Origin of the sequence: Dyella mobilis (genome assembly GCF_016904945.1) — a bacterium.
Taxonomy (GTDB): Bacteria; Pseudomonadota; Gammaproteobacteria; order Xanthomonadales; family Rhodanobacteraceae; genus Dyella_B; species Dyella_B mobilis.
Window position 1 is genome coordinate 56,741 of sequence record NZ_JADIKF010000037.1, and the last position, 57,671, is coordinate 114,411.

General features: G+C 63.5%; 48 protein-coding genes (2 of these 48 running past the window's edge). 26 read left to right on the top strand and 22 right to left on the bottom strand.

Annotated elements, in window-relative coordinates; translation table 11 throughout:
- The 5 genes from ISS99_RS23770 to ISS99_RS06230 all read right to left on the bottom strand — a co-directional run.
- Positions 1–937, bottom strand: partial view of a sulfate/molybdate ABC transporter ATP-binding protein gene (locus ISS99_RS23770; protein WP_204630740.1) — the 5' portion only. Its footprint begins 203 nt before the window's first position; the window shows 937 of its 1,140 coding nt (coding positions 1–937); the start codon lies at positions 935–937; the stop codon falls past the left edge of the window.
- Between the two features lie 8 nt (positions 938–945).
- Positions 946–1,806, bottom strand: a complete 861-nt coding sequence (gene cysW, locus ISS99_RS06215) for a sulfate ABC transporter permease subunit CysW (protein ID WP_204630741.1) — start codon at positions 1,804–1,806, stop codon at positions 946–948.
- The gene (gene cysT, locus ISS99_RS06220; protein ID WP_204630742.1) at positions 1,806–2,675 is read right to left on the bottom strand and encodes a sulfate ABC transporter permease subunit CysT; all 870 of its coding nucleotides are present in this window, start codon (positions 2,673–2,675) and stop codon (positions 1,806–1,808) included. The genes cysW and cysT overlap by 1 nt, the downstream gene beginning before the upstream one ends.
- Positions 2,635–3,636, bottom strand: coding sequence for a sulfate ABC transporter substrate-binding protein (locus tag ISS99_RS06225; protein ID WP_204630743.1), 1,002 nt, complete (start codon positions 3,634–3,636; stop codon positions 2,635–2,637). The genes cysT and ISS99_RS06225 overlap by 41 nt, the downstream gene beginning before the upstream one ends.
- Positions 3,637–3,755: 119 nt before the next feature.
- Positions 3,756–4,952 (bottom strand): OprO/OprP family phosphate-selective porin, encoded by a 1,197-nt coding sequence (locus ISS99_RS06230; protein WP_239537748.1) that lies wholly within the window; start codon positions 4,950–4,952, stop codon positions 3,756–3,758.
- A gap of 225 nt (positions 4,953–5,177) precedes the next feature.
- Here ISS99_RS06230 and ISS99_RS06235 point away from each other — a divergent pair, with 225 nt between their 5' ends.
- From ISS99_RS06235 to ISS99_RS06250, 4 genes are all read left to right on the top strand, one after another.
- The gene (locus ISS99_RS06235; protein ID WP_204630744.1) at positions 5,178–6,977 is read left to right on the top strand and encodes an assimilatory sulfite reductase (NADPH) flavoprotein subunit; all 1,800 of its coding nucleotides are present in this window, start codon (positions 5,178–5,180) and stop codon (positions 6,975–6,977) included.
- Between the two features lie 8 nt (positions 6,978–6,985).
- Positions 6,986–8,683, top strand: a complete 1,698-nt coding sequence (cysI, locus tag ISS99_RS06240) for an assimilatory sulfite reductase (NADPH) hemoprotein subunit (RefSeq protein WP_204630745.1) — start codon at positions 6,986–6,988, stop codon at positions 8,681–8,683.
- Entirely contained in the window at positions 8,680–9,402 is a 723-nt protein-coding gene (locus ISS99_RS06245; RefSeq protein WP_204630746.1) for a phosphoadenylyl-sulfate reductase, read from the top strand. Before cysI ends, ISS99_RS06245 begins: the two co-directional genes overlap by 4 nt.
- Before the next feature lie 64 nt (positions 9,403–9,466).
- Complete coding sequence (locus tag ISS99_RS06250) at positions 9,467–11,212, top strand: bifunctional sulfate adenylyltransferase/adenylylsulfate kinase (RefSeq protein ID WP_204630747.1); 1,746 nt, start codon at positions 9,467–9,469, stop codon at positions 11,210–11,212.
- Positions 11,213–11,260: 48 nt separating this feature from the next.
- On the opposite strand, the gene ISS99_RS06255 is transcribed toward ISS99_RS06250, so the two are convergent.
- Together ISS99_RS06255 and ISS99_RS06260 are read right to left on the bottom strand one after the other, a co-directional pair.
- Positions 11,261–11,776: a DUF4019 domain-containing protein gene (locus ISS99_RS06255; protein ID WP_204630748.1), complete on the bottom strand. Its 516-nt coding sequence runs from the start codon at positions 11,774–11,776 to the stop codon at positions 11,261–11,263.
- A gap of 178 nt (positions 11,777–11,954) precedes the next feature.
- The gene (locus tag ISS99_RS06260; protein ID WP_204630749.1) at positions 11,955–12,959 is read right to left on the bottom strand and encodes a LysR substrate-binding domain-containing protein; all 1,005 of its coding nucleotides are present in this window, start codon (positions 12,957–12,959) and stop codon (positions 11,955–11,957) included.
- A 285-nt stretch (positions 12,960–13,244) separates the two neighbouring features.
- Between ISS99_RS06260 and cysG the strand changes: the two genes are divergently transcribed.
- Entirely contained in the window at positions 13,245–14,684 is a 1,440-nt protein-coding gene (gene cysG / locus ISS99_RS06265; RefSeq protein WP_284343782.1) for a siroheme synthase CysG, read from the top strand.
- Between the two features lie 197 nt (positions 14,685–14,881).
- Positions 14,882–16,789 (top strand): LTA synthase family protein, encoded by a 1,908-nt coding sequence (locus tag ISS99_RS06270; protein WP_204630751.1) that lies wholly within the window; start codon positions 14,882–14,884, stop codon positions 16,787–16,789.
- A 72-nt stretch (positions 16,790–16,861) separates the two neighbouring features.
- Here ISS99_RS06270 and ISS99_RS06275 read toward each other — a convergent pair whose 3' ends face one another.
- The 4 genes from ISS99_RS06275 to groES form a co-directional block, all read right to left on the bottom strand.
- A complete protein-coding gene (locus ISS99_RS06275; RefSeq protein WP_204630752.1) occupies positions 16,862–17,905 on the bottom strand; it encodes a M48 family metallopeptidase in 1,044 nt (347 codons plus the stop codon).
- A 2-nt stretch (positions 17,906–17,907) separates the two neighbouring features.
- On the bottom strand, positions 17,908–19,104 hold the full coding sequence (locus tag ISS99_RS06280; protein ID WP_204630753.1) for a YjgN family protein: 1,197 nt from the start codon (positions 19,102–19,104) through the stop codon (positions 17,908–17,910).
- Between the two features lie 140 nt (positions 19,105–19,244).
- On the bottom strand, positions 19,245–20,888 hold the full coding sequence (gene groL / locus ISS99_RS06285) for a chaperonin GroEL (protein ID WP_204630754.1): 1,644 nt from the start codon (positions 20,886–20,888) through the stop codon (positions 19,245–19,247).
- Positions 20,889–20,943: 55 nt separating this feature from the next.
- Complete coding sequence (gene groES / locus ISS99_RS06290) at positions 20,944–21,237, bottom strand: co-chaperone GroES (protein ID WP_204630755.1); 294 nt, start codon at positions 21,235–21,237, stop codon at positions 20,944–20,946.
- 280 nt (positions 21,238–21,517) lie between these two features.
- Here groES and ISS99_RS06295 point away from each other — a divergent pair, with 280 nt between their 5' ends.
- Together ISS99_RS06295 and cutA are read left to right on the top strand one after the other, a co-directional pair.
- Positions 21,518–22,189 (top strand): class II aldolase/adducin family protein, encoded by a 672-nt coding sequence (locus ISS99_RS06295; protein ID WP_204630756.1) that lies wholly within the window; start codon positions 21,518–21,520, stop codon positions 22,187–22,189.
- Positions 22,190–22,198: 9 nt separating this feature from the next.
- The gene (gene cutA, locus ISS99_RS06300) at positions 22,199–22,528 is read left to right on the top strand and encodes a divalent-cation tolerance protein CutA (protein WP_204630757.1); all 330 of its coding nucleotides are present in this window, start codon (positions 22,199–22,201) and stop codon (positions 22,526–22,528) included.
- On the opposite strand, the gene ISS99_RS06305 is transcribed toward cutA, so the two are convergent.
- The 3 genes from ISS99_RS06305 to pdxR all read right to left on the bottom strand — a co-directional run bounded on the left by ISS99_RS06305 (position 22,492) and on the right by pdxR (position 25,513).
- Positions 22,492–22,917 carry a cupin domain-containing protein gene (locus tag ISS99_RS06305; protein WP_204630758.1) on the bottom strand — a complete coding sequence of 142 codons (426 nt, stop codon included), beginning with the start codon at positions 22,915–22,917 and terminating at the stop codon, positions 22,492–22,494. The two genes, cutA and ISS99_RS06305, sit on opposite strands and share 37 nt — an antisense overlap.
- A 30-nt stretch (positions 22,918–22,947) precedes the next feature.
- Positions 22,948–23,967: a TlpA family protein disulfide reductase gene (locus tag ISS99_RS06310; RefSeq protein ID WP_284343777.1), complete on the bottom strand. Its 1,020-nt coding sequence runs from the start codon at positions 23,965–23,967 to the stop codon at positions 22,948–22,950.
- A gap of 94 nt (positions 23,968–24,061) precedes the next feature.
- The gene (gene pdxR / locus ISS99_RS06315; RefSeq protein WP_204630760.1) at positions 24,062–25,513 is read right to left on the bottom strand and encodes a MocR-like pyridoxine biosynthesis transcription factor PdxR; all 1,452 of its coding nucleotides are present in this window, start codon (positions 25,511–25,513) and stop codon (positions 24,062–24,064) included.
- Between the two features lie 112 nt (positions 25,514–25,625).
- Here pdxR and ISS99_RS06320 point away from each other — a divergent pair, with 112 nt between their 5' ends.
- The 11 genes from ISS99_RS06320 (at position 25,626) to purH (ending at position 36,872) form a co-directional block, all read left to right on the top strand.
- Positions 25,626–26,318: a glutathione binding-like protein gene (locus tag ISS99_RS06320; RefSeq protein WP_204630761.1), complete on the top strand. Its 693-nt coding sequence runs from the start codon at positions 25,626–25,628 to the stop codon at positions 26,316–26,318.
- A gap of 73 nt (positions 26,319–26,391) precedes the next feature.
- On the top strand, positions 26,392–27,303 hold the full coding sequence (locus ISS99_RS06325) for a DMT family transporter (RefSeq protein ID WP_204630762.1): 912 nt from the start codon (positions 26,392–26,394) through the stop codon (positions 27,301–27,303).
- Positions 27,304–27,373: 70 nt separating this feature from the next.
- The gene (locus ISS99_RS06330) at positions 27,374–29,539 is read left to right on the top strand and encodes a protein-disulfide reductase DsbD family protein (RefSeq protein WP_204630763.1); all 2,166 of its coding nucleotides are present in this window, start codon (positions 27,374–27,376) and stop codon (positions 29,537–29,539) included.
- A gap of 16 nt (positions 29,540–29,555) precedes the next feature.
- Entirely contained in the window at positions 29,556–30,101 is a 546-nt protein-coding gene (locus ISS99_RS06335; RefSeq protein ID WP_204630764.1) for a TlpA disulfide reductase family protein, read from the top strand.
- Positions 30,102–30,249: 148 nt separating this feature from the next.
- On the top strand, positions 30,250–30,702 hold the full coding sequence (gene aroQ, locus ISS99_RS06340; protein ID WP_204630765.1) for a type II 3-dehydroquinate dehydratase: 453 nt from the start codon (positions 30,250–30,252) through the stop codon (positions 30,700–30,702).
- 70 nt (positions 30,703–30,772) lie between these two features.
- On the top strand, positions 30,773–31,231 hold the full coding sequence (accB, locus tag ISS99_RS06345) for an acetyl-CoA carboxylase biotin carboxyl carrier protein (protein WP_204630766.1): 459 nt from the start codon (positions 30,773–30,775) through the stop codon (positions 31,229–31,231).
- Positions 31,232–31,244: 13 nt separating this feature from the next.
- On the top strand, positions 31,245–32,618 hold the full coding sequence (gene accC / locus ISS99_RS06350) for an acetyl-CoA carboxylase biotin carboxylase subunit (protein WP_204630767.1): 1,374 nt from the start codon (positions 31,245–31,247) through the stop codon (positions 32,616–32,618).
- Between the two features lie 193 nt (positions 32,619–32,811).
- Positions 32,812–33,711 (top strand): 50S ribosomal protein L11 methyltransferase, encoded by a 900-nt coding sequence (gene prmA / locus ISS99_RS06355; RefSeq protein ID WP_204630768.1) that lies wholly within the window; start codon positions 32,812–32,814, stop codon positions 33,709–33,711.
- A gap of 148 nt (positions 33,712–33,859) precedes the next feature.
- The gene (locus ISS99_RS06360) at positions 33,860–34,663 is read left to right on the top strand and encodes a zinc-ribbon and DUF3426 domain-containing protein (protein ID WP_204630769.1); all 804 of its coding nucleotides are present in this window, start codon (positions 33,860–33,862) and stop codon (positions 34,661–34,663) included.
- A gap of 207 nt (positions 34,664–34,870) precedes the next feature.
- Entirely contained in the window at positions 34,871–35,158 is a 288-nt protein-coding gene (locus ISS99_RS06365) for a helix-turn-helix domain-containing protein (RefSeq protein ID WP_239537750.1), read from the top strand.
- A 103-nt stretch (positions 35,159–35,261) separates the two neighbouring features.
- A complete protein-coding gene (purH, locus tag ISS99_RS06370; protein ID WP_204630770.1) occupies positions 35,262–36,872 on the top strand; it encodes a bifunctional phosphoribosylaminoimidazolecarboxamide formyltransferase/IMP cyclohydrolase in 1,611 nt (536 codons plus the stop codon).
- A 122-nt stretch (positions 36,873–36,994) separates the two neighbouring features.
- Here the strand turns inward: purH and ISS99_RS06375 are convergent, their stop codons facing one another.
- Complete coding sequence (locus ISS99_RS06375; protein WP_204630771.1) at positions 36,995–38,011, bottom strand: bile acid:sodium symporter family protein; 1,017 nt, start codon at positions 38,009–38,011, stop codon at positions 36,995–36,997.
- Positions 38,012–38,115: 104 nt separating this feature from the next.
- On the opposite strand from ISS99_RS06375, the gene ISS99_RS06380 reads away from it, so the two are divergent.
- A complete protein-coding gene (locus tag ISS99_RS06380) occupies positions 38,116–39,018 on the top strand; it encodes a LysR family transcriptional regulator (protein ID WP_239537752.1) in 903 nt (300 codons plus the stop codon).
- A 44-nt stretch (positions 39,019–39,062) separates the two neighbouring features.
- Complete coding sequence (locus tag ISS99_RS06385) at positions 39,063–39,773, top strand: glutathione S-transferase (protein WP_204630772.1); 711 nt, start codon at positions 39,063–39,065, stop codon at positions 39,771–39,773.
- 156 nt (positions 39,774–39,929) lie between these two features.
- On the opposite strand, the gene ISS99_RS06390 is transcribed toward ISS99_RS06385, so the two are convergent.
- Entirely contained in the window at positions 39,930–40,361 is a 432-nt protein-coding gene (locus ISS99_RS06390; protein ID WP_204630773.1) for an EamA family transporter, read from the bottom strand.
- Between the two features lie 30 nt (positions 40,362–40,391).
- Positions 40,392–40,931: a DUF2782 domain-containing protein gene (locus ISS99_RS06395; protein WP_239537754.1), complete on the bottom strand. Its 540-nt coding sequence runs from the start codon at positions 40,929–40,931 to the stop codon at positions 40,392–40,394.
- Positions 40,932–41,023: 92 nt separating this feature from the next.
- On the opposite strand from ISS99_RS06395, the gene polA reads away from it, so the two are divergent.
- From polA to ISS99_RS06420, 5 genes are all read left to right on the top strand, one after another.
- A complete protein-coding gene (gene polA, locus ISS99_RS06400; RefSeq protein WP_204630774.1) occupies positions 41,024–43,771 on the top strand; it encodes a DNA polymerase I in 2,748 nt (915 codons plus the stop codon).
- Between the two features lie 438 nt (positions 43,772–44,209).
- Positions 44,210–45,208 (top strand): LacI family DNA-binding transcriptional regulator, encoded by a 999-nt coding sequence (locus ISS99_RS06405; protein ID WP_239537780.1) that lies wholly within the window; start codon positions 44,210–44,212, stop codon positions 45,206–45,208.
- 211 nt (positions 45,209–45,419) lie between these two features.
- Positions 45,420–45,830 (top strand): VOC family protein, encoded by a 411-nt coding sequence (locus ISS99_RS06410; RefSeq protein ID WP_204630776.1) that lies wholly within the window; start codon positions 45,420–45,422, stop codon positions 45,828–45,830.
- Positions 45,831–45,856: 26 nt separating this feature from the next.
- Positions 45,857–46,270, top strand: a complete 414-nt coding sequence (locus ISS99_RS06415) for a YciI family protein (RefSeq protein ID WP_239537756.1) — start codon at positions 45,857–45,859, stop codon at positions 46,268–46,270.
- Positions 46,271–46,322: 52 nt separating this feature from the next.
- Positions 46,323–47,612 carry an RNA polymerase sigma factor gene (locus ISS99_RS06420; protein ID WP_204630777.1) on the top strand — a complete coding sequence of 430 codons (1,290 nt, stop codon included), beginning with the start codon at positions 46,323–46,325 and terminating at the stop codon, positions 47,610–47,612.
- Here ISS99_RS06420 and ISS99_RS06425 read toward each other — a convergent pair.
- From ISS99_RS06425 to ISS99_RS06445, 5 genes are all read right to left on the bottom strand, one after another.
- Entirely contained in the window at positions 47,609–49,081 is a 1,473-nt protein-coding gene (locus tag ISS99_RS06425; protein WP_425490436.1) for an MFS transporter, read from the bottom strand. The genes ISS99_RS06420 and ISS99_RS06425 overlap by 4 nt on opposite strands.
- On the bottom strand, positions 49,078–51,258 hold the full coding sequence (locus ISS99_RS06430; protein ID WP_204630778.1) for an alpha-L-rhamnosidase-related protein: 2,181 nt from the start codon (positions 51,256–51,258) through the stop codon (positions 49,078–49,080). Before ISS99_RS06430 ends, ISS99_RS06425 begins: the two co-directional genes overlap by 4 nt.
- A gap of 193 nt (positions 51,259–51,451) precedes the next feature.
- A complete protein-coding gene (locus tag ISS99_RS06435; protein ID WP_204630779.1) occupies positions 51,452–53,824 on the bottom strand; it encodes a TIM-barrel domain-containing protein in 2,373 nt (790 codons plus the stop codon).
- A 147-nt stretch (positions 53,825–53,971) separates the two neighbouring features.
- The gene (locus tag ISS99_RS06440) at positions 53,972–55,531 is read right to left on the bottom strand and encodes an alpha-amylase family glycosyl hydrolase (RefSeq protein WP_204630780.1); all 1,560 of its coding nucleotides are present in this window, start codon (positions 55,529–55,531) and stop codon (positions 53,972–53,974) included.
- 228 nt (positions 55,532–55,759) lie between these two features.
- On the bottom strand, positions 55,760–57,671 hold the 3' portion of the coding sequence (locus tag ISS99_RS06445) for a TonB-dependent receptor (RefSeq protein WP_204630781.1). It continues 974 nt past the right edge of the window; 1,912 of the gene's 2,886 nt are visible here — the last part of the coding sequence; its start codon lies off the right edge, out of view — the gene reads right to left on this strand; the stop codon is at positions 55,760–55,762.

A 57,671-nucleotide genomic window follows, 5' to 3' on the forward strand; every position in this document is an offset into this window, starting at 1 on the left:
CATCCACCTGCAAGCTGGCCAAGGTGGTGCCGGCGACGTGCCTCACGCCAAGCAGGCGCGCCGGCAGGCCTTCACCTGGGCGTGGCGAAGAAACGATGTGCTCGGGGCGCACGTGCACCTCCACCGCGTGCCACGTTTCGTCCGCAAAGCCTTCCAGCCGCCACGATGCACCCAGCACACGCAGGCTGGAAGCCGTCACTTCGCCCGGCACCGCCTGCCCGCGTGCGATGAATTTCGATACAAAAGGCGTAGCCGGCCGATGGTAGACCTGCTCGGGCGTACCGACCTGCTCAATGCAGCCGCGATTCATCACGATCACGCGATCGGCCATTTCCAATGCTTCGTCCTGGTCGTGCGTCACGAACAACGAAGTGATGCCCAGCGAGCGATGAAATTCGCGCAGCCAACGGCGCAGATTGACACGAACCTGCGCGTCCAGGGCGCCAAACGGTTCGTCCAGCAACAGCAGCCTCGGCTCGATCGCCAAGGCGCGCGCCAATGCCACGCGCTGCCGCTGCCCACCGGAAAGCTGGGCGGGATAGCGCGCGGCAAGTTGATCCAGTTCCACACGCCGTAGCAATTCATCCACGCGCGCCTTGATCACGGCCGCTTTGGGCCGCAAGCGCCACGGACGAACGCGCAGGCCGAAAGCCACGTTCTGCGCCACCGTCAAATGCGGAAAAAGCGCGTAGTGCTGAAACACCAGGCCGACGCCGCGGCGGCGCGCATCCAGTGCCAGCAGATCCTGCCCGTCGCGCTGCACGCTGCCGCTGTCGGGCTGGTCCAACCCTGCAAGAATGCGCAGCAAGCTGGTCTTGCCGGAACCCGAAGGACCGAGCACGGCGACAAATTCGCCGTCGCCGATGCGCAGGCTGATGTCGTCCAGTGCAATGAATGACCCGAACTGGCGTCGCAAGCGTGAAATATCGATACCCATGGCGTTCCCTAATGCCGCCCTTTCAGTTCGCCGCCGTGACGCCACTCGAGCAAACGCTTGATGCCCAGTGTCACCAGCGTAAGCAGCGCGAGCAATGACGCCACGGCAAAGGCGGCGGCGAAATTTTCTTCGTAAAGTTGATCGACTTGCAGCGGCAAGGTGTTGGTGAGGCCGCGCAGGTGGCCGGACACCACGTACACCGCTCCGAACTCGCCCATCGCGCGCGCATTGCAAAGCAATACGCCGTACAACAATGCCCAGCGCACTCGAGGAAGCGTGACGCGGAAGAAAATCTGCCACCCGTTCGCACCCAGGGTAAGCGCGGCCTCTTCCTGCTCGGAACCTTGTGCCTGCATCAGGGGAATGAGTTCGCGCGCCACGAAGGGCAAGGTGACGAATACCGTCGCCAGCACCAGCCCCGGCAAGGCGAAAATGACTTGCACGCCGTGAGCCTCCAGCCACGAACCCAGCCAGCCGTACTTGCCGTAGACGAGTATCAGCATCATGCCCGCCACCACCGGCGAGACCGAGAACGGCAGATCGATCAGGGCGCCCAGCAAGGCCTTGCCGCGAAACTCGAAATGCGTCATCGCCCACGCGGCGGCAAGTCCGAACAGCAGATTCAACGGCACGGCGATGGCGGCCACGGTCAAGGTCAGGCGCACCGCGGCGAGCGTATCGGGCTGGCGAATGGCATCCAGATAGAAGGCGACGCCGGGCCGCAGCGCCTCGGCAAAGATCGCCAGCAGCGGAAGCACGAGCAGCCAGCCAAGTACCAGCAGGGCGCACAGCACCAGCACCGTGCGCGCCAGCGAGATCGGCCAGGTGGGCCGTCCGCCAATGGAAATCGTTGCGGCGACCACCGCCATCAGCGCAGCACCGCCCAGCGGCGAGCCCAGCGTTGCACAGCCGCCATCGCCAGCAACAACAGTAACGATGCCGCCAGCATCACGGCGCCCAGCGCCGCCGCTCCGCGATAGTCGTATTGCGAGTCGATCTTCTGCACGATCAGGTACGGCGCGATTTCGGTTTGGAACAGGCGGTTGCCGGAAATGAAAATCACCGAACCGTATTCGCCGATGGCCCGCGCCAACGCCAGCGCATAGCCGGTCAGCAAGGCGGGCAGCAACAACGGCAGCAGCACGCGCAGGAAGCGCTGGATCGGCGAAGCGCCCAACGTATAGGCAGCTTCCTCCAGGTCGCCGTCGAGGCTTTCCAGCACCGGTTGCAAGGTGCGCACCACAAAGGGCAGGCCGACGAACACCATCGCCAGCAACACGCCCAGGCGGCTGTACGCCACTTCGATGCCCCATGGCACCAGGCGGCTGCCGATCCAGCCGTTCGGTGCATACAGCGCCGTCAGGGCAATGCCGGCCACCGCGGTGGGCAAGGCAAACGGCAGATCGACCAAGGCATCGCACACGCGCCGGAAGGCGAAGCGGTAGCGCACCAGCACCCACGCCACGAGCAGTCCCAGCAGCACATCGATGGTCGCCGCCAGCAAGGCCGCACCGAAGCTCAACCGCAACGATGCCAATACGCGCCGCGTGCCGACCTGCGCCCACCATCCGGCCGGCCCCAGTTCGCACGCCGTCCACAACAGCGCAGCCAGCGGCAACAAGACGCAACTGCCCAACACCGCCAGCGTATAGCCGGTGCTCAAGCGAAATCCTGGCAAGACGCGCCGCGTCACGGAATCAATGCTCCCCTTCCGTGATCTGGTCGAAGACGCCACCATCGGCGAAGTAGGTCGCCTGGGCTTTGCGCCAGTCACCGAACTGCTCGGCCAAGGTAAAGGTTTTTACTGCGGGAAACTGGGCGGCGTAGGCGACCGCCACCGAAGCCAGGCGCGGGCGGAAGAAGTGCCTGGCGGCAATCGCCTGCCCTTCGGGACTGTAGAGATACTGCAGATACGCCTGCGCGATTTTTTGCGTACCGTGCGCGACTGCGACGCTATCGACAACGGCAACGGGCGGCTCGGCCAGGATGGTCGACGAGGGCAGCACGATCTCGTAGTTGTCCTTGCCGAATTCGTGCTGGGCCAGCAGCGCCTCGCTCTCCCAGGCGATCAGCACGTCGCCGATGCCACGCTGGGTAAACGTATTGGTGGCGCCGCGTGCGCCGGCATCCAGTACCGGCACGTGCTGATACAACGCAGTGACATACGCACGCGCCTTGTCGGCATTGCCGCCAGGCTGGCGCACGGCCCAGCCCCACGCCGCGAGGAAATTCCAGCGCGCGCCGCCGGAAGTTTTTGGATTGGGAGTGATGACCTGTACATCCGCGCGGATCAGATCGGGCCAATCGCGGATGTGCTTCGGGTTGCCCTTGCGCACCAGGAAGACAATGGTGGACGTGTAAGGCGAACTGTTGTCCGGCAGGCGCGTCTGCCAGTCCTTTGCCAGCAGGCCTTTATCGGCCAGCACGTCGATGTCGTAGGCCAGGCCCAACGTCACCACGTCCGCCTGCAGGCCATCGAGCACCGCGCGCGCCTGCTTGCCCGAGCCGCCGTTGGAAGTCGTGATGGCGATCGCCTGGCCTGTCTGCTTGGCCCACTGCGCTTTGAAGCTCGCGTCCACGTCCTGGAAGTATTCTCGCGTGGGGTCGTAGGACACGTTCAGCAACCGCGTATCCGCCGCATGCACCCAGGCGGCAGCGAAGCTCAATACGGCGGACAGCAACACAAGACTTCGTTTCATATGCAGCGGAACTCCTCAAGGCGCAGGCGAAGACGCCCATCGTCGACTATAGATTTGGACGGCTGGACGCCTGAAAGCGCGGATCGTCCTATCCATATGGCGGACGCCGGCCGTGGCGATCAGATGAATATTTCGGCACGCAGCTCGACGACGTGCGGGTTGATCACCAACCCGCGCCGGTCGCTGAACGCCCGGATATAGTTGGCCTGCAGGCGCAGATGCGTGCCGACGTACCAGTTCGCGCCGGCCGTCCAGTCGTGCTCCCTGCCCCCGAGCACGCGGCCATCGTTGAGATCCAGCTCGCTGTAGCGCAATGCGAATTCCAGCGCACCCCAGGAATGCTCTGGAATCACGTTGCTGACGTTGCCATCGTGGTATTGCCGCGACTCCCCGGTAAGCACCCAGCTGCCGAACGCGTAGAAGCCATCGATGTCGTAATCGGGCCGGCCGTTCTTGAAGGATGTCTGGGCTTGCAGGTATTCGCTCTGGACCGACCAGGGGCCTTCGATCCAAACCTCTTCGAGACCCAGGCGGTTGATGTGATCCACCCCGGTAAACGTGCCGGAGCTGACCAGTGCGACAGTGGTGAGACCGGCCTCCGGGGGCGTCTTGAAACTGGCCGTGGCGGGCTGCTGCACGCCTAGCGCGTCGACGATCCCATAGGGCCGCTCCTGTGAAGCGGCAACGCCCAGGTGCAGCACCTCGCCGGGCTGGTGCAAGGGCACCCATGCGGCGCGCGCCGCCAAGGTGTGTCCAGGGTTTTTGCCGGCCAGGTTTTCGCCGTAGTAGCCAAGACTGGCCAGCCAGTGCGTGCGCTGGATCGCCCAATCCACGCCGATCCGGCGGTTTTCGTAGATGGCCTGCGACGGCAGGGCCAGTTCGATAAAGGTGGTCTGCGTCGAGGTGGTTACGCCCTCGAAACTCACCGGCGTCTTGCTCTGGCCGAAGCGGAGTGCGCCGAAGTCCTGATCCAGCAAGGCGGCCGACTGCAGCCGAAAGAACACGTCCTGCCACGCCTTCGACTGGAAGTCGTAATACACGGTAGCGTCGTAGACACCCGGCTTCTTTACATAGAAACCCAGGTATTTGCGGCGGTTGGTATGGGCATCGGCGAATTTGCCGTCGCCGTTCGAGAATTCGTTCGCGTCGTACTGATAGCGCAACACCAGCCCCAGATCCGTACCGTCGCCGAACGTCTCGTGGGTGGGCCAGTTGGTGAGCCAGTCGTTGGTATCCGCATTGGCCGGTCCGGCGGCTAGCACGGCAGCCAGGACCCACGGGAATGAGGCAATCGCTGACTTCGGTCTTCGAGGCATGGGTTCCTCCGGCGTCGCCGGTCACGGCGCCTGGTGATGGGGTGGACATTTCCCTGGTGCGCTCCGGGGTTGGAGCGGCACGACCCCATGCTGCCCGGCCGAGGAATGAGGGCGGAAAGGAGTGAATGGCATGCGGATATGCCACCCCATCATTTCTTGGCCAAAAAACGAAGTCCTAACATCCTTTCAGCAAATGGACGTCTATACGTCCATGGAAGAGATACGATGACCGCACTCACATTATCGCCCCTTACCGAGGACAAGCAGGCGCTTGCCGTGCGGCTGATCGATGGCCTGGACACCGCCGCACTGCATTGGCTTTCCGGTTACGTGGCCGGAGTCGCCTCGCAACGCCTCGCTGGCGCAAAGGCCTCCCACGCCGAACACCCGGCCGCCGCCACGGAGGCGCAGGCGCGACTGACCGTGCTTTACGGCAGCCAGACCGGCAATGCCAAGCGGATCGCCGAAGACCTCGGACGGCGCGCCACCTCGGCGGGCCTCGCGGTCCGCGTGGTGCGTGCCGACGCCTACCCCACCCGCGAACTCAAGCAGGAACGCCTGCTGTATCTCGTCGTCAGTACCCAGGGCGATGCCGAGCCGCCGGATGATTCGCGCGCACTGGTGGAATTTCTCAATGGCGCACGCGCACCGAAACTGGAAGGCCTGCGCTACGCGGTGCTGGGTCTGGGCGACTCGAGCTATCCGCAGTTTTGCGCCATCGGCCGCCAGCTCGACGAGCGCCTGGCCACGCTGGGGGCGCAGCGCCTGCTCCCCACCGGCGAGGCGGACGTCGACCTGGAAACCGTCACCCAGCCCTGGCTGGAGCAGGCCCTGCAGCAGGCTCGCGAACAGCTCAAGACGTCCACGCCGCTGGCCAAGGTCACCACGTTGCGCACCGCGCGCAGCACGCCAACCTGGCACCGCGAGCAACCGTTTGCCGCCCCGCTGCTGCTCAACCAGCGCATTACCGGGCGCGACAGCGACCGCGACGTGAGGCACATCGAGCTGTCGCTGGAAGGTTCCGGCCTGCGCTACACGCCGGGCGATGCGCTCGGCGTATGGCCGACCCAGGCGCCCGAACTGGTGGAGGCAGTGCTGGATACGCTGCACCTGGACGGCGCCGCCACGGTGCGCGCCGGCACCGACGAGCTGCCCTTGCGCACCTGGCTGAGCGAACGGCGCGAACTGACCCAGCTGACGCGACCCTTCTTCGCGGCACACGCCGAACGCAGCGGCGACACGCGCTTGCAGGATTTCCTGGCGCCGGCAGCGCGCGACCAACTCGCCGACCTGTTCGCGCGCTGGCAGGTCCTCGATCTGCTGCGCCGCCATCCGGTGGAATGGACGCCCGACGCCCTGGTAGCGGCACTTCGCCCCCTAGCGCCGCGGCTCTACTCGATTGCATCCAGCCAATCGGTGGTCGGCGAAGAAGTGCACCTGACCGTCAGCCACGTCGACTACGCGATCGACGGCGACGCGCGCTGGGGTGCAGCCAGCCGCTATCTGGCCGGACGCGCTGAAGGCGAATCCGTCCCGGTGTTTATCGAAGCCAACGAGCGCTTCCACCTCCCGGCCGATGACCGCGACATCATCATGATCGGTCCTGGCACCGGCGTGGCGCCCTTCCGGGCCTTCGTGCAGGAGCGCGCCGAACACGCTGCCAACGGACGCAATTGGCTGCTGTTCGGCAACCCGCATTTCCAGTCGGACTTTCTCTACCAGGTGGAATGGCAGCAAGCCCTGAAGAACGGGCAACTGCATCGCCTCGACCTGGCGTTCTCGCGCGATCAGGCCGACAAGGTCTACGTGCAGCATCGCCTGCGCGAACAGGGGCGCCGTTTGTACGAATGGCTGGACGGTGGCGCACACCTTTATGTCTGCGGCGATGCCAGCCGCATGGCCAAGGACGTGCACGGCGCGTTGATCGACATCGTCGCCGAGCACGGCCAGCGTACGGCGGAAGACGCCGAGGCCTGGTTGAACCAGTTGATCCAGCAGGGCCGCTACGCCCGCGACGTGTATTGAGAATTGCGATGAGCGACAACGACGTTTCCGAACTCGAGCACATCAAGGCAAACAGCCGCCTGCTGCGCGGCACTTTGGTGGAAGGCCTGGCCAACCCGGTCACCGGCGCCATCAGCGACGACGACAACAAGCTGCTGAAATTCCACGGCAGCTATCAACAGGACGATCGCGACCTGCGCGAGGAACGGCGCAAGCAGAAGCTGGAGCCCGCCTATCAGTTCATGGTGCGTGCGCGCCTTGCCGGCGGCGTGCTGAGCCCCGCGCAATGGCTAGCGTTCGATCACATCGCGCGCACCTGGGCCAATCACACGCTGCGCATCACCACGCGCCAGACATTCCAGTTGCATGGCATCCTCAAGCACGACCTGAAGCGCTCGATCGCGGCGATGAACGACGCGCTGGTCAGCACCATCGCCGCTTGCGGCGACGTCAATCGCAACGTAGTGGCAAGTGCCAACCCGGTCGCGACGCCTGCGCACCGCCTCGCCTATCGCTGGGCGGAACGCCTGTCCGAACACCTCAAGCCGAAGACGCGCGCGTACCACGAAATCTGGCTGGACGAGAAACTCGTGGGCGGCGGCGAAGAAGAAAGCGAACCGCTATACGGCGCCACCTACTTGCCGCGCAAATTCAAGATCGGCGTGGCGGTTCCGCCCACCAACGACATCGACGTTTTTGCGCAGGACCTTGGACTGATCGCGATCATCGAACACGGCGAGTTGCTGGGCTTCAATGTCGCCATCGGCGGCGGCATGGGTGCAACTCACGGCGATGCCAGCACCTACCCTCGCCTTGGCACGGTGATTGGCTTCGTAATACCCGAGCAACTGTTGCGCACTGCCGAAGGCGTTATCGAAGTGCAGCGCGACTACGGCGATCGCAAAGAGCGCAAACATGCCAGGCTGAAGTACACGCTCGATCGCCTGGGCGCGGCTGCGTTCAAGGCGGAGCTCGAGCGGCGCATCGGCTTCGCGCTGCAAGCCTCGCGCCCCTACCGTTTCGATCACAACGGCGACCGCTATGGCTGGACCGAAGGCGACGACGGCCGCTGGCACCTGACTTTACAGATCGAATCGGGCCGTCTTGCCGACCTCCCCGGCCAACCGCATCTCAGCGGCTTGCGCGCCATTGCCCAAGAGCATCAGGGCGATTTCCGCATGACCTGCAATCAAAACCTGGTCATCGCCAACGTCCCAACGGCGCAGCGCGCGCGCATCGACCAACTGGTCGCCGAATACAAGCTGGACGACTACCGCAGGCTCAGCGGCATCCGCCGCCACGTGGTCGCCTGCGTGGCCCTGCCTACCTGCGGACTGGCGATGGCCGAGAGCGAGCGCTACGTGCCGCAATTGCTGCCGAAGCTGGAAGCCCTGCTGGACCGGCACGGCCTGCTGGAAGAACCGATCCTGCTGCGCCTGTCCGGCTGCCCGAATGGCTGCTCGCGCCCGTATCTGGGCGAAATCGCACTGGTCGGCCGCGCGATCGGCCGCTACGACCTGCGGCTTGGCGCCGATTTCGCCGGCCAGCGACTCAACCGCGTGCTGCGCGAAAACATCGACGAAGCGGAAATCCTGCGCGAACTCGACGAGCTCTTCACTCGTTATGCCAAAGAGCGCGACGCGCAGGAACGTTTCGGCGATTTTCTCGTGCGCAGCGGCCTTCTGCCTGCAGCACAGCATGCCATTGAGGTAGAGGTATTCGCATGAGCCTGCCCAGTCCGGAGCTTGCCGCGCGCGATCCGAACACCCTCGCCAAACTCGATGCGTGGCTGTTGGGCCGTACCGCCGAAGAACGGGTGGAGTGGGCGTTGCGCGAGCTTCCCGGCGCGCACGTACTGTCGTCCAGCTTCGGCGCGCAATCGGCGGTGTCATTGCATCTGCTCACGCAGCAGTTGCCTTCCATTCCAGTCATCGTGGTCGATACGGGGTACCTCTTTGCCGAGACCTATCGGTTTATCGATGCCCTGACTGAACGTCTGTCGCTCAATCTGCACGTGGTACGCCCGGCGCTGACGCCCGCGTGGCTGGAAGCACGGCATGGCCAGCTGTGGAACCAGGGACGCGAAGGAATCGACCGCTACAACCGGCTGGCCAAGGTAGAGCCCATGCAGCAGGCATTGGCCACGCTTGAAGCGGGCACCTGGTTTGCCGGCCTGCGTCGTCAACAGTCGCTGAGTCGTGCCGCAACGCCCGTGCTCGACCACCGCCAGGGCCGCTGGAAAATGCACCCCATCATCGATTGGACCGATCGCGACATCGGCCTTTATCTGCGCCGCCACGACCTGCCTTACCACCCGCTGTGGGACAAGGGTTATGTCTCGATCGGAGACACCCACACCACGGCCCGCTGGGAGCCGGGCATGCGCGAAGAGGACACCCGCTTTTTCGGCATCAAGCGCGAATGCGGATTGCACCTGGACGTGTGAACTTCCCGCAACACCCAAACGAGCTTCACAAAAAAGCATCTGATCAGCCCCGACGAGGAAACCTATGAACGCCGTTGCCGCCGAGATCGCCTCGGCCGAACACAATGCACTGGTGGCGCCGCATGGCGGCGTCCTGCGCGAACTCTATCTGCCGCCGGAAGAGGCCGAAGCACTCAAGCGGCGCAGCGCCTCGCTGCCGCAGTGGACGCTCAACCAGCGCCAGCTATGCGACCTCGAACTGCTGCTCAACGGCGGCTTCTCGCCCTTGCAAGGCTTTCTTGGCCGGGCCGACTACGATGGCGTGGTCGCCCACATGCGACTGGCGGATGGCACCTTGTGGCCGATCCCGATCACGCTGGATGTGGATGAAGCCTTCGCGGCAAGTCTTGCCGAAGGCGCCGAGATCAGCCTCAACGATACACAGGGCACGCCGCTGGCTGTGCTGACGGTCGAAGACATCTACTTTCCCGATCACCTCGCCGAAGCGCGGCAAGTGTTCGGCACCACTGATCGCACGCATCCGGGTGTCGCCGAATTGCTGGACCGCACCGGCTCGGTGTACCTGGGTGGCAAACTGAAAGGTATTCAAGCGCCTTCGCACTACGACTTCTCGACGTTGCGCCTGGGGCCGCGCCAGTTGCGCGAGTGGTTTGCAGAACAAGGCTGGCACCGCATCGTGGCGTTCCAGACGCGCAACCCGATGCATCGCGCGCATCGCGAATTGACTTTGCGCGCGGCGGAAAAGGTCGGCGCCAAACTGCTGATCCAGCCTTCCGTCGGGCGCACCAAGCCAGGCGACGTCGATCACTACACGCGCGTGCGCTGCTATCGCGCACTGATCGAGCACTATCCCAAGCAGCACGCCACGCTTTCGCTGCTGCCGCTGGCGATGCGCATGGGCGGTCCGCGCGAAGCGCTGTGGCACGCCATCATCCGCAAGAACCACGGCGCCAGTCACTTCATCGTGGGACGCGACCATGCCGGCCCGGGCAAGGATTCGCAAGGAAAACCGTTCTACGACCCCTACGCCGCACAAGAATTGCTGGCCAGGCATCAGGACGAGCTGGGCATCGGCATAGTGCCCTTCCCCGCCATGGTCTATGCCGCCAATCGCGACACCTACCTGCCGCAGACCGAAGTGGAGCCGCATGACGAAGTACGCGACATTTCCGGCACCGAATTGCGCCGACGCTTGCATCAGGGCGAAGCCATCCCGGAATGGTTCACCTTTCCCGAGGTGGTGAAGATCCTGCGCGAACGTCATCCCGCGCGCGCGCAGCAAGGCTTTGCGCTGTTCTTCACCGGACTGTCCGGGTCGGGCAAATCCACGGTGGCACAGGCCGTTCTGGCCCGATTGCTGGAAACCGGCAGCCGCCCTGTCACCGTGCTGGACGGCGACGAAGTACGTCGGCATCTGTCCAAGGGACTGGGCTTCTCGCGCGAAGACCGCAACGCCAACATCACGCGCATCGGCTACGTAGCCAGCGAAGTCGTCCGCCACGGCGGTATCGCGATCTGCGCACCGATCGCTCCCTATGCCGAAGCGCGTACCGAAGCTCGGCAGCTGGTGCAATCACATGGGCGCTTCGTGGAAATCCACGTTTCCACACCGCTGGAAGTGTGCGAATCGCGCGATCGCAAAGGGCTTTACGCGGCAGCACGAGCGGGCAAGATCAAGGGCTTTACCGGCATCGATGATCCTTACGAAACACCCGCAGCACCGGAATTGCGCCTGGATACGAGCGCAATCAGCGTGGCGGACGCTGCCGAGCACGTCGTGGCGTGGTTGCGCGAACAGGGATTGGTCTGAAGTGGAAGTGCCCTGCACGCCTCAAGCGGCGTGCAGGGCAAGCACGATTTACTTGGCGGCTGCGGGCGCAGACGCCCCCGGCGCACCGCCCTGAGCCTGCGGCGGCTGAGCGGGGCGCACGATGTACCCCACCGGCTGCCAACTGGAACCGTTCTGCGCCATGGAAACCGTTTCCACCGTGGCCGCCTTGGCGAACCGGGTGGAATAGATCACGTTGAGATACTGCCCCGCCGGCATGCCTTGCGGGTTGTCGACCTTGCTTACGCCCACCCAGTTGCGACTCTGCTGCGCACCAGCCTGTTGACGCACGTCGGCGATGTATTTGTTCCAATCGGCCTGGTTCACGTTCTTCTGCATGGTCGGGCTGCTCGCCTTCCACATGGCATCCGCCTGATTGGCGTCAGCCTGGGCGACCCATTTGCCTGCCGCGGCGATGGCTTTTTCCAAACCGGAGGGCGCCTGCTGCGCCATGGCGGCACCCGCGCCGAACAGCGCCGCGGAAACTATGCATCCACGAATCGCGCGCCGGATCGGCGACGAGTGGGAATGGGTGGCGAACATCATGAAGAATCTCCTTGCGAAAGAGCGGTCCATTCACGCCGAATGGCCTGCCATGCTGATGACATCGCGCAGGTTCAATGCGCGAGTCATCGTGTCATGGCGGTGCAAGGTTCGCCTTCAGGGTAGGCCTAAAAGATTGTCCGCTTGCGACTTCAGATAAGGTCGCTGCCGGCTGGCACTTTCAGGCGGCGCGCGAGGTTCGGCGAACTCCGCGTTGCTGCGACTCGCTCCAGAGCGGCGGCGTGGGCCAATTGGCCTCCGCATGGCCAGCCACCACCCGGCGCAGTTCGGCTTCGTCGATCTGCGGCGCGACCAGTCGTGCCAGTTGCGCCACGTAGCTGCGCAACACGTGATCGCGGCGCAGTACCAGCCAGCTGGTGCATACCGGCAGCAGGCCGTCGATATCGAGCGTCACCAGTTCGCGCGCATCCGCCGCACCGATGGCCATCTCAGCCAGCACCCCCACGCCCAGGCCGGCCAGCACGTAGGTCTTGATCAAGTCCGCATCGGCCGACGTGCAGGCAACGCGCGGCGTGAGGTTCGCTGCGGCAAAGGCGCGGCGCAACGACGATTCCGGCTGCAGCGACGATTCGTAGCTGACCAGCGGGTATTCGGCCAGATCCTGGATGCGCAGCGGCCGCCCCAGTTTCGCCAGCGGGTGCCCCTGAGGGACCACGGCGCGGCGATACCAGCGGAACAGCGGCACGGCTATGCCGCCCTCGGGCGGCGTGCCGCTGGTGCTGACGATCACCAGGTCGACCTCCCCGCTCTCGAACAGACCGATGATGCGGCCTTCGCCCTGCGGACGGATGTGCACGCCCAGGTCCGGATATTGCTGCTTCAGGCGGGCAATCGCCTCGGGCAGAACGAATCGCGCCTGGGTATGCGTGGTGGCCAGCGAGAGTTCGCCATGGGCCTCTTCGCGCAGGTTGGCGGCCAGCGCCCGGATGTTGCGCGCCTCGTGCAAGATGCTGCGCGCCCGTTCCAGCACCTGGCTGCCCGCCGGAGTGATGGCGTCGAGACTCTTGCCGCGACGGGTAAACACCTGGAAACCCAGCTCGCCTTCCAGTTGCTTGAGTTGCTTGCTGATGCCCGATTGGGTGGCGTGGACGTTGTCGGCGGCCAAGGTGATGTTCAGGCCGGCGTCGGCGATGGCGACGATGTAGCGAAGTTGCGTAAGGGTCATGAGGTCGGCTCCAGGGTGGGTTGCGTGCAGGTCTGTGCGTTGCGCATCGCGCCGCACATACAGCTCGCACACCACCGTGGATGACGTTTCATTGCGATCTCCGGACCATTCCCAACTCGCGTGTCGATCGACCTTAACACAGCGTTATTTGGACGTCTATACACCTATAAGTCTTTTAGTTGGATCTCTTTCGCTATGTCCTGCAAGCCATATCTACGGTCTTTGCGGCCATTTCCGCTTCCCGGATCGCCGCATTAGCTTGACTGACACTCCTTTCGATGCCGGATCCGATCCATGCAGCTGTATCCCTTGTTTGCCGACCTGAGCGGCCGCCCGGTGCTGGTGGTGGGCGGCGGCGACGTGGCGGCCAGAAAGGCCTCCATGCTGCTGCGCGCCGGGGCCACGGTAACGGTCGGCGCCCCCGTACTGGGGCCCGAACTGCGCGAGTTGGTGCAACAGGGGCGCGTGGCGTACCGGGACGGCGCCTATCAGCCGGGCTGGCAGGACGGCACCTGGCTGGTGGTCGCGGCCACCCGCTCGCGCCCGCTGAACAGCCGCATCGCCGCTGATGGGCATGCCCGGCAGCGCCTGGTGAACGTGGTGGACGATCCGGCGCTTTCGAGTTTCCAGGTGCCGGCCGTCATCGATCGTTCGCCGCTGCTGGTGGCGATATCGAGCAGCGGCGTCGCACCGGTATTGGCACGCCGGCTGCGCGAGCGCATTGAGAGCCTGATCGATCCGGCACTGGGCTCGCTGCTGCAACTGGCGCAGCGTTATCGTGCGCGCATCCGCGCCCGCTACGCCGATCTCGGCACGCGCCGCCGCTTCTACGACTGGCTGCACGACGGCCCGGTAAATGCCTCGCTGCGCGCCTCCCAACCCTTGCACGCCGAGCAGCAACTGGTGGCCGCGCTGGCCCGGCACGACGAAAGCAAGCCGCAGGGATCGGTCGCCCTGGTTGGCGCCGGCCCCGGCGATCCGGGCCTGCTGACGCTGCACGCGCTGCGCGCGCTCAACGAGGCGGACGTGATCCTGCACGACGAGCTGATCAGCCCGCAGGTACTGGACCTGGCGCGCCGCGATGCCGTGCAGATTGCCGTCGGCAAGCGCGGCGGCGGCACGCATACGCCGCAGGAAACCATTCACGCGCTGCTGCTGGAACATGCTCAGGCGGGACGCCGCGTGGTGCGCCTCAAGGGCGGCGATCCGTTCGTGTTCGGCCGCGGCGGCGAAGAGCTGGCGTTCCTGCGCGAGCATGGCATCGCCTGCGAAGTGGTGCCGGGTATCACGGCGGCGCTGGCCTGCGCTGCATACAGCGGAGTGCCGCTGACGCATCGCGATCACGCACAATCCGTGCGGCTGGTTACCGCCCACTGCCAGCAATCGCTGGACACGCTCGATTGGGCCGATCTTGCGCGCGAGCGACAAACTTTGGCCGTCTATATGGGCGTCGCCAAACTGGAAGAAATCACGCGCCAGCTGGTGGCGCACGGACGCAGTGCCAGCACCCCGTTCGCCCTGGTCGAGAATGGCTCGCTACCCACCCAGCGCACGCTGGTGGGAACACTCGGCGAACTGCCCGCCCTGGCGACGAGGCACGCGGTTCGCGCGCCGGCCCTGCTCATTCTGGGTGAGGTAGCCGCGCAAGCCGAATCCTCGCATTGGTATGGGGAATTGCTGGGTGCAGTCGCCGCCAAGGCACCCGCCCTGGCCAACGCAGCCTGACGGTGCCGACCCATTCACCCAGGATTTCAAGGCGCGGCGAGACGGAACGCTCGCCGCAGCTTTTTTTTGCGAAATTTCCGTTAGTTAGCAACGAAAAGGGCTGAACCCGTCCCAACCCCGAAGCACTCGCTCGACAACCGATTCGTGTCAGTCACGTTACAGTTCACATTCCCTGACATGACAGGCCGTCGGACTGCATGACGCCCGCCCCCGCCAACACAAGTTCAAAACGTCGCATCGCCATCCAGGCCGCCCTGGTCGTGGCGATGGTCGCGGCGTTCGTCCTGCTCACCGGCCTGCTGGACGGCAACCAGGGCGTGTCGACTTCGCAACTGCTGTCGCAACCGAAGTTTCCGCTGGCCAACGCCGTGCCCGGCGTATTGCTGGCACTGCTGCTGCTGGTGCTGACCCGGCGCATTCTGTTCTCGTTCGGGCTGGCGTATTTGCTGCAGGCGGTGGTGTATGGCGTGAATGCGCTCAAGGTGGAAAACCTCGGCACACCGCTGCTCCCATCGGATTTCCGCATGGTCGGCCAGCTGAGCAAGGGCGGCCTGCACATCTTGGGAAGCTATCTGCCGCACAGCGCCTGGCCATACCTGGCCATCATTGCCGGCGCTGCCCTGATCGTGACGGCCTGGCGCCTGGAGCCGCCGCTGTTTGCGCGCCGCACCGGCGGCAAGCGCCTCCTTGCCGGCGGCCTGGCGGGCGCGACCCTGGCAACGTTGCTGCTCGGCGTACCGGGCTGGGGCAATCTGTACAACGGCCGCAAGCTTTGGCTGGAACCGTGGTCGGCCGCGGCCACCACCAGCCATTCCGGCCTGATGAGTTCGCTGGTGATGTTTCATCTGCAAGACCGGCGCGTGAAACAGAAGGCCGATCCCCGGGCCGTGGACAGCCTGCTCGCCTCCACCGGCGATGCGGTGCGCGCGCGCATGCAAAAGCCGGCGGCCGACGGCACAGCCCTGCCTGACATCGTGGTGATTCAAAGCGAATCGTTCTTCGATCCCGGCGCCATGCACGGCTATGAGAACGCCCATCTCACGCCCAACCTGACCCGCCTCGAAGCGGAAGGCATGAGCGGCCCGCTGCACGTACCCACCTATGGCGGCGGCACCATCCGCACCGAGTTCGAGGTACTCACCGGCCTGTCGCTGCGCTACTTCGGCAACATGCAGTTTCCGTATCTGCAGTTGAACAACAAAGTCGTTCCCAGCATGGTGCGCGCCTTGCGTTCGCACGGCTACGAAACGGTCGCCATCCACGGCAACGATCCCACGTTCTGGAACCGCAACACCGCGTTCAAGGCGCTTGGCTTCGACCGTTTCGTGTCGCAGTCCAGCTTCCCTGCCAACGCAGCGATGGACGGCAAGTACATGGCCGACAGCGCGATGACCGACGAGATCATGGCGCAACTGAAAGACTCCGGCCCGCCGCAATTCCTGTTTGCGATCAGCCTGGAGGCGCATGGCCCGTACGACGTGACGCCGAAAGATCCGGCCGCGCGCGACGCCATTCCGGTCCCGGCAACGGTAGCTGCCAAGGATAAAGTCGAAGTACAAAACTACATCTATCACATCCAGCACGCCGACCAGGAACTGGGGCGACTGGCCGCCATGCTTGCCAAGCGCAACCGCCCGACCTTGCTGCTGTTCTATGGCGATCACCTTCCGGGCCTGACCGACGCCTTCCGGGCAACCGGCTTCGTCGACGGCCAGGAGATGCTCAGCCAGCCCGGTACGTGGCTGCTGGTCGACCCGCGCAATCCGGGCAATGCGCAACGCGTGGACATGGCGTCGTGGATGTTGCCGGGACTGCTGCTGGAACGCGCCGGCGTTCACGACGAAGCCTATTACGCGCTGACCCAGGTGCTTGCGCCATCACTGGCCAAGCTGACCCGGGCACCGGGTGCGCCGCCGGCTGCCGAGGACGCGCAGCAAAAGCAATTCGACAGCGAGATGGCCAGCGTTGCGGTGCTGCGCATGAAGGGCAAGCTGGATAAGCATTTGCTGGCAAGCATGCTGCCCGCCAATACGGCCGTAGCGCAGCAGGATGACGACGAAAACCAGAGCATGCCGGTCTCTGCCGCCATGGGCATCCATCGCTGAGGCAAAGCCACTGACGGCTACGCGAAAAACTGCGCCTTCGACGGCGCAGTTTTCATTGGCGCGACCCGCCGCTCACGGCGGGTGTCGTGCGAGCCGGAACTGGCGCGATGCCGCCTGCGCCCGCGCGATGCGGTCTTCATCCAGGGGATGATTGGACAGGTAGCGAACCTCGCGTTCGTCAGCCGACTCAGGATGCGCACGTTCCAGCGCATGCATCGCGTCGGCGAAGGCAATCGGATCAATGCCCTGCTGCGCCAGTGCCTTGAACGCGAATTCGTCGGCATCCGCTTCGAAAGCACGCGAGTAATGGTTATTCAATAAAAAGACCGGAATTGCAGCGGTGATCCCGCTCAAGCTGGTCACGTCGCCGAACGCCATGCTGGCCATCACTGCCACGCCGGCACTGCGCATCACTTCGCGCAGTACGTGATGGTTCGCCTGGTGGCCGAGTTCGTGCGCCGACACCGCCAGGAACGCCGGGTCGTCCGGCAGCGCGTTCACCATGGCATCGGTAAACACCACCGTGCCGTCGGGCAGTGCGAAGGCATTGGCGCCGATGGACGGCGCGTCGTAAATGGCAAGACGAACCGGCGGCAAACCGGCGAGGTTGTGCGAAAACCGATCGAACAACGCCTGCAAATGCGCTTGCCGGTCCGGCGCCACGTGGCTCGGCAGCAACACGCGGCCGCGCAGCAGCGACAGCGATTGCTGCCCCATCGCCACTTCCACGCTCTGCGGCACGTGGGCGGCCACCCGATCGGCCAGCCAGGGCATGCCGTATTCGAACCAGCCGAACGCGGCCAACGCCATGATCGCGACACTGGCCAGCGCCACCCAGCTCCGGCGCTCCAGCCAATCGACCAGTGTTTCGATGCGATGCCGTCCCGCGAACCAGTCCGCGGGCATGTCGTCGTGCTCAATGTGCAACTGCGCGCCGTTGGGCAAACGCAGCGTAAAAGGCACACCGACCATGCGCGCACTGGCGTTCACGCGGGCTAGCGGCGCACTGCCGCTCACACCTTCGCCTTGCCAGCTGAGCCGATCCTCTTCGCGCACGACGTGCACCCGCCACACGCGGGTGCTGCGCCCGTCGTGATACTCCGCCGGCACCATCATCGCTACAGGCTGATATCGAAGCCGAACAGGCTGTCGATCTCGGCGCCCACGGCACTCACGCGGGTACGGCGCGTGCGCGCAGAGGACTGCACGAATTCATCCAGATTGCCGGTGCCTTCGAGCCGCAGATTCTCCGCGCGATACTGCACCACCCGGATACGCGCCCACGGCACGGCCAGGCCGAGCGTGCAGATGATCGCCACCGCATTGACGAAGTACATGCGCAGCATGTCCCAATAGCTGAGCGAGGATTCGAGCTGATATGGCCCGATGGCGGTGTGGTTGTACAGCGCATTGGTCATGCGCACTTGAATGTACGTCCACGTCGCCAGATACAGCGGCCCGGCGTAGAGGTAGCCCAACAAGCTGCTGGCCCAGGGATGCTGATGCAACTCCGACGGCGTCCAACCCAAGGTCCTCACCACCTCGAACACGATGATGGCCGCAGGAATGGCACTGAGCACATAGATCGCCGTCACTCGGCGATAGACGCTGCGATACACCTTGGCATCGAAGGTAAAGCGAAAAGCCTTGCCGCCGAAATGGTGGTGCTTGGCCATCCATTCCTGCTGCTTGCCCTTCACCCACGGATAGATGGTGAACTGGAATGTCAAAACGCCGATCGCGATCAGCAACACGGCAAGGATCTGATGTCCGCCCACGATCAGGAATTTCAGCGCCACCAGCGCCAGCACCGCCATCACCGCATAAACCACCAGATACCATTGATAGGCGCCGACGTAGTCGTCGTCGAAATGGAAATGCACACCGCGCCACGCCGAATAGCGGGCGCGGAACATCATGCCTTTCACGATCAGCCAGGGCATCAACAGCCCCATCACGCCGATGCAGCCCAATTGCAATGGCTTGGACACGTGCGAAGTCAGCGCAAAGATCGCCAAGATCGCAGCCGCCAGCAACCTGCCGCGCAGTATCGGCATGGGCTCGGCCAGGTACTCGAAACGAGAACCGCCCAGCGAGGTGTTGGCGTACATGTAGCGCTTCGTGCGCACCGTTGCCCAGGCCGAATAAATGCCCAGGGTAACGATGCTCAGCGCGGCGTTGACGATCCAGATGCGGAAATAATCTCGCGCGTTGCCGTGAAACTCGAAAACGAGCCGATCGTGCTTGCCGGAAAAGACGGTATCGTCGATTTCAGGCAAAAAAATGTGCGCAGCACCGCCTGTTTGGTTTTGCATGTCCCTTTCCCCCTAGTCCTGTTGCCGCTCCCGACGGCAAGGGGAGTGTAGCCACAGGATGGGTGCCGCGCCACGCCGCCAAAAGAAAACCCCGCTTGCGCGGGGTTCTCTCGTAACAGCTTGCGTTTGGAACGCAGGACTTAGAAGTCCATACCGCCCATGCCGCCCATGCCGCCGCCCGGGGCGCCATGGTTGTGCTCTTCCTTCTTCGGCAGCTCGGCCACCATCGCTTCGGTGGTGATCAAGAGGCCGGCCACGGAGGAGGCGTACTGCAGGGCCGAACGGGTGACCTTGGTCGGGTCCAGGATACCGAACTCGATCATGTCGCCGAACTCGCCGGTGGCGGCGTTGTAGCCGTAGTTGCCCTTGCCTTCCTTGACCTGGTTGACGATCACGGACGGCTCGTCGCCGGAGTTGAAGACGATCTCGCGCAGCGGAGCTTCCAACGCACGACGGGTGATGGCGATGCCGTGGTTCTGGTCTTCGTTGTCGCCCTTCAGGCCTTCGATGGCCTTCAGGGTGCGGATCAGCGCAACACCGCCGCCGGGCACCACGCCTTCTTCAACGGCTGCGCGCGTGGCGTGCAGGGCGTCTTCGACGCGGGCCTTCTTTTCCTTCATTTCGACTTCGGTGGCAGCGCCAACCTTGATCACGGCCACGCCGCCGGCCAGCTTGGCCACGCGTTCCTGCAACTTCTCGCGGTCGTAGTCCGAAGAGGTCTCTTCGATCTGCGCCTTGATCTGGCCGATGCGCGACTGGATCTTCGCGGCTTCGCCGGCACCGTCGATGATGGTGGTGTTTTCCTTGGTCACCACGACCTTCTTGGCGCGGCCCAGATCCTGGATGGTGGCCTTCTCGAGCTGCAGGCCGACTTCTTCGGAGATGACCTGGCCGTTGGTGAGGATGGCCATGTCTTCCAGCATCGCCTTGCGGCGGTCGCCGAAGCCCGGCGCCTTCACGGCGGCAACCTTGACGATGCCGCGGATGGTGTTGACCACCAGGGTGGCCAGCGCTTCGCCTTCCACTTCCTCGGCGACGATCAGCAGCGGCTTGCCGGCCTTGGCCACGCCCTCGAGGATCGGCAGCATTTCGCGGACGTTGGAGATCTTCTTGTCGTACAGCAGGATGAAGGGATCATCCAGCTCGACCTGCTGGCTCTGCTGGTTGTTGATGAAGTACGGCGACAGGTAGCCGCGGTCGAACTGCATGCCTTCGACGACGTCGAGTTCGTTTTCCAGGCCCGAACCTTCCTCAACCGTGATCACGCCTTCCTTGCCGACCTTCTTCATCGCGGTGGCGATGATGTCGCCGACGGCGACGTCGGAGTTGGCGGAGATGGTGCCGACCTGGGCGATCGCCTTGTCGTCAGCGGTGGGCTTGGAGAGCTTCTTCAGCTCTTCGACGGCCGACACGACGGCCTTGTCGATGCCGCGCTTGAGGTCCATCGGGTTCATGCCGGCGGCCACGGCCTTGAGGCCTTCGCGCACGAATGCCTGGGCCAGCACGGTAGCGGTGGTGGTGCCGTCACCGGCGTTGTCGGAGGTCTTGGAAGCGGCTTCCTTGACGATCTGGGCGCCCATGTTCTCGTAGGCGTCAGCCAGCTCGATTTCCTTGGCGACGGACACGCCGTCCTTGGTGACGGTCGGGGCGCCGAAGCTCTTCTGGAGCACGACGTTGCGGCCCTTCGGGCCCAGGGTGACTTTGACGGCGTTGGCGAGAGTGTTCACACCCTTGAGGATGCGAGCGCGGGCGTCTTCGCCGAAACGGACTTCTTTAGCGGCCATATACGTAGTTCCTTCGAATTCAGTAGGTAGTGGGAAGAGATGCGGGAGAGGCCGATCAGCCTTCGATCACCGCAACGATGTCGTCTTCTTTCAGGAAGACCAGCTCTTCGCCGTCGATCTTGATTTCCTGGCCGGCGTACTTGCCGAACAGCACAACGTCGCCTTCCTTCAGGGACATCGGGCGGACCTTGCCGTCTTCCTGGATGCGGCCGGTACCGGCAGCGACGACCTTGCCGCGGGTCGGCTTTTCGGTGGCGCTATCGGGGATGACGATGCCGCCGGCGGAGACGCGCTCCTCTTCCAGGCGCTTGACGATGACGCGATCGTGCAGCGGACGCAGTTTGCTCATGGGAAAAACTCCAGCAGTGGCTTGAGGTTAGAAAAATTGGCGACCCCGTGGCCGGCCTCAGGTAGGCGACTGTTAGCACTCGGGAGACACGAGTGCCAATTCTAGCCCCCAAAAAAACCCCTGGTACAGGGGCCGGTGGACGGGTTCTGAGAAGCTCAATAAGGGTGGGCGAAAGGCTTTCAAGGGTTCAGGCCGAAATTTTCTTGGTGGCCTTCCCTATCGACACCGGGGCCCGAAGCGTCAACGATTACGCATCGCACGACAACCAGGACTGAAGGCAGTGAGTGGTAGCAGTGAGCGCGCGCTTCGCGAAGAAATAGTCGCCTACGGGCTGAAGCTGACCCCGTCCGGGCTGAGTCAGGGCACCTCCGGCAATCTCAGCATCCGCTGCGGGGCCGGGTTCCTGGTCACGCCCAGCGGCATACCGTACGGTGAGATCACGCCCGAGGATGTCGTCTTCGTGGACATGGATGGCCGCTACGATCACCCGCGGCGCCCATCCAGCGAGTGGCGCTTCCACCGCGATATCTACGCCGCCCGGCCGGACGTGCACGCCGTGGTCCACGCCCATCCGCCCTACAGCACCGCCCTGGCGATCTGTCGCAGGGACATTCCGGCCATCCACTACATGATTGCGGTCAGCGGCGGCGACTCGATCCGTTGCTCGGACTATTACACCTATGGCACCCAAGAACTCTCCGACGCCGTGGTGCGGGCGCTCGACGGCCGCATGGCCTGCCTGATGGCCAACCACGGCATGATTGCCACCGGCGCCAATGCGGAGCAGGCGATGTGGCGCGCCGTGGAAGTGGAAACGCTGGCCAGGCAATACACGCTGGCGCTGCAGATCGGCACACCGGTACTGCTGACCGATGCCGAGGTAACGCAAGCACTGGAGAAGTTCGGCAACTACGGGCTGATGTCGAAGCAGACCGCAACGCCCACCCATTGAGCACGCGCCATGTCCGATCCCGATCGCGTCCTGCTTTGCTATTGCACCTGCCCCAACCCGGCCAGTGCACAACACCTGGCCGAAACACTGGTGCGCGAATCGCTGGCCGCCTGCGTGAACCGCATTGCGGGCATCCAATCCACCTATCGCTGGAAAGGCGAAGTCACCAGCGACAGCGAGGAACTCCTGCTGATCAAGACCACGGCCGGACAGTTCGAAGCATTGAAAGAACGCCTGCTTGCCGTGCACCCGTATGAGCTGCCTGAACTGATAGCCGTACCGGTGGAGCGCGGCCACGCCGCCTACCTGGAATGGGTACGCGCGGCCGGCGGCGATTGATCGAAGGTCGTCAGCTCCGCATCGGGCGCAGCGACGAAGATCACCAGCATGGTGGCCGGCTCCGTTTGGCTCGCATTGCCGCTGAGGAGGTGGTGCGTGCCGGCCGGCTCGAACCAGCTGTCGCCAGGCCCGTAGACGTGCAACGCTCCGCCGGCAAGCCGACTGCGGATGTGGCCTTTGAGCACGTACGCGTAGACGTCGCCGGCATGCCGGTGTGCAGGGCTGGATTGCCCCGGTGCATAAGTCACGGTGACTGCACTTAGCTGACGTCCGGGAGCCTGGGTCAACGGTGCGGCCAACAACGCGCGTTCTTCGGCGGCGTACGCGTTGGCGATCAACGTAAAGACCAGGGCGGCGAAAACAGCTGCAACGTGGCATGGACGACGCATGAGGTGTTCTCCTTGAAAGGCGGCGCGGGTTCAGCCGGTCGCCAAAGCTTTCAACTCTTGGCCAAGCTGCGGATCGACACCTTCGATGCGGCGCACGACGCGCCCCTTTGCATCCACCACCAGCAAGGTAGGCACGTGCATCACTCGGAAGCGACGAAACAACGTGCCCGAGTCATCCAGCGCCAGCGGCATCGTCAGGTGATGCTCACGCTGGTAGGCGAGCAGATCGTCCTTGCCGGCCCACAGCGGCGATGCGATGCCAATCCAGCGTGCATGACCCTGGCGCGACAGCACAGTGACCTGTTCGCGCACCGCCCGGCAACTTGCGGCCAGCGCCGGCCGGCTGCCGGCCAGATAGGTTTCGCACCAGGGCGACATGAAAACCAGCACGGTGGGCTGGCCGTGAGCGTGTTCGGCATCGACGTGAAAGACATCGCCGGAGAGTGTCGGCACGGCGAGCGTGGGCAACTGATCGTTGACCTGGTAGTGCGCCTCGTCACCCGACACACTCGCCACCGCATTGCCCGATGCCGGCGCTGTGCGCGCCGCCAGCAAGGCCGCATCGAGTTTCGCATTGGCCTCGTGACCGATAAAAAGAATGCGGCCATCGCGCCCGATCACCACGTGCTGAGGCGTCACGCGCAGATGAAAGGCATCGCCAATCGAACCGTCGTCGAACACGATCGGCATCTTCAAGCCCATCTCGCTGCGATACTTGCGCACGTCCTGCACGGTATCGTCGAAGCCGACGTCGATGGCGATCACGGCCAGGTCGGAACCGGCCTGCTCATAGACCTTTTTCAGATGCGGCATCTGCTCCCGGCAGGGCACGCACCAGGTGGCCCAGAACTCCAGATAAACCGCTTTCTTGCCATAAAAGCCGGCCAGATCGACGGTTTGTCCGTCGATGGTTTTCAGCACCAGATGCGGCGCTGGCGTGCCGACCAAGCCACGTGCCGCGACCTGCGCGTGCTGGTCGCCGGTTTCGGCACGCGCGGAAGAAATAAAAAATCCAAACAGCAGTATCGACAAAAAGCTTGCGACGCGCACGATCATCTCCTGAGGCTGGGATGGGTGCATCCTCGCGCGCCAGTGGCACCTACATAAGAGCCACCTTGCGACAATTGAAGGGGTCCACTTTTGCTCAGCGATCCACCAGGCGCGCAATCCTTCGAATGCCCTCCTCGATGTCCGGCGCCTCGATCCGGCCCAGGCCAAACGCCAGGCCGTTGATCGCCAGGCCATCACTTGCATAGGCATTCAAGGTATCCACATTGATCCCGCCCTCCGCTGCGCGGGTCGCAAGCGCGAGGGCATTTGTGGAAGCTGGCACGCTTGCCGACAGGTGCAGTCCGGCGTCCGACGGCCAGGGCCGCAGCAAGCCGCGTGCATGGCGCTCGATCGCGTCGAGCAAGGCGTCGCGGCGTTCGCCGTAGATCTTGCGCACGTGCCGCACGTGGCGGACCAGGTGGCCCTCGGCGATAAAAGCCGCCAACGTATCCTGAGCCAGTACGTCGCCATGGCAATCGCTCTGGTGCTTGGCATTGGCCAGTGCGCTACGCAGCCACGACGGCGCCACCGCGTAGCCGATGCGCAAGGTCGGAAACAGGCATTTGGAAAACGTGCCGACGTAACAGACGGTCTCGTTGCGATCGAGCGTCTGCAGCGCATCCAGTGGCCGGCCGCTGTATCGAAACTCGCTGTCGTAGTCGTCCTCGATGATCACCGCACCGTGCGTTCGCGCAAACTCCAGCAACGCAATGCGTCGTTGCGGCGACATCACTACCCCGAGCGGAAATTGATGCGAGGGCGTGACGTAAATGACGTTCGCATCCGGCGGCAGTTTTTCCACCACCAGGCCTTCTTCGTCCACCGGCACGCCGACGATGCGCGCACCGGCGGCGAGAAACGCCGAGTACAGCGGCGGATAGCCGGGATCTTCCACTGCCAGCACGCTGCGCCCGGGGGTGACCAGCACGCGCGCCAGCAAATCGAAAGCCTGCTGCGCGCCGCTGGTGACAATCACATCCTCCGACGAACAGGCCACGGCGCGGGCAAACGAAATGTGCCTGGCGATCGCCTCGCGTAACGCGGGCCGCCCCTGGGCAAGATCGTAGAGCGGCGCAGCCCTGGACGCTTGGCGCAGCACGCGCGCGGACAACCGTCGCCAGATGTCGTAGGGAAACTGTCGGCTCTCGGGAATGCCGAGCCGGAAATCGTGGGTAAACGACCCCAGGGGCGCCGGCGATGGAAGCGTGGTGAATTGCCGCCAATAGGGCGCCAGGCGCCCGTCGTCTCGCGCATCGCTGGTCTTGGCAGGTACCGCGCCGCGTCGCATCGCAAGATCGGCCACGAAGTTACCGGCACCGTGGCGCGCGGCGATATAGCCCTCGCCCAGCAACAGGTCGTAAGCGGCGACCACGGTGTTGCGCGACAAACCCAGGGCCTCGGCCAGGGCGCGCGTCGCCGGCAGGCGCAAGCCGGCCTTCAGGCGTCCATCGAGGATCGCCGCGCGCAACTGACCATGCAGCGCTGCCAGGCGCTGCCGCGAACCTCGCTGCGGGATATCCAGCGGAAACTCGAAGGGATGGTCCATGGCCGGCTATTGGCGCTCGAAACTGGACTGGTAGATTTGCCCTGATGTGGTCCTTTTGCAAGACCAAGCCGCCCTCTAGTCTGTATCCATCCCGAGACCCGAGGCGACCCCAATGATCGACCTGTATTTTGCCGCCACCCCCAACGGCCTGAAGGCCCGGCTGTTCCTGGAGGAGGCGCAACTGCCCTATCGCCCGATCACGGTGAGCCTGAGCAAAGGGGAGCAGTTCAAGCCCGAGTTTCTGGCTATTTCGCCGAACAACAAGATCCCGGCCATCGTCGACCACGCGCCGGCCGATGGCGGCGCGCCGATAACGATGTTCGAGTCCGGCGCGATCATGCTTTATCTGGCCGAGAAAAGCGGCCGCCTAATCCCGACCGACCTGCGCGGCCGCACCGAAGTGCTGCAATGGCTGTTCTGGCAGATGTCGGGACTGGGTCCGATGGCCGGGCAGATCGGCCATTTCAATGTGTACGCCCCGGAAAAGGTGCCGTACGCGATCGACCGCTACACGCGCGAAACGAGCCGGCTCTATGGCGTGCTCAACCAGCGCCTGGCCGATCGCCGGTTCATTGCCGGGGAATTCTCCATCGCCGATATCGCCTGCTATCCGTGGATCGTGCCGCACCGGGCGCACGGGCAAAACCTGGACGCGTTCCCGCATCTGCAACGCTGGTTCGAAGCCATGGCGGCGCGCCCGGCTACCCTACGCACCTATGAAGGCGTGGAGAACGTCTACGCGCCGAAACATTCGTCCCTCTCGGAAGAAGAACGCCGCGTGCTGTTCGGCCAGGGCGCGCGCTGAGGCACGCATTGCTGACAGGTTCTGACACGGCCCGGATCTATCTTCGTTCATCCCCACTTTTGAGCACATCGACGTGAAAAAGTCCGACCTCGCCGTCTTGCTGTTGCTGGGAGCCCTGTGGGGCGCCTCGTTCCTGTTCATGCGCATGGGCGCGGGCCAGTTCGGCAGCATGGCATTGGCCGGCATGCGCGCGATCGGCGCGGCGATCTGCTCGCTGCCGTTGCTGGCCTCGCGCAAACGCATCGCCGAATTGCGGGCGAACTGGTGGCCGGTCACTTTGATCGGACTGAGCAATTCCGCCCTGCCGTTTGTGCTGTTCTCGTACGCCGCGCAGAGCCTGCCTTCCGGCCTTTCGGCGATCTTCGACGCCATCGCTCCGTTGCTGGTGGCCGCATCCGGCTGGCTGTGGCTGGGCGAGAAGCTCGACGCTTCGCGCGCCAGCGGCCTGGTGATCGGATTGACCGGCGTGGTGTGGCTGATCGGCGGCAGCATGGGCTTCGGACACGGCGGCTCATCGACCGGCTGGGCGATGGCGGCCTGCGTCGGCGCGAATGTCTGCTACACCTTCGGCGCGCATTACAGCCAACGCCGCATGCGCACCGTGACGCCGCTGACCGTGGCAATCGGCAGCCAGTTCGCCGCCGCGGCAATGCTGCTGCCTTTCACCATCTGGATGTGGCCCGCGAAGATGCCGGGCATGCCATCGTGGGTGGCGATGTTCGGGCTGGCTGCGGGCTGCACGTCGCTGGCCTATGTATTGTTCTACCGCCTGCTTGCGCGCGTCGGTTCGGCAACGGCCATGGCGGTGCTGTATCTGATTCCGGTCTTCGGCGTGATCTGGGGCGCGGCGTTCCTGCGCGAGTCGGTCACGCTGGCGATGGCCGGCGGCTGCGCGGTGATTCTGCTCGGCGTGGCGCTGACCACCGGCATGCTGCGTCCGCGTGGTGTAACCCGGAACTGGGGTTCCATCGAAGAAGTCCCATGAGGGCCCCGTCACCGACTGGGCCATAATCCTGTCATTCGCGCCAACACGCGACCCCAATGCTGGAGCTGGAATGCGTTCGCTTCGTTTCGGCGGCATCGCCGCCCACGTACTGATCCTGATCACCCTGCTGCTTGGCACGTCGGCGGCCTGGGCGCAGGACGATACCGACAACCTGCTGCCGGTGACGGAAGCCTACAAACTCAGCGCGGACAGCAGCACGCCCGGCATCGTGAAGCTGCACTGGACCATCGCCCAGGACTACTACCTCTATCGCGGCCGCATGGACTTCAAGGGCGGCGACGGCGTAACGCTCGGCACCGCACAACTGCCCGACGGCGAAAAGCACAACGATCCGTATCTGGGCCCGGTGGAGACCTATCACCACGGCGTAGACGCCACCATTCCGTACACGCTGGCGCCCGGCACCACCAAGCTCACGCTCAGCGTTCGCTACCAGGGCTGCCACGAAACCGAGCCGAAGATCTGCTACCCGCCGCATACCGAACAGCTCGACCTGCCCATTCCCGCAGCGGCCGGCCCGACCAACAAACTGAACTCGCTATTCAATTCGCGCCCGTCCGCGTTGGCCGGCAGCAACGACGCGCCTTTGCCGGCCGAGCAGGCTTTCCAGTTCAGCGCCATCGCCCAGGACGCTCAGCATTTGCTGCTGCGCTGGTCGATGCCCAAGGGTTATTACCTGTATCGCGACCAGACCACTCTGTCGCTGAAAGATGCACCGCAGCTGTCGCTCACGCCGGCCTGGCCGGCGGGGGTCGCGCACAAAGATGCGCACTTTGGCGACACCACCGTGTATTTCGACGAAGTGGATGTACCGGTGACGGTGAAGGGCGATGCATCGGCCCTCAAATCGCTGACGCTGCTGGCCAGCTTCCAGGGTTGCCAGGACGGCGGCCTGTGTTATCCGCTGATGACCCGCGCGGTGACCGTTGATCTTGCGGCCACCGGAAGCACGGCAACCGGCCAGACCGTGCAAGGCCCGGCTCCGGAAATGCCGCCTGCCGGCGCCCAGGCCGACTCGCTGAAAATCGGTTTCCTGTACGCGCTGCTGCTCGCCTTCGGCGGCGGCCTGGTGCTCAACCTGATGCCGTGCGTGCTGCCGGTGCTGTCGATCAAGGCGATTGGCCTGCTGGAAAGCGGCGAAAATCCCCGGCGGCTGCGCACCCATGCACTGATGTATACCGCCGGCGTCTTGCTCAGCTTCATCGCACTGGGCCTGATCGTGATTGCACTGAAAACCGCCTGGGGCGCGCATCTGCAAAATCCGCTGGTGGTGGCCGTGCTCTCGCTGGTGATGCTGGCGGTCGCGCTGTCGCTGTCGGGCGTGGTGCAATTCGGTGCTTCGCTGGGCAATACCGGCAACTCGCTTGCCAGCCGCTCCGGGCCGGCGGGCGACTTCTTTACCGGCGTACTGGCCGTGGTGGTGGCCAGCCCGTGTACCGCCCCTTTCATGGGCACCGCGCTGGCGTACGCCTTCGTTGCGCCGACCTTGAGCGCCATGCTGATTTTCGTAGCGCTGGGCCTTGGGCTGGCGTTGCCCTTCCTGGCGATGGGATTCGTGCCGGCGCTGTCGCGGTTGTTGCCGCGTCCCGGCCGCTGGATGGAAACGCTGAAGGAAGTGCTCGCCTTCCCGATGTATCTCACTGCCGCATGGCTGGCCTGGGTGCTGGCCCACCAGCGCGGCGCCGACGCCGTGGGACTGCTGCTGGTCGCCGCCGTGCTGCTGGCGATGACACTGTGGTGGCTGGAGCGCAGCCGCGGGCGTGGTGCCTTGAGCAACGTCCTGGTCGCACTGCTCGCCCTGATCACGCTGGCCCCGCTGTATTACCTCGCGACATTGCCGGCAGCGGCACAAGCTGCCGACAACACCGGCAATACCGTGGCCTACTCGCCGCAAAAGCTGGCCGAGCTGCGCAAAGCCGGTACGCCAGTGTTTGTCGACATGACCGCCGACTGGTGCGTGACCTGCAAGGCCAACGAACACGCCGTACTCAGCGGCGACGCCTTCCAGGCCCTGCTCAAGCGCACCGGCACCGTCTATATGAAAGGCGACTGGACCGACGTAAATCCCACCATCTCCGCTTTCCTGCAGGAGTACCACTCGCCGGGAGTCCCCCTGTACGTGGTGTTCCCCAGGAACGGAGGGCCTGGGCGCCAGTTGCCGACGGTGCTGACCTCATCGCTGGTGGAACAGGCGCTCACCGAGGCGTCCAAGTGATGGCAGCGAGGCAAGCGTGCTGAGCCGGGACAATTTGCTGATCGTAGGCCTCGCCGTGCTGGCCGCTGCCGGTGGCGGCTGGCTGGAACACCAAAGTCGTACGGCACACTCATCCAACCAGGTCCAAGCGCTGAACGTCGGCGATCTCCGCCCAAACCTGGTCTTGCCGGACCTTGATGGCAAGCAGCATTCCTTGTCGGATTTCCGCGGCAAGCGCGTGTTGATCAACTTCTGGGCAAGCTGGTGCGTCCCCTGTCTTGCCGAAATGCCTGCCTTGAACGCTGAGCAGCGCAAGTTCGGCGATCAGGGAGGGATTGTGCTGGGTATTGCCATGGACGAGCCTTCCCGAGTACGTGCCTTCCTGACCGCCCACCCGGTCGACTATCCCATTCTGATCGGACGAATCGACGCTCCCAGCACATCCCTGCGCCTGGGTGATGCTGACGAAGTACTACCCTTCAGCGTATTGCTTGGCGAAGACGGACGCGTACTGGCCATCCGGCGCGGTCCGCTGAGCCCCAGCGATCTCGCCACCTGGCTTTCTCAGGCAACCGCGCTCTGACGCGGTTTCCGGACGCCATACGTCGACGCACGTTCCATCTCTCACTTCTCCTTCAAACATCGCCGAACTGCGTCGAACTGGACAACATCCCCGGTACCGAGCACACTGCGCGCATTCCGAGGCGCCCGGGGGCGGCCAGGAGCCTGTCATGGCAAAGCTGCTGGTCCTGCATGGACCCAATCTCAACCTGCTCGGTGTACGCGAACCGGATATCTACGGCCGGGAGACCCTCGCCGATATCAACAGCCGGCTGGCACAGCGTGCACAGGCGGCGGGTCACGAACTGGATTGGTACCAATCCAATGCCGAGCACGAGCTGATCGGACGCATTCACCAGGCCCGCGACGAGCAGGTGGCCTACATCCTGATCAATCCCGGCGCCTTCACCCACACCAGCGTTGCCCTGCGCGATGCGCTGGCCGCCGTGGCGATCCCGTTTATCGAGGTGCACATGAGCAACGTGCATGCTCGCGAGCCGTTCCGGCGCCATTCCTATCTGTCCGACCTGGCCACAGGCGTGATCTGCGGCTTCGGCAGCAACAGCTATCGCCTGGGCCTGGACGCGGCCCTGGCCAAACTTGAACCGAAGCCTGCCGGTTAGCGCTCAATACCCCTTTCTTTCACTTTTCGGCCACCAAGCTGTGGCCCCAGACCCTGAGAAGGCAAGACCTATGGATCTGCGCAAGATCAAAAAACTGATCGACCTGCTCGAGGAGTCCAACCTCGCCGAACTGGAAATCAAAGAAGGCGAGGAAGTCGTCCGTCTGTCGCGCGTTCCCAAGGGCAGCATTGCCGTCGCCCCTGCGCCGATCGCCATGCACGCGCCAGCTCCGGTGATGGCCGCTCCTGCACCGGTGGCGGCGCCTGCCGCGGAAGCCGCCAGCAGCCTGCCGGCCGGCCACGTGGTCAAGGCGCCGATGGTCGGCACCTTCTACGCCTCGGCCAGCCCCGGCGCCGCTGCCTTTGTGAAGGTCGGCCAACAAGTGAAGGCCGGCGAGACGCTGGGCATCATCGAAGCGATGAAGATGTTCAACCAGATCGAAGCCGATGTCGGCGGCACCGTGCAAGCCATCCTGATCGACAATGGCCAGCCCGTGGAATTCGACCAGCCGATGTTCGTGATCGCCTGACGGCCTGACGACTATGCAGAAACTTGAAAAGGTCGTCATCGCCAATCGCGGCGAAATCGCGTTGCGCATCCTGCGTGCGTGCAACAGCCTCGGTATCAAGACCGTGGCGGTGCATTCCACTGCCGATCGCAATCTCAAGCACGTAGGGCTTGCGGATGAAGCCATCTGCATCGGCCCCGCGCCGTCGGTCGACAGTTATCTCAATATTCCGCGCATCATCGCCGCCGCGGAAATTACCGATGCCAACGCGATTCATCCGGGCTACGGCTTCCTCGCCGAGCGCGCGGACTTCGCCGAGCAGGTGGAGCAGTCGGGTTTCATCTTCATCGGCCCGACCGCCGACGTGATCCGCATGATGGGCGACAAGGTCGAAGCGATCCGCGCGATGAAGTCGGCAGGCGTTCCGTGCGTGCCAGGCTCCGGCGGCCCGCTCGGCGACAACGTCGAAGACAACATACGCATTGCCCGCGAAATCGGCTATCCGGTGATCATCAAGGCATCCGGCGGCGGCGGCGGTCGCGGCATGCGCGTGGTGCGCACCGAGGCGCATCTGGGCAATGCCATCACCATGACCAAGCAGGAGGCCAAGGCGGCCTTCGGCAACGATCAGGTGTACATGGAGAAATTCCTGGAGAACCCGCGCCACGTGGAAATCCAGGTGCTCGCCGACGGCCAGGGCAACGCCATCCATCTGGGTGAACGCGATTGCTCCATGCAGCGCCGCCACCAGAAGGTGGTGGAAGAAGCGCCGGCCCCTGGCGTCACGCCGGAATTGCGTGCGCAGATCGGCAAGGTGTGCGTGGATGCCTGCCTGCGCATCGGCTATCGCGGTGCCGGCACGTTCGAATTCCTGTTCGAGAACGGCCAGTTCTACTTCATCGAAATGAACACGCGCATCCAGGTGGAACATCCGGTGACGGAATTGATCACCGGCGTGGACCTGGTGCGCGAGCAGTTGCTGATCGCCGCCGGCGAAAAGCTGTCGATCCGACAGGACGACATCAAGATCCACGGCCACGCGATCGAATGCCGCATCAATGCCGAAGATCCGGACACCTTCATGCCTTCGCCGGGCACGGTGAAGCGCTTCGAAGCACCGGGCGGCCCCGGCGTGCGCGTGGATACGCATCTGTACGACGGCTACCGGATTCCGCCGAACTACGACTCGATGATCGGCAAGCTGATCGTGCACGGTCCCGACCGCGAAACCGCGATTGCGCGCATGCGCCTCGCGCTGGCCGAAACGGTGATCGAAGGCGTGAAGTGCAACATCCCGCTGCAGCAGCGCATCATGTCCGACGTGGGCTTCCAGCAAGGTGGACAGAACATCCATTACCTGGAAAAGCGCATGGCGGAGCACAAGGAACATCCGCACAGCGGGCATTGAACAACGCGCATGTCGCGTTCGCCTCCCCTCCCCCTCGGGGGAGGATCGAGGCGAGGGGTTATCCTTGCCCGGCCCTGCCATCGAAGCACGCTGCCAGTGACTTCCATCGCAAGATTGGCCCCTCACCCTACCCTCTCTCCGGAAGGGAGAGGGAAAATCACGATGCTCCCTGGACCTCTGCTACGGACTCACGATGCCCTGGCTCGAACTCACCCTGATCGTCCGCGCCGAACAACAGCCGCGCGTGGAAGAAGCGCTGGACGACCTGGGCGCGCTGTCCATCACGCTGCAAGATGCCGATGCCGAAACGCCTGACGAACAGGCGATCTTCGAGCCCGGCGTAGGCGAACTGCCGCTGTGGCCCACCATCACCCTGAACGCCCTGTTCGACGCCGACAGCGACCGTCGCGGCCTGACCGAAGCGCTGGGCGAACTGCTGCCCTGGCTGGAGCCCGATCAACTCAGCTATCGCGATGTCGAGGACGAAGACTGGGAGCGCGCCTGGATGGACCAGTTCAAGCCGATGCCATTCGGGCGCCGGCTGTGGATCTACCCATGGAACATCGAACCGCCGCAGGACGACAGCGTCATCGTACGACTGGACCCGGGCCTGGCTTTCGGCAGCGGCACACACCCCACCACGGCGTTGTGCCTGGAATGGCTCGATAGCCTGGATATCGTCGGCAAGCGCGTGATCGACTATGGCTGCGGCTCGGGCATTCTCGCCATCGCCGCACTCAAGCTCGGCGCAGCTTCGGCGGTTGGCGTGGACAACGATCCGCAGGCGCTGACCGCCTCCTCGGACAATGCCGAGCGCAACGACGTGGCCGACCGGCTGGCGCTGTTTCTACCTGAAGACTTCGCCGGCGAGCCCGCTGACGTGTTCGTTGCCAACATTCTCGCCGGCCCGCTGGGAGAACTTGCTCCCACTTTCGCCGCGGCGGCGAAACCCGGCGCCCCCTTTGCCATCTCGGGTATCCTGCGGGGCCAGCAAGACGAACTGGTGGCTCGTTATGGCGAATGGTTCGATGCGTTGCGCGTGGACACGCGCGAAGATTGGGTACGCATCAGCGGATGTCGCCGCGTCGCCTGACCCCACCGGATCGGTGTGACGGGACAATCTTGCGCGAACGGTGATTCGAAGTACGCTTCGAACCGGCGCAACGCAAGCCCCGCCCTCTCACCTCAACCCTCTCCTCCAAAAGGGAGAGGAGGCGAACAAAAAAAGCCATACTCAAGCAATGTATACGCAATGCCCCGAATGCCTGTCCGTGTTCTCAGTGGACGCGCGCACCCTCGCGCAGGCACACGGCTTCGTCACCTGCGGACATTGCGGCGCAGGCTTCGATTCCATCAGCACGCTGGCCGATCAACTGCCGCCTGAGCCCTTTGCGGAACTGCCTGCGCACGAGCCTGGCGTGGAACCGCCCAAAGTGGAACTGGTGGTCTATCGCCCCCAGCCACCCGCACCGGAAGTCGCCGCACCGGAAGAAGTGCCGTCATTCGACGACGCGTTTGCCGACCTGGTCGTCACCCCCCGCTTTGCACGCGACCGCCGCGCCCAGCGCAACGACAGGCCCCGACGCTGGCCATGGGTGCTTGCGTGCGCACTTTTGCTTTCGGGCCTGACTGCACAACTGGCGTGGGCTTTGCGCGATACCTTGATTGCCGACCCCACCAGCGGCGCCGTGTTGCGCGATGTTTGCGATACGCTGCAATGCCAGCTGCCGGCGGTCCGCGACGTCGGCAAGTTGCGCTTGTTGGCACGCGACGTGCAGACACATCCGACCGTTCCCGGCGCCCTGCTGATCAGCGCTACCTTGCGCAACGACGCGGCCTTCAGACAACCTTGGCCGGTCGTCACCATCCGCCTCTCCGACGGCAATGGAAAAGTGATCGCCATGCGCCGTCTCAACCCGGGCGAATACCTCGATGACATCGACGCGCTGCATCGCGGCATTGCTGCCGGCGCTAGCACAGCTTTGGTTTTCGAGGTAGAGGACCCGGGGCACCAAGCCGTCGCGTTTGACCTTGGTTTTGAATAAAACGCGCTTAGTCCCTGTTCGGCTTGGCCTTGTAACTTTTCACGTGCAAAGGCTCTTAATTTTGTTCCCCGGCACGAGTACACTCGGTCCCTCGCGCTAAAGGAAAGCTCTGGTCCAGAGCGCGACTGCCGACCCGCCGCAAACGCGGTAACTGCCATAACCATGGCGACGGCCTATGCAGCCGTTGCGAAAAGTACGCGAGGGGAAATGTCCTTGAACGCCGTGAGACTGCCTGTCAACGAGGCCATGCGTGAAACCTCGTCGCAGAGCGCACTGAGTGAGTGCGTCAGCCGCACCGTGCGCCGCTATCTGGCGGACATCGGTGACACGTCGTGCGACGAAGGCCTGCACGCGCTGGTGATTCGCGAAGTCGAAGGTCCGCTGCTGCGCGAAGTGCTCGCTTTTCACGATGGCAACCAGAGCCGTGCTGCAGCCGTGCTCGGCATCAACCGCGCCACCCTGCGCAAGAAGCTCGCGGCCCACGGCCTGCTTTGAAGCAAACTCGCTTCATTCCTTTCGTTTAGACGTCTAAATACTCGCACGCAGCGGCACAGCCGACCGCGCTATAATGCGCGGCTTCACAGCCTTGGAAGCCGCCATGTCCGCACCCTCCGTCACCCCCATCCGCCGCGCCCTGATCAGCGTTTCGGACAAGACCGGGCTGATTGAACTGGGCCGGCGCCTCGCCGCCGCCAAGGTGGAGCTGCTGTCCACCGGCGGCAGCGCCAAGACGTTGCGCGAGGCTGGCATTACCGTCAAGGACGTCAGCGAACTCACCGGCTTCCCCGAAATCATGGACGGCCGCGTCAAGACCCTGCACCCCAAGGTGCATGGCGGACTGCTTGGACGGCGCGGCACCGACGACCAGGTCATGGCCCAGCTCGAGATCGCCCCGATCGACCTGCTGGTGCTGAACCTTTACCCGTTCGAGGCCACAGTCGCCAAGCCCGATTGCACGCTCGAGCAGGCCATCGAGAACATCGACATCGGCGGCCCGGCCATGCTGCGCTCGGCGGCCAAAAACTGGAACGACGTCGGCGTACTGACCTCGCCCGATCAATACGAAGAAGCGCTTGCCGAGATCGAACAACGCGGCGGACTGAGCCGCGCGACCCGCTTCAAGCTTTCCGTGGCCGCATTCAATCGCGTGTCCAACTACGATGGCGCGATCAGCGATTATCTTTCTGGCCTGAAGCTCAACGACGCACAGGATGCGATTGCCGGCCACGATGCTTTCCCGGAGCAGGTCAACAGCCGCTTCGTCAAATTGATGGATTTGCGCTACGGCGAAAACCCGCATCAACAGGCTGCGTTCTATCGCGACCTGCATCCGGCACCGGGCACGCTTGCAACATTCCGCCAGTTGCAGGGCAAAGAGCTTTCGTTCAACAACATCGCCGACTCCGACGCAGCCTGGGAGTGCGTGCGCAGCTTTACCAAGCCGGCCTGCGTGATCGTCAAGCACGCCAACCCTTGCGGTGTAGCCGTAAGCCTGGATGGCATCGCGCGCGCCTATGACCTGGCCTATCAGACCGACCCCACCTCCGCCTTCGGCGGCATCATCGCCTTCAATCGCGAAGTGGACGGCGCCACCGCACGCGCCATCGTCGAACGTCAGTTTGTAGAGGTGGTGCTGGCACCGGCCTATGCCGACGACGCGCTGAAAGCGTTCGCCAAGAAGACCAACGTACGCGTGCTGGAAATTCCGGTGCCGGCCTCGGGCGATCTCGCTCACGCCCATCCGGGCAACGATTGCCGCCGCGTGGGCTCGGGACTGCTGATCCAGAGCGCCGACCGCGGCATGGTCACCGCAGACGAGCTCAAGATCGTCACGCGCCGCGCACCGAGCGAGGCGGAGATCAACGATCTGATCTTCGCCTGGAAAGTGGCCAAGTACGTCAAGAGCAACGCCATCGTCTACGCCCGCGACCGCCAGACCATCGGCATCGGCGCCGGGCAGATGAGCCGCGTCTACAGCGCACGCATCGCAGGCATCAAGGCGGCGGACGAAAAGCTGGAGGTGCGCGGTTCCGTGATGGCCTCCGATGCCTTCTTCCCGTTCCGCGACGGCATCGATGCCGCCGCGGCGGCCGGCATCCGCGCCGTGATCCAGCCCGGCGGCTCCATGCGCGATGCGGAAGTCATTGCCGCTGCGGATGAGCACGACATGGCCATGGTGTTCACCGGCATGCGCCACTTCCGCCATTGATTCAGTGCAACGATGCAGGCTGGGTTGCGCAACGTAACCCAACATCGAGACGCGAGTGGATCGTTGGGTTATCCCCGGATCAAGTCCTGGATAGCCCAACGTGTGGCCCGCGCTAAGTAGCGTCAATCGGCGACCGTTACATCCCGCGCCGTCGAGGCGGCCTTGCGTCCATCCACATTCGCGCGTGCCGCATAGCGACGCGCCAACACCGCGCAAACCATCAACTGCATCTGGTGGAACAGCATCAGCGGCAGCACGATCATGCCGATCGCGTGCGCGGGAAACAGTACATTTGCCATCGGCACACCACTGGCCAGGCTTTTCTTCGAGCCGCAAAACACGATGGTGATTTCATCCTCGCGATCAAAACCCAGCGCGCGCGATCCATAACGGGTGATCAGCAAGGCGCAGGCCAGCAACACCGCATTGACGACCAATACACCCCCCAGCACCGGAAGCGGCAACTGCTTCCACAGTCCCTGCAGCACCGCTGCACTGAATGCGGTGTAGACCACCAGCAGGATCGATCCCTGATCGACCAGGCCCACCAGGGGGCGATGGCGCTGCACCCAGCCGCCGATCCAGCCTTGCGCGATCTGCCCGGCGGCGAACGGCACGAACAGCTGCAGGACGATCTCGCCTACCGAATGCCACGACATCCCGCCCTGTCCGTGCGCCTGCAACACCAGCCCCGTCAGCAGCGGCGTGATGAGGATTCCGAGCAAACTCGAGGCTGAAGCTGCGCACACTGCCGCAGAAACATTGCCGCGTGCGATCGACGTAAAGGCGATCGACGACTGCACCGTCGACGGCAGCGTGCACAAGAACAGGATGCCCACGTACAGCGAGGGCGTGACCAGCGGCAGCAGCACCGGCTTCAGCAGCATGCCCAGCAACGGAAACAGCACGAAGGTGCTGGCAAGCACAGTCAGGTGCAGGCGCCAATTGGTAAGCCCGGACACCACCGCTTCGCGTGACAACTTCGCACCGTGCAGGAAAAACAACAGCGCGATCGCCAGATCAGTCAACCAGCCAAACACCTGGGCACCGGCTCCACGACAGGGGACGAGGCTGGCGATCACCACCGTGGTCAGCAGGCAAAGTGTGAAATTGTCGGGCAGGAAACGGCGCAGGGACATGGCGGATACGCCGCAGAGCGGCGACCTGTAGGCGTTGGGACAGCGCTATTTCACTGCCACCCAATTGATAAATCAAATCGTTTTATCTGATACATTGATTCAATATGAGCATGAATATCAGCCTGCGGCAGTTGCGCGCCTTCCTGGCCGTGGCACGCCAGCGCCATTTCCGCCGCGCAGCCGAGCAACTGCACCTGAGCCAGCCGGCGGTGAGCCGGCACATCACCGAACTGGAGGCCGAACTGGGAGTGCGCCTGTTCGACCGGACCACTCGCGAAGTCGTCCCCACCGACACCGGCCGTTATCTGGAAAGCGCCTTGGAGCGTGTGCTGGACGAACTCGAAGGCGTGCTCGAGCACGTCCATTCCGAAGGCGAGCGGCGACGCGGCAAAGTGCGCATCGCTTCAGTGCCAACCCTGTCCGCCAGCCTCATGCCAATCTGCATCGCCGACTGCGCGCGTGCATATCCGGAACTGACCATCCAATTGCACGACCAGGCGCAGACCCTGGTGCTGGACAGCGTGCGTGGCGGCGAGGTGGACTTCGGCATCGCCATCGATCCACCGGAAAGCAGCGACTTCGATCGCGAGACCATCATGCGCGATCCGTTCTACCTGGCTTGCCAGCCGAGCCACCCGCTGGCCGCACTGAAATCGGTGCCGTGGAAAAAGCTGCAGGGTCAGCGGCTGATCCTGCTGGATTATTCGTCGGGCAGCCGGCGCCTGATCGACCAGGCGCTGCACAAACACGGCATTGCCGCCGACGTGGTGCAGCAAACCGGCCACACTCACACCGCTTTCCGCATGGTGGAAGCCGGACTGGGCATCACCATCACGCCCGCACTTTCATCGCCACCGCCCTCCCTGGTGATGCGTCCGCTGACGCCTACCGAACAACGCACCGTCACTTTGATCCACCGCCGCCAGCGCTCGCTTTCGCCACTGGCCGCCCTGGTGTGGAACCGCCTGCGCGAACTGGCGGCAAACGGCAGGCTCACGTCTTATTGAGCGCGTGGCCGCTATCTTCCGAGTGCTACGCGAGGAGGATGTCCATGCGTTACGAGCTCTATTACTGGACCGGCATCCAGGGCCGTGGCGAATTCATTCGCCTGGCGCTGGAAGATGCCGCAGCCGACTACGTCGACGTCAATCGCAAGCGCGGCGACAGCGCCATGATGCCGTTCCTGCGCGGCAAGCAGGAAGGCGCCCTTCCCTATGCGCCACCGTTCCTCAAGGCCGGCCGCCTGGTGATTGCGCAAACGGCAACCATCCTCGCCTATCTCGGCCCGCGCCTGGGCCTGGTGCCCGGCGGACTCGGCGCGGAAATCTACGCGCAGCAACTGCAGGCCACCATCACTGATCTGCTGGCCGAAGTGCACGACACGCATCATCCCATTGCCGTAGACCTTTACTACGAACAGCAACGCTCCGCCGCGCGCAAGCGCGCGCAGGCATTCCGCGAGGAACGCCTGCCCAAATACCTCGCTTACTTCGAGAACGTGCTTGAACGTGGCAACGGGCGGCAGGCACTGTCGCGTCATTCGTATGTCGACCTGTCGCTATTCCAGGTTGTCAGCGGACTCGATTACGCTTTTCCCAACGCCATGCAACGCGTGCAAAAACGCATGCCGCGACTACGTGCACTGGCCGGACGCATTGCCGAGCGTCCCAATGTGCGCGCGTATCTGGCATCGCCGCGACGCATTCCATTCAATCAGGACGGCGTATTCCGCCACTATCCGGAGTTGGATTCGTCGCGCTAGGGCCTGTTAGCACTATTTTCGCAACCCGCGTTGCCGTTGAGTGGCCGCCATGCGGCGTCATCACTCGATCGTGTACGGACGTACACTCCCTCACTCTTCCTTGGCTGGCGCGCAAACAGCTCACGGCGCGGGCCACGAGAATAGTGCTAACAGGCCCTAGAACAAGGCGATGACCAGCGACCCGGCAACGATCAACAAACCGCCGACCAGCACCGACCAACTGGGTTTCTCGCCCAGCACGAGCAGCCCAAGCACGATGGCCATGGCCACGCTCAGCTTGTCGATCGGCGCCACCTTGCTTATCGGCCCCAATTGCAGCGCGCGGTAGTAGCACAACCACGAAAGCCCGGTGGCGATACCGGACAGGACCAGAAACAGCCAGCTATGCCATGGCAACCCGGAAGGCCTGGCCCATTCCGAGCGCAAACTGAGAATGCCCGCCGTTACCGCGAGAATCACCAGCGTGCGGATGAACGTGGCAAGGTTCGAGTTGATCCCCGCCACGCCAAGCTTGCCGAATAGCGCGGTGAGCGCCGCAAAGAACGCCGACCCCAGGGCGAACAGCAACCAGCTCTCGCGCAGATTCACGTACGCTCCCGGCAAGCGCGTTGAGGAATGTCAGGAGCCGTTGTCTTCCGACGACGATGACGAAGCGGGCTTGCTGTCGCCCCAGTGCATGATCGTGTACTGCACCGGCTTGATCGGAGGCTGTCCATTCTGGCCCTGGATGCGGCCATCGGGGTCCACGTTGTAGATCTGTTGAGGACCGACCCTGGGCGTCACGACAATCATGTAGACCTTGCCGTTTTCGCGGTACTCCTGGATGGTATTTTCGCCTTCCTTGCGAACTTGAACATCCGGAGCCGAATTTCCATTGGCATCTGTCGTCGCCGAGGTGCCTGGCATCCTGGGCATCGGAATCGGCTTGCCCGGCAGATGGCTGGGCTGGAGTTCGGCCGGACTGGATGCCGGCTCGCCTTGGGTGGTTTCAGCCTTTGCAGGCGGCGCCTTGGCGGGATTCACACCCGGATCGTTCATGCCCGGCGGCGGCGGGGCCGGCGCGAAGTGCGGCGTGGCCGACGAGGACGAAGAAGTCTGCGCAAAGACCGGCGACGCGGCCAGAACTGCGAGAGCGTACAGACAGACGGCGTGTTTCATGTCGAAGGCCTCGTTGGGGGGACGAATAATAGCAGCGCCGGGTTCACCCGCCCGTGAACCGATCCCGGCCGCCGGCGTGCGAGAATGAGGGAATGCCAAACCTTACGCTCATCGACGGCTCCTCCTATCTCTTCCGGGCCTTCCACGCGTTGCCGCCGTTGAGCAATGCCCAAGGCGAACCGACCGGCGCCCTGTTCGGCGTGGTCAACATGCTGCGCTCCACGCTCAAGGCCAGGCCCGATTACGTGGCCTTCGTAAGCGATGCATCGGGCCCGACCTTCCGCAATACGCTATACGACAAGTACAAAGCCAACCGGCCGCCGATGCCGCCGGAATTGCGCGCGCAGATCGAGCCGATGCTGGCGATCGTCGGCGCCCTGGGTTTTCCGATCCTGCGCGTCAGCGGCGTGGAGGCCGACGACGTGATCGGCACGCTGGCCCTGCAGGCGCACGAAAAAGGCATCGAGGTATTGATCTCCACCGGCGACAAGGATCTTGCGCAGCTCGTGCGCCCCGGCATCACGCTGATCAACACGATGACCAACACCACCATGGACACGAATGGCGTGGTGGAAAAATTCGGCGTGAAACCCGAGCAGATCATCGACTTCCTGAGCCTCACCGGCGATACCGTGGACAACGTTCCCGGCGTCAACAAATGCGGCCCCAAGACTGCGGCGAAATGGCTGGCCGAATACGGCTCGCTGGACAACGTGATGGCCAACGCCGGCAAGATCGGGGGCAAGATCGGCGAATACCTGCGCGAAGCGCTGCCGGAACTGCCGTTGTCGCGCGAGCTGGTCACCATCAAGACCGACGTGCCGCTGGACAGAACGGTCACGCAACTGAATTTGCAGGAGCGCGATACCGCGGCGTTGCGCGAATTATTCACGCGCTATGAATTCAAGGCGGCACTGAAGGAAATGGACCATGCTGCAGCCGATGCCGCCGCGGCGACTCCGGCAAGCACCGAAAGCCCTGCTGCCGAACCTTCACGCATCGACACCTCGGCAACGCCGGCGGAACTGAGTGGCGAAGGCAAGTACGAACTCGTCACCACGCAGGCACAGTTCGACAACTGGCTATCGCAACTGCACGATGCACCGCTGATCGCCTTCGACACCGAAACCACCAGCCTCGACGCCATGCAGGCGGACATCGTCGGCCTCAGCCTGTCGGTGCAACTGGGCCATGCCTGCTACATCCCGCTGGGCCACGATTATCCCGGCGTACCGGCGCAATTGCCGCGCGACGAAGTGCTGGCTGCCTTGAAGCCGATCTTCGAAGACCCCAAGCGCCCCAAGGTCGGTCAGCACGCCAAGTACGACATGAACATCCTCTCGCACTACGGCATCGTGGTGCAGGGGCTGAAGCACGACACCATGCTCGAATCCTACATATGGAACGCCACCGCGACGCGCCACGACATGGATTCATTGGCCAGGAAATATCTTGGCTACGAAACGGTGAAATACGAAGAGGTCGCCGGCAAGGGCGCCAAGCAGATTTCCTTCTCGCAAGTGGATCTGGATACCGCCTGCCGCTACGCGGCTGAAGACGCGGATATCACCTTGCGCCTGCATCACGCATTGTGGCCGCTGCTGCAGAGCGAACCGAAGCTGCTCAAGGTTTACGAAGACATCGAAATCCCGCTGGTTCCCGTGCTTGCCGGCATGGAGCAGCGCGGCGTACTGATTGATGTGGACGAACTGCGCAAGCAAAGCCAGCAACTGGGCAAGCGCATGCTCCAGTTGCAGCAGGAAGCGTGGCAATCGGCGGGGCATGAATTCAATCTCGATTCGCCCAAGCAATTGCAGGCCATCCTGTTCGACGAACTCGGCTTGCCGGCCAAGCTGAAAACGCCCACCGGGCAGCCTTCGACCAACGAAGAAGCACTGGAAGCCATCGCCGACGATCATGCGCTGCCGCGGCTGATCCTCGAATACCGTGGCCTGGCCAAGCTGCGCTCGACCTACACCGAGAAGCTGGCCGAGATGGTCAATCCGCGCGATGGTCGCGTGCATACCAGCTATCACCAGGGCGCGGTGGCGACCGGCCGCATCTCCTCCAACGATCCCAACCTGCAGAACATTCCGGTACGCACCGAGGAAGGCCGGCGCATCCGCCAGGCCTTTATCGCGCCGAAAGGCTGGCTGGTGCTGGCGGCGGACTATTCGCAGATCGAGCTGCGCATCATGGCCCACCTGTCCGGCGACGAAGGATTGGTGCGCGCGTTCCAGGAAGGCGGCGACATTCATCGCGCCACCGCCGCCGAGGTCTTCGGGCTCGATCCCAAAGACGTCACCAGCAACCAGCGCCGCGCCGCCAAGGCGATCAATTTCGGCCTGATGTACGGCATGAGCGCGTTCGGGCTCGCACGCCAGCTCGGCGTGGATCGCGGCGAAGCCAGCGATTACATGGCGCGTTATTTCTCGCGCTATCCCGGCGTGCACGCATTCATGGAAGCCACCCGCGAACGCGCCCACCGCGATGGTTACGTGGAAACCCTGTTCGGGCGACGCCTGTACCTGGAAAATCTCAGCGCGCGCAATCAGGCACTGCGTGCCGGTGCCGAGCGAGCGGCGGTCAACGCCCCCATGCAAGGTACGGCGGCCGACATCATCAAACGCGCCATGATCGCCGTCGCTGCGTGGCTGAAAGGGCGCGACGATGCATACATGCTGATGCAGGTGCACGACGAACTGGTCTTCGAAGTCCGTGCCGATGCCATCGATACGGTGCGCGAAGCCGTGCGGGAGCGCATGTCGGGGGCCGCCGAACTGCACGTACCGCTGATCGTCGACGTGGGTGTCGGCAAGAACTGGGACGAGGCGCATTGATGGTCCCACCCAGGTTCCCCGCCAAGCGATGCAGCTAGGGCCTGTTAGCCGATCCACGGGAAACGCCCCACGTGCCGAAGGTCACGCATGCGTGTCATACAGATGAATCGCGGCTGACCCATTCGGGATTTTCTTTACCGGCGCGTGCAACTTCTGCGCTCTGGCGCGTTCTTAGTTATCGGATGCACGCAACGGCATCCCCCGGCGCCCACCTCCCTGGGTCGCCACCCGGATTCGGACCTCTCCCCTGGGTTCCGACTCCACCGGCCCCGAGGACTCCCCCTAAGTTCTCGGGGCTTTTTCTTGCCCTGCGGCAGGACACGGCGCAGCCCAACCGTTAGGATGACGTTATTGCGATGGCCGCGGCCCGCCGGTCGTCCAAGCAACGAGCCCGCCGCATTGTCCAAAGGGAAAGCCACCTCCTTCGATATCGCCCACATGACCGGGGTGTCCCAGTCCACGGTCTCGCGAGCCCTGCGCGGCAGCCCCCTGGTAAGTGAGGAAACGCGACAGCGCATCAAGGCCGCGGCCGACCAGCTCAACTACAAGGTGGACAAAAACGCTTCGAACCTGCGCTCGCAGCACTCCGGCACCCTGGCCCTGCTGCTGTTCGAAGATCCCACCGCGGACGAGTCGCACATCAACCCGTTCTTCCTGTCCATGCTCGGCTCGATCACCCGCGCCTGCGCGCTGCGCGGCTACGACCTGCTCATTTCATTTCAGCAGCTGTCGTACAACTGGCATGCCGACTATGCCGACACCAAGAAGGCCGACGGCCTCATCCTGCTCGGCTACGGCGATTACCTGGCCTACCTGGACAAGCTGCAGAACCTGGCCGACCAAGGCATGCGCTCCATTCGCTGGGGCGCGGTACTGCCGGACCAGCCGGACATTTCCATTGGTTGCGACAACTTCCAGGGCGGCCGCGCCATCGCCCTGCACCTGCTGGAACAGAGCTGCCGGCGGATCGCCTTCCTCGGCGACGCGTCCAGCCACTATCCGGAATTCTTCGAACGCTATCGCGGCTACGTAGCCGGATTGCAGGAAGCCGGCCTGGCGGCCGACCCCGCCCTGCAGGTCGACGCGGCCGAAAGCACCGAACAGGCCGGCTATCAGGCCCTGGAATCGCTGCTGGCGCGCGACACGCCGTTCGATGCGGTCTTTGCCGCCAGCGACCTGATCGCCATCGGCGCCATGCGCGCCCTGGCCGACCGCTGCATCAAGGTGCCTGAGCAGGTCGCCGTGGCCGGCTTCGACGACATACCGATGTCGCGCTTTCTCAATCCGCCGCTGACCAGTGTTTTGCAGGACACCAAGCTGGCGGGCGAGACGCTGGTCGACAACCTGCTGCGCCTGATCCGCGGAGAGCCCGTGGAAACACGCTTGTTGCCGGTAAAGCTGGTGGTGCGCCGGTCGAGCCAGTTCGGCAAGTCCTGAAGCCTACCCTGCGGCTTCCCCGCGCCGATCGAGGCGGGCCGATCGCGACGCGATCTGTCCGCATCTGCCCTCGCGCTTTTCTTGCCGATTCCTTCACGAAATCGAACGCTGCGCCGACTGGCGCTGCCGTGTCGATTCGGCCGATTCTGGTTCGTCGCCTCATCAGACACCCGGCAACGGGACGAATCACTCGCCTCACGGAGGAAACGTCATGCAGATCCAGCCTTATCTGTTCTTCGCCGGCCGCTGCGAAGAAGCGGTCCAGTATTACCAGAAGCATCTAGGCGCCAAGCTCCATGCGCAGATGCGCTACAAGGAAGCGCCGCCCGGCGACGAGATGGCCGCGAAGGCCGATGGCGAGCACATCATGTACTGCAATTTCGCGATCGGCGACACCGTGCTGATGGCCTCGGATGACTGCGTCAATGCCAATGTGAAATTCCAGGGCTTTTCGCTGTCGCTGAACGTGAAAGACAAGGCCGAGGCCGACCGCGCGTTCGGTGCGCTCGCCGATGGCGGCCAAGTGCACTGCCCGCTCACCCAGACCTTCTTCTCGCCCTACTTCGGCATGGTGGTAGACCGTTTCGGCGTGAGCTGGATGGTCATCATTCCGCAGCAGTAATTGCTCCGCGCGCCCAGGAGATAGCCATGCGTTTCATGATGCTGATGCTGCCCGCCGGCCATGGCCAGGCCCCGCCCGATGCCAGGCCGAGCAAGGACGCGGTGGAGAGCATGATGCGTTTCAACCGGTCGCTGCAAGAAGCCGGCGTACTGCTCGCACTCGACGGACTCCATCCGCCTTCTGCCGGTGTCCGCGTAAGCCTGGTGAACGGAAAGGTGAAAGTTGCCGATGGCCCGTTTGCGGAAACCAAGGAAGTGGTCGGCGGCTACTGGATGATCGACGTCAGCTCGCGTGAAGAAGCCGTGACCTGGGCATCCCGTTGCCCACTCGCGGCCGGCGACACGGTCGAGGTGCGCCAGGTTTTCGAAGCGGCCGATTTCCCGCCCGAAGTGCGCAAGGCAGCGGAAGGCTTCGGCGAGTTGGGACAGTCGGCCGGATGATGCGTCTTTCGTCCCTTGCGTTGGGTCCGGGCAAGTGCTGTGATCGGTGGCCATGACGGCCACCGACATCCATCGCGCGATCGACGCAGTCTGGCGCATCGAATCGGCGCGGCTCATTGCAGGTCTCGCACGCATGGTGCGCGACGTGGGCCTGGCCGAGGAGCTGGCACAAGACGCGCTGGTCACCGCGCTGGAGCGCTGGCCCGAAAGCGGCATCCCGGACAACCCGGGTGCCTGGCTGATGACGGCGGCCAAACACCGCGCCATCGACCAGTTGCGACGCCGGAAGCTGATCGAACGCAAGCATGAAAGCCTCTCCCACGAACCGGAGTTCGGACCCACGGACGAACGGCTGGAGCTGGAAACCATGCTCGATGACGATATCGGCGACGACCTGTTGCGGTTGATCTTCACCGCCTGCCATCCGGTGCTTTCGGCCGAGGCGCGCGCTGCACTCACCCTGCGCCTGCTCGGCGGCCTGACCACCGACGAAATCGCACGCGCCTTCCTGGTGCCCGAACCCACCGTCGCGCAACGCATCGTCCGCGCCAAGCGCACGCTGGCGGAAAAGCAGATTCCGTTCGAGGTTCCGCGCGGCGAAGAACGCGACGAGCGCCTGGCATCCGTACTCGAAGTGCTTTACCTGATCTTCAACGAAGGCTATGCCGCCACCTCCGGCGACGATTGGACGCGTCCGGAGCTGTGCAACGAAGCGATGCGCCTGGGGCGCGTGCTTGCCGGTCTCGCACCGCAGGAACCGGAAGTGCTTGGCTTGCTTGCTCTCATGGAAATCCAGGCGTCGCGCCTGCGTGCTCGCACCACGGCCAGCGGCGAGCCGATTCTGCTGCCGGACCAGGATCGCAGCCGCTGGGACCCGCTGCTGATCCGGCGCGGACTGTCCGCACTGGATCGCATCGAAAAACTGGGCGGCGCCAACGGCCCCTATGCACTGCAGGCCGCCATTGCCGCGTGCCACGCGCGCGCGCGCAGCGCAGAGCAAACGGAGTGGGCGCGCATCGCCACTCTCTATGCCGCCTTGGCGCGCGTCATGCCTTCGCCGGTGGTGGAACTCAACCGTGCCGTGGCCGTCGCCATGGCGTCCGGACCGGAAGCAGGCCTGGCCCTGGTGGATCAGCTGGCCGACGAACCACTATTGCGCAACTATCACTTGCTGCCCAGCGTGCGCGGCGATTTGCTCAGCCGCCTGCAACGCCACGACGAGGCGCGCGGGGAATTTGAGCGCGCCGCAACGCTGGCGCGCAATGTGCGGGAACGCAGTCTGCTCGAGCAACGCGCCGCAGCGTGCGCCGAAGCATCGCGCTCTGCGCAGCAGCCCTTCTAAGCGCCGGCAGCCGGCTCATTGACGCGCAGCACCGCCAGTCCCGCCACCAGCAAGCTGATGCCGCCCAACACTAATGCGTAGATCGGCTGGCCGTGAAAAAACACGCGCAACAGCACGCCCAGCACACTGGCTGCCAGCAACTGCGGAATCACGATGAAGAAATTGAAGATGCCCATGTATACGCCCATCTTCTCGGCCGGCAGATTGTCCGACAACAGCGCATACGGCAACGAAAGAATCGAAGCCCATGCAATGCCTACGCCGACCATCGGCAGCAACAGCCAGTGCGGATCGCGAATCAGCAGGAAAGCCACCAGCCCCGCACCACCCAGCCACAGGTTCACCAGGTGGCTGATGCGCAGCCCCCAGCGCCGCACCATCAGCGGAATCACCAGTGCCGCCAGCGCCGCAAAGCCGTTGTAGGCACCGAACAATACGCCCACCCAGTTCGCGCCATCGTTATAAGCCTGCGACTGCGGGTCGGTGCTGCCGAAATGCACCTGTGCCACGCCGGCGGTCGTATAGATCCACATCGCGAACATGGCGAACCACGAAAAAAACTGCACCCAGGCCAGCTGGCGCATCGCCTGCGGCATGACGTGAAGATCGGCCATCACCTGCGTAAACATGCCGTTGCCACGGCTTACGCTCAACCACAGTTGGGATAAGCCGAATGCCACCAGGCCTGCGGCCAGCAGATAAAGCTGTTTGTCCAATGCGTAAACGTGGACCAGCGCGGCGCCGATGACACCCGCCATCGACCACAACAGGCCATGCCGCAAGGCGCTGCTCCGATTCACGCTCGTTTCGCAAGCGGCCACGTCGTCAGCGAAAGCGTGCAGTTGCTCGGGCGGGTATTCGCGCGTGGAACAGACCGTCCACAGTACGGAACCCAGCAGCACCGCGCCGCCGATATAGAACGCATCGCGCACCGTATCGGGAATGCTGCCCGGCCCCGCTACGTTGCTCACGCCAAGCCTGGCAAGCAGATACGGCAACAGCGACGCCACCACCGCTCCTACGCCGATGAAGAAGCTCTGCATCGCATAGCCCAGCGGGCGCTGCGCCGTCGGCAGCTGATCGCCCACGAAGGCGCGGAAGGGCTCCATCGATACGTTGATAGACGCATCCATCATCCACAGCAACGTTGCCGCTATCCAAAGCGCACCGGAGTTGGGCATCCACAACAGCGCCAGCGTGGTAAGCACCGCGCCAGCGAGAAAATACGGGCGTCGACGCCCCAGCCTGCCCCAGGTGCGATCGGAGGCATAGCCGATCAAGGGCTGCACGATCAGGCCAGTGAACGGTGCGGCCATCCACAGCACGGGAATGTCACCGACCGACGCACCCAAGGTCTGGAAGATGCGGCTGACGTTGGCGTTCTGTAAACCAAAAGCGAACTGGATGCCGAGAAAACCAAAACACGTATTCCATATCTGCCAGAACGTCAGCCGCGGCTTGTGCATCATGGCGTCCTCGCCGTCGGCGCGATGAGCAGATCGCCGATGCGAGCATCGTTGAGCGGGCCATCCGCACCGCCCTTGCCGTTGGTGTAGTGGGCAAAGTGGCCGAGGTCGCTCATGTTGAAACCCTGTTGCAAATCAAAGCTGCATTGCGCGCTGCCTTTGAGCGTGACGATGCCGTAGCTGGAAAGTTGCTCGCCAACACTGTGCGGCATCACGATCGGCACGCGCTGCAAGGTGTCGTCGTTGCAGCTCATAACCAGCATTTTCACGGCGGCAGTGACGCCGGTATTGACCGGACCGTGATTGTTTTCATAGCGCAGCGCCACGCGATAACGGCCGCCCGCCGGTGCAGTCCAGGAGCGCGGCCAGTCGGTACCGATATCGGTGGGTTCTCCGGCGCAGACGATGGGACTGTGCAACGACTCCAGGCCGTGCGGCCCCTTGCGCGTAGCGCTCACGCAAGGCGGCTTCCCACCCTGCGCGATGTACGTTTCACCATCGATGTTGCCCATGCGCTGGCCGTCCGCATACAACACCACCTTGCCATCCACTTGCACCCGCCAACCTTTGTCGTCGGCCGCGACACTGGGGGCTTCCGGCGGCTTGGGGGCGTAGAGCGGCGCATCTTTGCGCAACGTGGTTGCCGGCACGTCGAGCGCCTTGAGCGTAACCAGCGTTTCCGAGCCACGCTGGACAGTCTTTCCCGCCACCAGCAGGTTGCCGCTCACATCGCGCGGCAGGCGCAAGGTGATGCTGCGATCGGGCATTTGCAGGCTGATGCTGTCGCGCTTTCCGAACAGCATCGGCACCAGCAAGACCGGCAGCTTCGGTTCCACCCGGCCATCCGCTTCGAGGCCGAAAACACCTTCGCTGACCACATCCAGATATGCCGCCACCGACCACAGCTGGCGCGGCGAATCAACCACCGGTCCACTGAGCTTGCCGTCATCAACGTGGGTGGACTGCGTGATCAGCTCGTAGTTCTCCATATTGGAGCCCGACAGCGCCGCACCACGCATGATGGACCGAAGTTCGTGCGCGATCCGTGCCGGATCATTCACCATGCGTGCTGCGCGCAGCGCATAGGCGCTGACAAAGGGCCAGATCGCGCGATTGTGGTAAATGGGTTGATCCGGTCGCTCCGGCCAGATCACCGGACTGCCCGCAGGCCAGGTGGGATAGTTGGCCAAGGCTTCGCGGGCGCGCCCACCCTCGGCGACGCCGCTGGTGATCGCCAACGCGGTACCGAGCAGATCGTAGGTGTCGTAAGGCGCCGCGTTGCCGCCGATGTAGCTCATGTACATACCGCGATCCGTGCGCCAGAAGCGCGCATTGATCGCGGCCTTCAGTGCAGCCGCCTGCTCCGCATAGCCTTTCGACGTGGCGCTGTCGCCGTGTTCGATGGCCAGGCGCGAAGCCAGTTGCAACGCCTGGTAATGCAATACGTTGGTGGATAGTGCGAACGACTGGGCAATGAACACGACGTTGTCTGCCGTCCAGGCCGGATAGGTCTGTTCGCGCCAATCGAGAAAGGATGTCTCGCCGCGGTACAACCCGAAATCGGGATCGAACGCATACAGGCGATCCTGAGCCAGCGTGTCGTTCAACGCGCGATAGACGTCATCGGCGAAAGCTTTATCGTCCAGCAGGTGCTGCGCACCCAGGAACCACACCACGCGGTCGGTACTGATCGGCCAACTGCCGCCGGAGCCCGTGTCCTGCATCACATACAGGCCTTGCGGCAGCTTGGGATCACGTACGTCCGAGAGCTTGAAGCGAAGACTGTCGCGTGCGCGCTGCGGGTCCAGCCTCCACAAGCCCAGATCGATCGAATAGGAAAGATCGCGGGTCCACACATACGGCCATTTGGCGCCTGTCTGAAAACACGCGCAGTGCACCGGCTGGCCATGATCGAACGCGTCGTCGCGGATCTCGCTGACCGAGTCCTGTTTGAGATCGTCCTGGGCCATGGCGAACAGCCCGTCGAACATCGGGCTGGCGGTATCCGTGCGCATGCGCTGCACGGGAATGTCACGCTTTCCAAAAGGACCGCTCAAGCTGAAGCCGCCATCAGCAGACGCCGTCACCTGCGCCTGCTGCCCATGCCAGGCGATCGAATCGGTGCCGCTGCCAGCACCCGCTGCCGCAGCCAGCGCGGCCATCATCATCACACTTAGCATGCCCACTCCGCCTCAAAAATCATTGGCAAGCCATCGATCTCGAATCACCCGCCACCCACCCCGTGCATCCATGCGGTATCACCGTGCCGCACGGGCAATCCCGCATGGTAGGCACGCGATCGCGTGCCTGCAGCTCCGTGCATACGTATTCATTCATCATCCGCGTGCCCATCCGGGCACAGGGAGCGGCGCGTCAGTGCGCCGCCGCGGCCGCGTGCAAACTCAGCTCGCGTGCCTGGCCGGCAGTCAACCTCACCAAGGTTACGCTGCCATAGCGATCATGGCCAACTGCCCAGCCTTCGCCCTTCGCGCCGTCCAAGGCCGCAGCGTCTGCATAAGACTTCAACGCCTGCCTACCGGCAGTCACACTGCCAGCGGCCACGCCATGCAACCGCACCAGGTAATACTTCAGCGCCGGCTTGAAGCTACCGTGCGCCGTTCCGGCGGCAAATATCGCGCCATCTGCGCTGCGCTGCGTGCTCAACCGCTGCGAGAAGAACACACCGCGCTCATAGGCATAGGTGCCGCCATCGTCGTCGTAATAGTCGAAGTGGGTCGCGTGCTCGGCGGGAAAGACGTCGACCGTCAACTGCGTCACCGGATGCTCGCCGACATAGTCCATCGGCGGCTGCGTGGGAATGATCGCTCCCTCGCGGATAAACAGCGGGATATCGGCCCAGCTCTTGTTGTCCACGGCATAGTGGATGGTCTGCCCGCCTTGATACACGGTGCCCTTGAAGTAGTCGATCCATTGTCCTTCGGGCAGGTAGATATCCTTCTCGGCCTGGCCCTTGGCGACGACCGGCGCCACCAGCAATCCCTCGCCGAACATCCAGGCATCGACGTCATCGCGCACCTGCGGATCGTCGGGATACTCGAAGAATAACGGCCGCACCAGGCCCACGCCCTGCGTGGTCGCGGAACGTTCGTAGCTGTAGATATAGGGAATCAGCGCATAGCGCAGGCGCATGGCGTCGGTGGCCGCCTTTTCGGCAACGGCGCCGTACAGCCAGGGCTGGCGCTTTTCGCCGTAGGTACCGTGGACGCGAAAAATCGGCACGAAGGCGGCAAACTCGATCCACCGCGCATAGTTTTCGTCGTCCGGATGGCCCTTGAATCCGCCGCCGTCCATGCCCCACTTCATTTCACCCACGTCGATCGCGCTGAGCATGCGCTGGCGTTGCGCAGCCATGCTGTCGAATCCCGTGTCGATGTCGCCCGACCACAGGCCGTAGGCGTAACGCTGCGAACCAAGGTAGAAGTCGCGGTTGATCGACCACACGCGGATCGGCGAATAGGCGCGCTGTCCGTCGTACAGCGCCCGCTGCATGTTGAGAAACTGGGTATCGCTGTTGGTATCGTCCGCTTCGTCGTTCCACCAGCCGACAATCCCGGTATCGAACGAATGCTTCAAGGCGTCGTTGAAGAACCACCTGCGCACCACCGGTTGATCGAAATCCAGTTCGCGTACCGGTTTGAGCGAGAAATAATCGGTGTTCTGCGGCCGGTTGGTTACCCAGTAGCCATGCGCCTCGGCATAACGCCCTTCCACGGTATCGACGTGGATGCGCGGCTTCATGATGCCGGTCATGTGCATGCCGAGCTGATCCATCATCTGTTTCAGCTTGCCGCTGGGGCCGTCCGGAAACTTCTTGGCGTTCCAGCGGAATTCGCCGTAGTTGTCGTCGCCCCAGGCTTTCCAGTCGAAATCGAAGGTGAAGTTGTCGATCGGGATGTGCCGCTCGCGGTAGCCGTGCACGATCTTCAGCAGTTCCTGCTCGTCGCTGCCCCATTGGCTGTTGGTAAAGCCCATGGACCATTTCGGGAACATCGGGGGCGCGCCGCTGAGATCGGCGAGTCCCTTGAAGATTTCCGGCGGTGTGCCGGCGATGACGTCGTAGCTGATATCCGGATGACTGAAGCCGCTGACCAGAATGTGCTGGCCGGCCAGATCGAACTTGGCGCCGATCGCATCCACCAGCACACCATAGCCGCGCGTGCTCCATACGAATGGCCCGCCGGGGTAGCCCTGCTCGCCCGCCTTGGCAATTTGCACGCCGGTGCGAGTTACTCCGCCGGTGGCCGGTTCGAAAGCGTCGAAGCCGCCGATACCGTAAAACGTATCGGAAGCATCGTGTTGCAAATCGATCCGACCGGCGATGAGGCTGGCCGGATCGGCCTGCAACAGGGTGTGGCCCTGGCTGTCTGCCACGGTGAGGTGCTGCGTGCGGCTATCCCAGGTCACGGCCAGATCATGGGTCGCCCAGGTCGTGCTGTCTGCGTTTTTGCTGACGTGCAGATCGGAAACGGTGTCGTGGCTGGCGTGTGGGTCCATCACAATGCCCGCGGGCGAATCGAAACCCTGTGGCATGCCGTGAATCTGCACGATGTTCGGCGCGGGAAAGCTCAACGTAACCCGGTCCTTGCCACGCACCAGCCGCACGCCCTGCGCATCGACGTGTTCGAGTTGAAAGCTCGTGCCGCCGCTGTCGACGGGACCTGCCTGGGCGGGTAGAGCGGCCGCGAACAACAAACCGCAAATGGCCAGATTCGGCAGTGTCGTCATCCCACCGTCCTTCTTTCGATACAGGATTTTGAACGCTTCATTGCAAGTCCGCGGCCGATGTGCGGCCGCGGGATCGCCCGACTATAACCCCAGTCTCGTGACAAAGGGGGCAATGGACGGCTAAAAATGGCTCTGCATCATCGAGCTTTATTGCAGGATCGCGGTGCCGTAAGGCGGAAGCCCGAGCTTGCCGGGAGCCAGTGTCACACCTGTCTTGCTTTGCAGCAGTACCTTGGTGACACCCGCACTCTCATCCAAGGGAACCTCGCGCGCATCGCGCGAAAGGTTATGCACCACCAGCACGCGCGAGTGCGCATCCTGCAAGGTATAGGCGAGCACGTGCGGATCATCCATCGGCACATTGCGCAGAACACCGTCGCGCAACGCACCTACTTGCTCGCGCCAGCCGATCAGCTTGCGATACAGATTGAGCAGCGAATCCGGATCGGCCTGCTCCGCTTCCACCGACACATCCGGGCCGTCACTGGTGCTCCATGGCTTCCATTGCGCCACGCCGGGTCCTTTGCCTGCGCGATACCAACGCATCGGCTCGCGGATATCTTCGTCGGGCTTGGCACCCTGCATGCCCAGCTCTTCGCCGTAATAGATGAAGGGATGTCCGGGAAGAGTCAACAACAAGGCAGCCGCCAGGCGCACGTGCGCCGCGTTGTCCTCGAGCTGGCTCATCACACGATCCTGGTCGTGATTGGACAGGAACGGTGCGTCGTCGAACTGTCCGTCGGTGTGCGCACGATAAGCCGCGTAGCTGTACTGAAGCCCTTTGCCGATGCCGAGATTGCGTTCCTGGCGCACGCTTTCGATCAACTGGCTTGCCACCGGAAAATTGAACACGGTATTCAACGGGCCCAGGTAGGGCGTCAGGTCGTCAGGATCGTGCCGCGCCACTTCGCCAACCAGCCACACGTTCGGATCGACCGCCTGCAAGCCTCGGCGGTACTCGGTCCACCAGGCAATGTTCTTCTTCAATGCAACCGGGCTGTCAATGTCCGTGCGCAGATCGTCGTAGATGTGCTGGGCGGCATCGAGACGGAACCCGTCCACACCATCGCGCAGCCAAAACCGGCCCACATCGATCATTTCCTTGCGCACGGCGGGATTGTCGTAATTGAGATCCGGCATCGCACCGGTGAATACGCCCACGTAATACTGGCCGTTCGGTGCGCGATGCCAGGCCGGGCCGCCGGTGGCGCTGATCGCCTTCAGATCGCTGCCGGGCTTGGCCCACACATACCAGTCGTGGTGCGGATCCTTCGGGTTCTGTGCAGCCTTGAACCACGGATGCTGGTCGCTGGTGTGGTTGATCACCATGTCCATGATGACCTTGATGCCGCGCTTGTGCGCTTCATCGAGCAGGTGCTTGAAGTCCTGCATCGTGCCGTACTGCGGATTGATGCCTTCGTAATCGGTGATGTCGTAACCGTGATAGGTCGGCGACGGATTGATCGGCATCAGCCAGATGCCGCTGACCCCCAGCGACTTGATGTAGTCGAGCTTGGCAGTCACACCATTGAGATCGCCTACGCCATCGCCATTGGTGTCGTAGAACGCGCGGACGAAAATTTCGTAATAGACACCGGAAGATTGCGGTGCGGCCGCCACATTTTGCGCGGCAAGCGAAGTAGCGGACCACAGTAGCGTTGCCGCGAAAACCGCGGCGCAACGAAGTACGGCGTAAAACCTTGGCATGATGGCCTCCCGGGGACGGAGCGTTGCCGCTGTGACGCAGTCGCCCGCCGAGGATAGGCTTGCAGGGTTCTGCACGATACCCACGCCGGCCTGGCCATCGCATCGATGCACCCAAGCCGCCAACCCCAGCCGGAACTGAAATAAAAGAACCCGGCTTCCCGATCGTCCAGGAAGCCGGGTAAGGGGAGTGCGCCGGGCATCGGCTGGACGATGCCCGGCGCGGCTGGGTTACAACTTCAGATCAAAGCCGAGATAGCTGGTGCGGCCGAAATACTGGATGGTACCGGTCTGCTGCGGGCTGCCGCCGAAATAGGTTCGCGTCGGCTGGTTGCTCAGGTTGAGCATCTGATAAACGATGCTGATCTGCTTGGTGATGTTGTACGACGCCTGGAAGTCGTACACCGTCTCCGAAGCAAAGGTCGCGAGCTGGTTGGTGACCGCGATCTGCGTATTGGAGAGGAACGATGAGCGATAATTTGCCGACAAGCGTGCGGAGAAGATGCCGTTGTCGTAGAACACCGCCGCGCTGGCCACGCGCCTGGACAAGCCAGGCAGACCGATGTACGTGGTGGGACCGGCCAGGTTGGTCGGGTTGTGCACGTTGCTGTTGGTAAGCGCGAGGTTGGCGTCGAAGCCCAGGCCCGACCAGATACCCGGCAGGAAGTGCGTCTTGGTGACCGACGCCTCGAGACCGCGCACGTCACCGCCCTTGGCGTTGTAGGAGGTCTGATACTCGCCGTTGGCGTAAGGCTTGCCGGTCGCCGGATTGGTGGGCACCGTGATGCCGATCGAAGCGAAGTCGAAGTTGTTGTAGGTGACGTTCTGAACGAACGAATCCACTTTCTTGAAGAACACGCCGGCCGTCACCGCACCGGTGGAATCATCGAAGTAATGCTCGTAGTCCGTATCGAACGCCGTGGCGCGCAGCGGCTGCAGCAGCGGACTGGTGCCACCCCACACGTTGTATTGACCATCGCTGACCCAGGAACCCGCACCCGCCAGCATGGTGTTGATCGGCGGACGCGATAGCACCTTCGAAGCCGAGAAGCGCACCTGGTCGTTGTCGGTCAGGTGGTAAGCCAGGTTGAGCGACGGCAGGTAGTCGGTATAGGTCTTGCCCATCTTGAGCGGCGCGTAATCGGTACTGCTGTTGCCGTTGCCGTCGACGATCAGGATGCCTTCGCCGTTGCCGACCTGTTGCAGGCCATACGCATACTGCGACTGGCGCGACACGCGCACGCCGACATTGCCGGTGAGTTCGTGATCGAACAGCTGCGAGTCAATGTCACCCATCAGGAACAGGTCACGCGTACGCTCATCCACCGAACCGCTTTGGATTTCCGACCAGCTTTGATCGGTGATGTTCTTCACCGGATTGGCCACAATGCCATGTGAAGCGAGAATCGCGGGACCATTGAGCGTGAGGAAGCAGGGGAAGCCACTGAACTTGCCCTTCCAGCACGTTACCTGCGCGTCGGCAGCCGGTATGGTCAACGGCGGCTCAGGATTGGTTGTACTAGGCGAGGTATTCCATTCCGAACCGTACACATAGACCGAGCGGTCAGCTTCGTACCCGTGGTTGTTCGCGTAGACACCCGCCTCGATCGCCGAGAACACCGGGTTGTTCGGCAGGTCGTACTGCACACTGGTGCGGAAGGCCTTGTCCTTGTCGTGATAGATGTACGGGTATACACCGTAACGCGACAAACCCATGTCATTGAGGTTGGTGTAGAGGCCCGGGTTGGCGACGGAGAAATTGCCGATGGAACGTCCGGCCAGCAGGAAGTTCGCACTCTGCGACATCAACTGCGGATTGCTGGTACCCAGGCCGGTGTACGGATCGGCGGTGGCGTCGACGTTGATCTCGTTGCTCGATGCATGCGACAGCGACAGGTCGGATTCGACGTGCCAATTGCCGTGGTTCCACTTCAGGTTGAGGCCGCCGGAAAAGATCGTGGTGTCCGTGGTGTAGTTGTCCAGCGTGGTCTCATTGGAAAACTGACCGCCCTGGGCCGGCGAGTTGGAGGTCACCGTTCCGCCGATCACCGTACCCAACGAGCTGAACACCGGATCGGTGACCTGCGTATTGTTCTGGTAGTAGTTCTGCGAACGCATGCCGTAACCGTACGACGAGTTGTCG

Excerpts from the sequence above, each read along its gene's own strand:
- cysW (WP_204630741.1), bottom strand. The coding sequence starts at position 1,806 with ATGGCGGTGGTCGCCGCAACGATTTCCATTGGCGGACGGCCCACCTGG.
- cysT (WP_204630742.1), bottom strand. The coding sequence starts at position 2,675 with ATGGTGGCGTCTTCGACCAGATCACGGAAGGGGAGCATTGATTCCGTG.
- ISS99_RS06225 (WP_204630743.1), bottom strand. The coding sequence starts at position 3,636 with ATGAAACGAAGTCTTGTGTTGCTGTCCGCCGTATTGAGCTTCGCTGCC.
- ISS99_RS06230 (WP_239537748.1), bottom strand. The coding sequence starts at position 4,952 with ATGCCTCGAAGACCGAAGTCAGCGATTGCCTCATTCCCGTGGGTCCTG.
- ISS99_RS06235 (WP_204630744.1), top strand. The coding sequence starts at position 5,178 with ATGACCGCACTCACATTATCGCCCCTTACCGAGGACAAGCAGGCGCTT.
- cysI (WP_204630745.1), top strand. The coding sequence starts at position 6,986 with ATGAGCGACAACGACGTTTCCGAACTCGAGCACATCAAGGCAAACAGC.
- ISS99_RS06245 (WP_204630746.1), top strand. The coding sequence starts at position 8,680 with ATGAGCCTGCCCAGTCCGGAGCTTGCCGCGCGCGATCCGAACACCCTC.
- ISS99_RS06250 (WP_204630747.1), top strand. The coding sequence starts at position 9,467 with ATGAACGCCGTTGCCGCCGAGATCGCCTCGGCCGAACACAATGCACTG.
- ISS99_RS06255 (WP_204630748.1), bottom strand. The coding sequence starts at position 11,776 with ATGATGTTCGCCACCCATTCCCACTCGTCGCCGATCCGGCGCGCGATT.
- ISS99_RS06260 (WP_204630749.1), bottom strand. The coding sequence starts at position 12,959 with ATGACCCTTACGCAACTTCGCTACATCGTCGCCATCGCCGACGCCGGC.
- ISS99_RS06270 (WP_204630751.1), top strand. The coding sequence starts at position 14,882 with ATGACGCCCGCCCCCGCCAACACAAGTTCAAAACGTCGCATCGCCATC.
- ISS99_RS06275 (WP_204630752.1), bottom strand. The coding sequence starts at position 17,905 with ATGATGGTGCCGGCGGAGTATCACGACGGGCGCAGCACCCGCGTGTGG.
- ISS99_RS06280 (WP_204630753.1), bottom strand. The coding sequence starts at position 19,104 with ATGCAAAACCAAACAGGCGGTGCTGCGCACATTTTTTTGCCTGAAATC.
- groL (WP_204630754.1), bottom strand. The coding sequence starts at position 20,888 with ATGGCCGCTAAAGAAGTCCGTTTCGGCGAAGACGCCCGCGCTCGCATC.
- groES (WP_204630755.1), bottom strand. The coding sequence starts at position 21,237 with ATGAGCAAACTGCGTCCGCTGCACGATCGCGTCATCGTCAAGCGCCTG.
- cutA (WP_204630757.1), top strand. The coding sequence starts at position 22,199 with ATGTCCGATCCCGATCGCGTCCTGCTTTGCTATTGCACCTGCCCCAAC.
- ISS99_RS06305 (WP_204630758.1), bottom strand. The coding sequence starts at position 22,917 with ATGCGTCGTCCATGCCACGTTGCAGCTGTTTTCGCCGCCCTGGTCTTT.
- pdxR (WP_204630760.1), bottom strand. The coding sequence starts at position 25,513 with ATGGACCATCCCTTCGAGTTTCCGCTGGATATCCCGCAGCGAGGTTCG.
- ISS99_RS06320 (WP_204630761.1), top strand. The coding sequence starts at position 25,626 with ATGATCGACCTGTATTTTGCCGCCACCCCCAACGGCCTGAAGGCCCGG.
- ISS99_RS06330 (WP_204630763.1), top strand. The coding sequence starts at position 27,374 with ATGCGTTCGCTTCGTTTCGGCGGCATCGCCGCCCACGTACTGATCCTG.
- aroQ (WP_204630765.1), top strand. The coding sequence starts at position 30,250 with ATGGCAAAGCTGCTGGTCCTGCATGGACCCAATCTCAACCTGCTCGGT.
- accB (WP_204630766.1), top strand. The coding sequence starts at position 30,773 with ATGGATCTGCGCAAGATCAAAAAACTGATCGACCTGCTCGAGGAGTCC.
- accC (WP_204630767.1), top strand. The coding sequence starts at position 31,245 with ATGCAGAAACTTGAAAAGGTCGTCATCGCCAATCGCGGCGAAATCGCG.
- prmA (WP_204630768.1), top strand. The coding sequence starts at position 32,812 with ATGCCCTGGCTCGAACTCACCCTGATCGTCCGCGCCGAACAACAGCCG.
- ISS99_RS06360 (WP_204630769.1), top strand. The coding sequence starts at position 33,860 with ATGTATACGCAATGCCCCGAATGCCTGTCCGTGTTCTCAGTGGACGCG.
- ISS99_RS06365 (WP_239537750.1), top strand. The coding sequence starts at position 34,871 with ATGTCCTTGAACGCCGTGAGACTGCCTGTCAACGAGGCCATGCGTGAA.
- purH (WP_204630770.1), top strand. The coding sequence starts at position 35,262 with ATGTCCGCACCCTCCGTCACCCCCATCCGCCGCGCCCTGATCAGCGTT.
- ISS99_RS06375 (WP_204630771.1), bottom strand. The coding sequence starts at position 38,011 with ATGTCCCTGCGCCGTTTCCTGCCCGACAATTTCACACTTTGCCTGCTG.
- ISS99_RS06380 (WP_239537752.1), top strand. The coding sequence starts at position 38,116 with ATGAGCATGAATATCAGCCTGCGGCAGTTGCGCGCCTTCCTGGCCGTG.
- ISS99_RS06385 (WP_204630772.1), top strand. The coding sequence starts at position 39,063 with ATGCGTTACGAGCTCTATTACTGGACCGGCATCCAGGGCCGTGGCGAA.
- ISS99_RS06395 (WP_239537754.1), bottom strand. The coding sequence starts at position 40,931 with ATGAAACACGCCGTCTGTCTGTACGCTCTCGCAGTTCTGGCCGCGTCG.
- polA (WP_204630774.1), top strand. The coding sequence starts at position 41,024 with ATGCCAAACCTTACGCTCATCGACGGCTCCTCCTATCTCTTCCGGGCC.
- ISS99_RS06405 (WP_239537780.1), top strand. The coding sequence starts at position 44,210 with ATGACCGGGGTGTCCCAGTCCACGGTCTCGCGAGCCCTGCGCGGCAGC.
- ISS99_RS06410 (WP_204630776.1), top strand. The coding sequence starts at position 45,420 with ATGCAGATCCAGCCTTATCTGTTCTTCGCCGGCCGCTGCGAAGAAGCG.
- ISS99_RS06415 (WP_239537756.1), top strand. The coding sequence starts at position 45,857 with ATGCGTTTCATGATGCTGATGCTGCCCGCCGGCCATGGCCAGGCCCCG.
- ISS99_RS06420 (WP_204630777.1), top strand. The coding sequence starts at position 46,323 with ATGACGGCCACCGACATCCATCGCGCGATCGACGCAGTCTGGCGCATC.
- ISS99_RS06425 (WP_425490436.1), bottom strand. The coding sequence starts at position 49,081 with ATGATGCACAAGCCGCGGCTGACGTTCTGGCAGATATGGAATACGTGT.
- ISS99_RS06430 (WP_204630778.1), bottom strand. The coding sequence starts at position 51,258 with ATGCTAAGTGTGATGATGATGGCCGCGCTGGCTGCGGCAGCGGGTGCT.
- ISS99_RS06435 (WP_204630779.1), bottom strand. The coding sequence starts at position 53,824 with ATGACGACACTGCCGAATCTGGCCATTTGCGGTTTGTTGTTCGCGGCC.
- ISS99_RS06440 (WP_204630780.1), bottom strand. The coding sequence starts at position 55,531 with ATGCCAAGGTTTTACGCCGTACTTCGTTGCGCCGCGGTTTTCGCGGCA.